Raw genomic sequence first — 57,671 nt, 5'->3', positions numbered from 1 at the left:
ACGGCGTTTGGTACGGCAATTCGAAGCAGAGCAACAGCTTAGGGTACGCTGGGGCAGGGTAGGGGTGGCGGCCGGGCTGTCTGCTCTGGCTGCGGGCGCTATTGGCGGATGGGTGACGGGGCTGACGGTGCTCTTGCTGGGTAGTGCAGCTACCGGTCTGGCGCTGTCCTTACTGCAAGGCCCCAAACTATCGGCAGCACAGCGTCAACTGGACGAAGCCGGAAACGGTAGCTTGCTCATTGAGCGTACCGCCCGCGGCATCCTGCTTACCCTGAGGCAGCTGGAAATGCTGAGCAGCCCTTACTTCAAAATCCAACTGCGTATGGTGGAAAGTGCAGCAGACCAGCAGGGGTGCTATCTGGAGGGCGTTACTTTGCAGGAAGAGCAACTTTTTCTGGAGTTGTTGGAAGAAGCCCTCGGCCCCATTGATAACCCCCGCTACCTGATTGTGCGGAAGCACTATGACGGAGAAACCCTGCTGAGTGTACAGCACTATGCGGTGCCGGGCCTGTTTGGCCAGCGCCGAGCCGAGGCAGAAGCCTACCGGGAGTCCCTGCAGCGGCAGATGCCCGAGCCCCTCGAACTGCTCTACACCCGTACCTTCGAAGGCCGGCGGGTATTGCTGGCCGCCCGCGCCAAAACCCTTGCTGATCCTGAGGTGATGCGGCAGGCAGCCTGGCGCTAAATTTTAACAAATTGATAAAAGTCATAAAAGGGCCCTGCGTTTCGTCATTCAGAATCCTTTTGAAAGCCAGCATCTTGTGAGTGTCAAAAGAAATTATTTTTAAACGCCCTCGGGCAAAAACTCCTCACTCATGAACCCTAATTTCGCAATCACAGGACCAGCATTACTGACAGGCGTGGGCATTGGAGTACTTGTTCTTCTTGCCATTATATTCTTGGGGCGCTTCTATTTCAATAAACAGTCCCGTTCCGGCCTGGCCGAGCGGTACCGCGATGAGAAGAGGAGCTCCCGCCTCGCTGCACGCAATAAGTATCCGGAAGTAAACGTATTCAATTATTCACCTATGTTTCTGCGCATCGCTGCTATCGCCGTACTGGTGTTGGTCATCGGAGCCTTTAACTGGACCGTCTACGAGAAAGAGGTTTACATCCCTGAAGATGCCTTGGCATTGGATGTAGATATCGAAATCGAAAAGCCCCGTACTGCGGAGCCCCCTCCTCCCCCTCCTCCCCCTCCACCTCCAAAAATTGAGGCGGTAGCGGAGATCGATATAGACGAAGAGGATGACTTCGAATTCGAAGACCAGTCTATAGACGCTGACACCTACATTGACGCACCTGTCTTTGAGGAAAAGAATGATGCACCCCCTCCACCTCCTCCCCCTCCACCTCCTCCTCCAAAGGAAGAAGCTGCGGAAATCTTCAAGGTGGTAGAGGAAATGCCTCGCTTCCCCGGCTGTGAAGAAATGACAGCCAGCGCTTCCGAAAAGCGGATGTGCGCCAATAGAAAGATGCTTCAGTTCATCTACGAGAATATCCGGTACCCATCCGTGGCCCGGGATAACAACATCGAAGGTACGGTAGTCGTAAGCTTCGTTGTGGACACCGACGGCACTATTGATGATGCTCAGGTGGTACGGGAAATCGGCGGCGGTTGTGGCGCAGAAGCCCTCCGGGTAGTCGAAATGATGAACAGTATGAATGAAAAGTGGACCCCGGGCCGTCAGCGCGGACGGGAAGTGAAAGTCCTCTTCAACTTGCCAGTGAAATTCAAACTGGAGATCAACTAGGCAACATTAGCTTAAGCAAACAGCACAAAAAAAGAACCGGAGCCAGGATGTATTTCCTGCTCCGGTTTTCTTTTTCGCCCTGCTATGAGGCAGGCGCACTTTGTAAGGGTGGCTTAGCCTAGGTGCGCACGTACCATCCATGCCATTTTCTCGTGCTCCTCCATCAGTGCGATGAGGAAGTCCTGTGTACCGGCATCGTTGTACTCCTCCATTACTACGTCCTGATCATGGCGCAGGAACTGTATGATGGCTTCATGGTCAGCAAGGAGGTTCCTGAGCATCTGTTCAGCGTTGCCGTTGAGGTGGCCGGTTTCTTCCAGGCGAGCCTCTTTTTTGAACGCCTCCATAGAGCCCGGAGAGAAAAAGCCGAGACTGCGGATACGCTCTGCGATATCATCGATATGGTCTTCCAGGGCATCGTACTGCTCTTCAAAGAAAGCATGAAGCTGCTGGAAGTGAATACCCGTAACGTTCCAGTGGTAGTTGCGCAGTTTGATGTAAAGCACATGCTCGTCTGCAAGTAATTGCTTAAGCGCGTGGGCTACTCCCTGACGGTTAGAGGTTTCAATGCCGATATTTACGTCCACTTTTTCGTGGGTCAGATTTTTAGTTTCAATACTCATAATGCATTTTAATTTTGACTCAGCTATTACAACGTGGGCTGGCATTCAAAGTTGACGGATCAGGCGCTCTGTGTCTTATTTAGAAATGTTCTGCCTGAAGTACGCCCAGTTGAGCAATAACTTCCTCAGGGTCGCGCTCATCTTCGTGCAGCCATAGCCGCCGAAAAGCCCCATCCTTGTCGTAGTCCCGGGCTTGCTTTTGGGTATTGAAAACCCGGTCGCGCGGGTCATTGCCCACGCCGCCGGCATACATCCAGTTGCCATAATTGCTGGCCACATCGTAATCGACCAGGAGGGATTCAAACCAGGCCGCACCTTTGCGCCAGTCCTGCTTCAGTTGGTGGACCAGGTAAGAGGCCACGTTTTGCCGGCCACGGTTGCTCATAAAGCCCGTGTAGAGGAGTTCCCGCATATTGGCGTCCACGAAATCGTCTCCGGTTGTGCCGGTTATCCATTTATGAAGGGCTTTGGGGCTGTTTTTCCAGCGTACACTTTTGTCCTGTATACCCCCTTTGAAGAAGATTTTACGCCCGTACCGCATAGCCACGTACTTGAAGTATTCCCGCCACAGCAGTTCGAACTTCATCCAGTAGGTATCTTTATTTTTGGTGCGCTCAGCCTCATAGGCTTCTACTTCGTGCCAAATGGCCCGGGCGGAGATGCTGCCATTGGCCAGCCATGCTGAAAACTTGGAGGAATAATCGGCTCCGATCAGCCCATTTCGGGTCTGTTTGTAGGACGCCAGAGCGTCGGTTTCCCAAAGGTAGTGGTCGAGGCGGCTGTAGGCAGCAAGTGCACCGCCTTTGAACGCCAGCACACCACGATCGTCCTGCACGGGCGTAGGGTAGCCAAGGTTCTCCAGGGTAGGCAGGGCTTCAGCCTCAAAAGGTACGGGGGCCACTTTTTCGGGTGGGTCCAGCGGCAGCGGGACATCTGCATACTTTTCCACCCGCTTCCGGAATTGCGTGAAAATATCCGGCGTTTGTTCCACAGCGAAGGGCAAGTCTTCAGGGTTGAACAGTAGTTGGCTGTGGTAAAGGTGGAGTGGAAGGTGACTGGCGAGTTTTGCTTCGGTTTGAAGCTCTTCGTGTGTGTATTCATGGGAAGCGAAAACAGCTGTACAGTCATGGGCTTTCGCCAATTCGGGTATAACCGTTTCCGGTATGCCCACTTTGACCAGCAGGTCGCTGCCTTTCTCTTTCAGGTCATCCCTAAGGTCTTCCAGGCTTTCCAGCAAAAAATTAAGGCGGTAGGGGCCCATGCGGGTGAAGCCCCAGCGATCGGGCTGCAACAGGCGTTCGTCCAATATATATACGGGCAGAATAGCCTTGTACTTTCTGAGCGCTGCATTAAGCGCAGGTTGGTCGGTAAGCCGCAGGTCGTTGCGGAACCATAGAATGGCTTTGGACATGGGTGTTCGTTTTTTGGTGGGTGTAACAAAGAAGCCAGTGATTGGTTTGTCAGTTCAATACCATAAGGTCTACGCACTTTTGCTATCTTTGCGCCCAATAAACCGCAATCATGTATAAAGGCAAGAAAGTCATCGCAGTGCTGCCTGCTTATAATGCTGCACTGACACTTGAAAAAACCTATAAGGAAATCCCTTTTGATCTGGTGGATGAAGTCATTCTCTGCGACGATGCCAGCAAGGACAATACATCTGAACTGGCAAGGTCGATTGGCATTGAGCATGTCATTACCCATCAGACCAACAAAGGCTATGGAGGCAACCAAAAGTCGCTTTACAATAAAGCCCTGGAGCTGGGCGGTGATATTGTCATCATGTTGCACCCGGACTACCAATACACGCCTAAGTTGATACCAGCCATGGTCAACATCATTGGCGATGAGCTTTATCCGGTGGTACTGGGTTCCCGGATTTTAGGAAAGGGAGCCCTGGCGGGAGGAATGCCGCTCTACAAATACATTGCCAACCGCGCGCTGACGCTGACCCAAAACCTTCTGATTAACTACAAACTTTCCGAATACCACACGGGCTACCGTGCCTTCAGCCGGGAAGTGCTGGAGTCGATCAACTTCAACGCCAACTCCGATGACTTTGTCTTTGACAATGAGATGCTTTCCCAGATCATCTACGCCGGATTTCATATTGCTGAGGTGACCTGCCCGACCAAATACTTCGAAGAAGCTTCTTCCATCAATTTTGCGCGCAGCAGCAAGTACGGGCTGGGCGTATTGCGGGTGTCTTTCAGCCATCTGCTGCAGCGGCTGGGGCTGGGGCGTTTTCGTATTTATGAACAGCCGCAGAAGCATGCCCAAGCGAGACCTTAAGCAACAGTTAGAAGCATTAGTTGACCACTACAATCGGCCCGGCTTTATTGAGGATGACCCGATAAGCATCCCGCATCAGTTTACCCGCAAGCAGGATATTGAGATCATGGGCTTTTGGGCAGCGATGCTCGCCTGGGGGCAACGCAAAACCATCATCAATAAAGCGCAGGAGCTGGTGGCGTTGATGGATGGGGCTCCTTATGATTTTATCACGCAGCATACGGAGGAAGACCGCGCCCGCTTTCTTAGTTTTAAGCACCGCACCTTTCAGCCTACCGATACCCTTTATTTTTTGGATTTTTTGCAGCGCTATTACCGGGCGCATGACTCATTGGAAACTGCTTTTGCCCGTCATCTCAGTTCTGACGCAGAGCATGTGGGGCCTGCGTTGGCCGGGTTTCACGAAAGTTTTTTCGACCATCCCTTTGCGCCACAGCGCACTCGCAAGCATGTAGCAACGCCTGTGCGAAAGTCGACCTGCAAGCGGCTCAATATGTTTTTGCGCTGGATGGTACGCTCCGATGAGCGCGGCGTGGACTTTGGGCTTTGGAATACGATACGCCCCGGACAGTTGCTGATGCCGCTTGATGTGCATGTGGAACGGGTAGCGCGGCGGCTGGGCTTGCTGACCCGCAAGCAGGTGGACTGGCAAGCCGTTCTTGAGCTTACCGAAGCGCTGAGGCGCTATGACCCCGCTGATCCTGTAAAGTATGATTTTGCCCTGTTTGGGATGGGCGTGCTGGAGGGGAAATAAGCCTTGCTACTCACGGTCGAAGCGCAACTCCTGAATAAGCTGGCGGCCATTTTTTTCTTTCATGTAGATGTACACCCGGAAAGTCTGCCCGTTGGCCGAGAGGTTGCCAATGCAGTACTGAGAATCATTATTGCGGGCGGCTCCCTTATGCACGGTGCTCCAGCCGGAAGGGCGGTGCTGGCTAAAAAACTGCCGGACAACACCTATGGCATCGGCTTTGGCATAAACATCGTCTTTATCTAAAATGGAAACCTCCACGGAATCGTCGAAGTAGTTGCCCAATGTAGTGGCATCTCCCTGGCTGATCGCCTGCGTGATGGCAGACAGGTTTGCCGGGGACTGTAGTGCACTGGGCAGTAAAAAGGCAAGAAAGAGTAAGCTTTTCATATGGCTTTGGTTTTTGTTCATGGATTGCCTCAGATACTAATTTACGACATTTGTCTGTCATTTAGACTTCGTATGATGTTAAAGTCACACTTCGGTCATTTGGGCAGCACCAAAACGGGTAGTAAACGCTCTTAGGTTTTGAGAAATTGTGCAGCAGCACATTAATTGTTGAAAGCAGGAGGGTATGCCCGGGTTCGTTCTTCAGCCCTGATTATTTTTTGTACCCATTCCCAGTCGGTTGACCGGTCGCAGTTGATGCAGAGGTTATTGATAGGGTGCCCGCTCCAGCTGTAGATCAGGGATTGCGAAGGATAGAGCGGGCCTTGCAGCATGGGGCCGTAGGTGTGCCCTGTGGCGGTATACTCCCAATAGTGAATGCCATGTTTGCGCTCAAACTGTATAGCATCGGCGACCCTGATGCCGCCATCAGGCAGGCGCGCCAGGAAATGACCGCTGTAAATGGTATGGATGAAGGCCCAAACGGAAGCCTCGAAGTTAGGGAACACCACAAATGAAGCCGGTTCAGGGTCGTTGCGAATATGGTCGGCGCAAAAGCCAAGCTGTTCGCAAATCCAGGGTTTGCCGTGGTGCCGGATGCCAAAATAGTTGAGGGTGCGGTTGGCCAGAAAGGAAGTGCCCCAAAAGGACTCTCTCGCGGCTTTGCTTAGCAGAGCCCGCCAGTCAGCAAGGTACAACTGGCCATAAAGCTGGCAGGCCGCCGCCGCATCCCGATAGAAGGCATCCTGCAGCCGCTCCTGCCACTGATCTGGCAATGCACTGCTTCGGGGAATTTTGATGTAACGCCGCTGTGTCTCAGGAATGAAGCCAATCAAATTGGGCGCAATAGCTTCGAGCTCGGCCAAAGCTTGTTGTACATGGTTGCTGGAAGTAGCGCGAATACCGCCTTCCGGCCACTGGGCAGCAAGCGGGCTGACGGTGATCAGCAGCAGGAACGTCCACATTAAATTCAGGCAGGGGCGCATATTTTTTGATAAAGGTAAGGAACTGAGGGATTTTATACTATTTGGGCCATCAGTATCGTTAACAGGAGCCGAATGGCCAAACGGACCGCGGAGTTTACTATCTTTAACCCCCTCAAACCTCCATCGCCAACCTGGATAATGCTATGACGAAAACGGAAACCCCTATTGTCGCTGCCGCTGAGCAATACGTAAAGCGTTTTTATGAGGAAAATTTTCAGGATAACTTACCATTCCACGATTACCGGCATTTTGAGAATGTTGTCAACGCAGTACAACTGATCGGTGAAGCGTATGAACTTGGGGCGGAGGACCTCGAAGTACTTCGCCTGGCGGCCTGGTTTCATGATCTGGGCTATTTCGAATCCCCGGAAGGGCATGAGTCAAGGAGTGCGGTATTAGCAGGGGCTTTCTTACAGGAGCAGGGTTATCCGGAAGCGCAAATTGAGCAAGTCAGGGGATGTATACTGGCGACCCGGCTGCCTCAGTCTCCCGAAAATTTACTACAGCAAATACTCTGCGATGCGGATCTCAGCCATCTGGGCAATGCACACTACTGGGACCGTTGTGGCAGACTGCGGCAGGAAATGGCCATCGCGAGAGGGATACTAATGTCGGATCCGGAGTGGGTGGAATTTGAGATCAACTTCCTGATGCAGCACAGCTATCATACGGATGTGGCCCGCGAGCTCTTCAATGAGCAAAAACTGAAGCACATCAGGCAGCTGAACAAGCAAAAGCTCCGCCTCAATCCGGATACGCTGAAGGTGATGCAGGAGGAAGAGCAGTCCAAGAAGAAAAAGAAGAAGAAAAAAAAGAAGAAAGGTAAGGATGGCGATCAGTTGAAGGAGCTGAACCTGGGAAGAGGCGTGGAGACCATGTACCGGACTACCTACCGTACCCATGTGAATTTGAGCTCTATCGCAGACAATAAAGCCAATATCATGTTGTCGATCAATGCCATTATCATTTCGATTGTGGTGTCTAGCCTGGTACCCCGTTTTTCCGATAATCCTCGTCTGATCCTGCCTACGATATTGCTGCTCGCGGTTTGTTTGTCAGCTTTGGTCTTTGCCATCCTTTCTACCCGCCCCAAGGTGACCGAAGGGCGGGTAACCCGGGAAAATATCGAGAACAAGAATTCCAATCTGCTCTTTTTCGGCAATTTCTACAACATGGAGCTGAACGATTTTCACTGGGGCATGATGGAAATGATCCGCGACAGCGATTTTTTATACAGCTCTATGACGCGCGATTTGTACTACCTCGGTGTGGTGCTGGCCAAGAAGTACAAATACCTGCGCATTTGCTACGGTATCTTCATGTACGGACTGATTGTATCCGTTATCGTATTTGCGCTGGCATTTGTAACGGCACCTTAACTTCCCCCTATCGCTTAGAGATATTGTTGTGGGAGATGTGTTTCTGCCGGGTGGACTTGAAACGGGTACTCTGATTAGCCCGCAGCCTGCGGTGTTTGGTTGCCCGGCCCTGTACCCGTTTCCGCCACATTTTCCAGCTGCTTAGCTTCATTTCCTTCTTCATGATGCGGATGACCTCGGATTCTTTCACGCCAAACTGATCCTCAATGGCGTCAAAGGGCGTGCGGTCTTCCCAGGCCATTTCTATGATCCGGTCAATATTCCGGTCTGTTAATTCGTACTTTTGATAAATTTTTTTGACGCTTCCCATAATGAATGTTGAATTTCAGAGTTGTAACAAAGTGTTGTCCGGGAGGTTGTGAATGCCATGTTTAGCTACTGTAAAATTTAAGCCAATGAATGGGGTACTTGGATTTTGTTTATTGCTGTTGACATTTACGGGGGGCCAAAGCCAGGATTGGCCGGCAGCTACGGCAAGGCTGAAGGTCAACGTATTGGGGGTGGCTGCAAACGGAGGGAATATTCACATTGCCATACACCGGGAGGCCACTTTCTTACAGGACGAATCTGCTTTATCCAGTGTGGTTGTGTCGCCCCGGGGCAAAGCAGAAGTCAGCGGGCAGTTGGAAGCCCTGCCCCATAATACCTATGCTGTGGCGGTCTTTCAGGATATGAACGGCAATGATCAGCTGGATAAAAACGCCCTGGGCATCCCTACGGAGCCTTATGCTTTTTCCAATAATCCAATCGTGAAATGGCGGGCTCCAACGTTCAATGATGCGGCGGTACCGCTTAATCAGGCAGAACAGGTCATCTCAATCACACTGAAGTACTGGAAAGATTATTAATTGGGCTGAGAAATATCATTGAGCAGGGTACCGGAGTGGGGGCATCTTTGCAATAGATTCAGGTAAGCCTTTGCCAGAGGCGCTAATACCTGAGAGCCTTAACCTAACCAGAATCTTAGCAAACATGATGCCTGTCACAGCCTTTTCCAAAACTACCGGCAACAGCCCCGGTATTTCGTTGAGCCATATCCGCAAAGAGCTGGAGCTCTATCATCAGGAGTGCAAATTGTACCTGCAACTGCTTCGCTCAACCGACCCTTCACTGCCTCAGGTGGAAACCCTGCGTGCCCATTTAAGGCAGGCGGCTAAAATTACCCTGCCCAAACTGCAACAGGCACTTCGGTCGTTCGAGGGGCAAACCGCTAATGCCACCTCAGCTGACGGCGGGCGGAGCCATATGAGTTTCTTTTTGGAGCAACTCCAGACAGTCCGCGCTCATATGATGGCATTGAAGTACGAAGTGTTTGAGCTATTGGACCAAAGCCCGGTCAGACCTCGGATTTGGTAGCCTGGCACTGAAAAAATTCCTGGCGGGCGGACTTCTGTTCTTGAAAATGAACCCTCATATTGAGGTATCTTCATTTTATTTTCCTATCTTCCCATCAAACGCTCTTGTTTGCTGAATGCCCGAGGACTGGCTCTGATATATTCAACAGCCAGGTCTGCCGGAAACGCAGGATATTCCTCCTCTGCAAGGAGAAGTACCCGCGCTGCCTTTTTATTGGTTTACAAGAACATATATAGCCCGCGCGCTGTCCTGGATAACAGAAAAAGGGACTATGAAAGTAATTGGTATCGGCGCATCCGCGGGCGGACTGGAAGCCATTACAAGGCTTGTCTCCAAACTGTCCGATGGAAGCGGAGCCGCTTTTGTTTTTTTACAGCACTTGTCTCCAAATACGAAGTCCATGATTGGGGAGCTTCTGGGGAAGCATACGAGTATGCCTGTCACTATGGTGTACAAGGATCAGCCTGTTAAAGCTAATCACATCTACGTGATGGCAGAGAATAAGAACATTGTGTTCTCCAATGGCAGGCTGCTCACTAAAGCCCGCCCGCCTGAGTCGGAAATAAACCTGCCTATTGACCAGTTTTTCAATTCTTTAGGAGAATCGCTCGGTAGCCATGCCGTTGGTGTGCTCTTGTCCGGCACTGGCACAGATGGGACAAGAGGGCTACGTACCATAAAGGAGAAAGGTGGGTTTGTATTGGTGCAGTCACCGGAGACCGCAAAGTTTGATGGGATGCCAAGAGCGGCTATTGACCTGAAAATTGCAGATCGCATCAGCCCGCCCGAAGAACTGGCGCAGGATATAGAATATATCCTTACCCATCGGGATTTTAAAACAAGAGAAGTTGGTTTTCAGGATAAAAAACAGAAGGAGACCTATTTTGATAAAATCGTACAACTCGTTTCTAAGCGAACCCATGTGGATTTTAGCGAATACCGGGAGCCTACACTGAGCCGGCGGCTGGAAAACCGCATTCTTATCCGAAAGTGCAATGATATTCAGGCTTACTGGGAAATCATTCAGCAGGATGTAACGGAGGTGGCCGCTCTGTTTAGTAACTTCCTTATTGGTGTGACCAATTTCTTTAGAGACCCCGAGGCCTACGATGCCATCAGGAAGGAAGTCCTGCCCGAAATATTTTCCCAGCCGAAGGCAGAAGGCGCGCCATACAGATTTTGGGTAACGGCCTGTTCTACCGGCGAAGAAGCCTATACCCTCGCTATGCTAATCGAAGATTATTTGCAGGAGCACGATAGGGAAAACGTAGATTATAAGGTCTTTGCTTCTGATATTGATGAGCACGCGATACAATTTGCCATTAAAGGCACTTACTCCCTGAATATGGTCGCTGATGTGCCTGAACCGTATCAATCCAAATATTTTATCCGTGAAGGTGATTACATGCAGGTCAGGCCTTCTCTGCGTAAACGGATTATGTTTGCTGTTCAAAATCTATTGGGCGACCCGCCCTTTATAAATATGGACCTGATTACCTGCCGCAACCTGCTCATCTACCTGCGGCCGGAGGTTCAGCAAAAAGCGCTTTCCACATTGCACTTTGCGCTCAAGCCGGGAGCATTTTTGTTCCTTGGGCCAAGTGAATCCCTCGGCAGTCTGAAATATGCCTTTGAAAAATACACCCGCAGCTGGAATATCTTTACGAAGCGCGCTGATAAGTCCCCAAAGCTTCAGTCCTCGTTTTCAATGCATATAAAGCCTGCAAATACTGAAAAATCAAAGCAGAATATGAGTAGCTTCCAATCAGACCTCCATCCGTCTTTTACGGATACTGACCCGTTCACCCGGTTTCTGGTTGAACGTTTCGCGCCGATTGCCTTTTTTGTGACTGAAGAGTTGGATATTCTTTACCTCAACGGTGAAGCTGAGCAGATTTTGAACATGCCCAGGGCTTTAGCCCGGTTAAACCTCAGCAAAATGCTCAGCAAAGAGGATTTGCTTACTTTTAAAGCGGGCATACAGCAAGTGTTGTCAGAGGGTGGTCCTATATCGTTTGAGCATGTTGTACTCAGGAAACGCGACCGGGAGTTTATCGCAGAAGTCCGCTTTGATTTACCCCATCTGCCTGAATTGTACGAAAAAGGAGAAAACGAGTCCACTCCGAAAGTCATCCTCATCGAGGTTTATCTGCCCGAAGAGTCCAAAGAAGAGGACGAGCCTGCTCCTAAGAATATGACGGAAGGCAAAGTCACTACGCTGCAAAAACAACTGAAAGCCTCCAAGCGCCGCTCTCAGGAACTGGTCAATGAGCTGGAAGCGACTAATGAAGAACTGCAAACGTCCAACCGCGAGCTCATGGCCTCCAATGAGGAGCTGCAAAGTACCAACGAGGAGCTGCAATCGGTAAACGAGGAGCTCTATACCGTGAACAGCGAACTCCAAATGAAAAATGAAGAGCTTACAACCGCTAATAACGATATTTCCAATTTGCTCAAGAGCACGGATATTGGCACTATTTTTCTTGACAAGGGACTCAAGATCCGGCGCTTCACACCTGCTGTCCGGCGGCAGTTTAATCTCATAGACTCTGATGTTGGCCGTTCGATTACCAATTTTGCCACTACTTTTAAAGGGCTGGATATCGAAGAGGTCTGTCAGGAGGTATTCAGGACCCTTTCTCCTTTTGAAAAAGAGATTGTAGACAAGGAAGGCGATCATTATTTGCTGCGGGTCCTTCCTTACCGTACCGAGGAGGATTATATCGATGGATTAGTGCTAACTTTTGTGAATATCAACGAACTCGCGATATCGCGCAATCAAACACAAAAAGCCGAGCGGATTTTCAAGCAGTTCGTTAGCCAATCAGACCAGCAGATCGCGATTATCGACAAAAAAGGGAAGGTCCATTTTGTTAACCGGGTACGGTTTACCGGCAAAAAGTCAGATGACTTAATCGGGCAGCCTATTTATTCCTATTTGCCGGAAGATATTCGGGACGAGGTTAAAAAAATGCTGGAAAATGTCTTTGATGGCAAGCCCTTCGAGCGGTTGCAGTTCAGCTATGATTACCAGGGTGGTTCCAAAGGAGACGCTTCTCTGATAATCGTGCCGATTATACTGGAAGGGTATATTAAATATGCAGCTCTGATTGAAGATATAGATTAGGCGAAGGCATAAAGCTACTCCCGTTCAATGCCCAGCTTTTTCATTTTTGAAAACAGGGTTTGCCCTTTCATGCCCAGTAGTTTGGCAGCGCCCTGTGGGCCAGTCACCCGCCAGTGGGTTTTTTCAAGAGCATTGATGATATGTTGACGCTGTATTTCTTCTAATGTAGGGAATTCATCTCCGATTTCGGAGTGGGCTGCCGATTGTTTGGAGCGTACCGGGCGCCAGTAGGAAAGGTCAAGGGTCTTGTTATTGGAAAGGACCACTGCCTGCTCCACAATATTCATGAGCTCCCGTATATTACCGGGGAAATCGTACTGCTGCAGGCGCTTGAGGTCTTTGGCACGGATGTTATCAATCGGTTTGCCATTTTTCCGGGCAAACTGTTTCATAAAATGCCGGACCAGCAAAGGGATGTCTTCCGGGCGGTCCCGCAGCGGAGGATTTTGCAGTGGGAATACGCTCAGACGGTAATACAAATCTTCCCGGAATTGTTTCCCGGAGACCATCTTTCTCAGGTCACGGTTGGTGGCTGCAATAATCCGGACGTCTACCTTTAGGGTCTCTACACCACCTACGCGTTCAAATTCACCCTCCTGAAGTATCCGAAGGAGTTGGGATTGTATCTTCAAAGAGATTTCTCCGATTTCATCCAGGAAAATAGTGCCTTTGTCCGCCAGCTCGAAGCGGCCGGTTTTTGTAGCCGTTGCTCCTGTGAAAGCCCCCTTCTCATGGCCGAACAGTTCAGAGAGGATCAGTTCTTCAGGGAGCGCAGCGCAATTGACCCTCACCAGAGAACGATCACTGCGCTTGCTGAGGCTGTGAATAGCCCGGGCCAACAGCTCTTTGCCCGTCCCGGTTTCTCCCTCGATCAGCACCGTAGCTTCAGTTGGCGCGACCTGCTCTACCTGTTGGAGTACCTTTCGGTAATTGTCACTTTGAGTCAGGATGTTCTCGAATTTATTGCCCTCAGAGATTTCTTCCTTCAGATAAATGTTCTCTTCCTCCAGTCGGTCAGAAAGCGTTTGTACTTCAAGCAACGCTTTCCTCAATTCGGCTTCCTGCTGGCGGCGCTCTGTGATATCATGAGCACTGAGGCTGATAAGCTTAGTGCCGTTGATGTCCAAAAAGTCAAGATGGAACTCAGCAGGAAAAACCCGGTCATTTCTGGTCCTCAGGGTACTTTCCATTTTCATGGTTTCCCCTGCCGAGGCTTCAGCCCATATCTCATGCCATTGCTCAATGGTGTTTTCTGCATCGATATCGGTAATTTCCAGCCTGCCGGTCATTTCCGAAGCTTCATAGCCAAGCCGGTTGGCCATGGCCCGGTTGACATATCGCAGGGTGCAGTCGGGGTTGATCCAGCATACCATAGCCTCGGAACGATCCAGGACTGCCCCTGCCAGGTGCCTTTCCGCTGAGGAGCTCTGCCTTATTGAGATACTGCCCTGCAGCTTTCCGACTATGTTGTCTTCTTCCACCGGGTAGCCATAGATATTGATTTCATATCCCGGCCGCTGTTCGTCATGGCGTAACTGCAGCTGCAGCTCAAAAGGAGACCGGTTTTTCTGGGCAGCTTTGATTTTTTGGATGAGGGTGGCAAATTGATTTGAAGGCAGCCGGTCCTTTAGAGCAGATACAATATTCAATTGGCGGGGCGGAGGGAGTTGATCGGCATCCAGTTGCAGGATATCAGGAAAGTTATCTGTCATCTGAAAGTCCCCGTTAATGATATTCCATTCCCAAATAGCAATTTGATAGTGCTTGAGGTGCCGGTAGGTCGGTGTTTTAAGGCTCTGAATAGAGCCTGCCGGAGGTATGAAACAGCATAGTAAAGGTGGGGAGGTATTTTTAAAAACCGAGCCCTGTATTCGGAAAAACTGAGTTTCACCAGACTTGAGCCGCCATTCTACGAGCCAGGATTTGCTTTTTCTGGCGCCTGCAGCATCCCAGCGTTGCAGGTACCGGACCATGTTCAGTTCTTCTTCCAGGTCAAAAATCTGGAGTTGTGTGAGCCCTTCTTGCAAATACCCCAGCCTTTTTCTTGCTGCAGGATTAGCATACCGGATATGGCCCTTTTTGTCAAATAACATAACGGCATCATTGCCCCTGGCCATAATGAGCTGGAACAATGCAGCAAAATCCACAGCATCTAAAGCTGGTTTCTCCTTCATGTTGGCAATCCTAGAACGTAGGTGTATTTAATGTTCTTTCATACGTTACCATCCTGAAGCCGTGAGGGCGTAAGGACTGGGGTCTTTATTTGATTCACGCCTCTCCTGATGTAAATCAGTCTAAATATAATCAAATCCAAGGCAAATACAAATTTGATTTATTTTTTATTAAATAAGATAAAAGTTGTCTTATGTAGTGATTTTAGTAACGCTGAATTAAATTTAAAGCCTTGTAGGTCAGTATTTTATGTTTTGGTCCGGTCTTTGCATTCTAAAAGCCTGAAACAAACACTACGGTAGCGGTATGATCCGCAAACAATAAAACAACAAGCCAAATGGATGAGCGAAGCATGATGAATTTGCTGAAAAAGAAGGAAAAAAGAGCGCTCGAGTGGCTATACGAAGCCTACAGCCCAATTGTCTATGGCACTGTACGGCGAGTCGGGAACACCAATGAGGTGATAGAAGAGTTGCTCGTGAAGACTTATGTCACTGACCTTTCGCACGCGAAAGATTTGGAAAATTGATTAATAATGTTGGGGCAGTTATCTTGCAGCTCAAAGGAGCGCAAGATGAAAGACCCAAAGTTACTTGACTTGTATTCGGACTACCTGCTGGCATCGTTTCGCATGGCGACAGCCACCGGCTTGTCCGAGCTGACCGATCAGGCACTGAGCCATGACAAGATCAGCCGTTTTTTAGGGCAGGAAGCCTTCACGGCAAAGGACTATTGGCGTTGCATAAAGCCTTTGGTACGTAAAGTGGAGCACCCGGACGCGGTCATCAAGATAGATGACACGATCGAGGAGAAGCCGCACTCTACGGAGAATGAAGTGGTCACTTGGCACTGGGACCACTCCAAGAAGCCGAAAGCGGGGCACACCAAAGGGATCAACATCCTGAATTTCCTTTACCAGAGCCCACAGGGCATAGAGCTGCCTGTTGCTTTTGAGATCGTGCGCAAGTCGCAAGAATACGTGGATGCCAAAAGCGGGCAGGTAAAGAAGCGCAGCCCCCGCAGCAAGAACGAGATGCTGCGCGACCAGCTTTTTGCCCTTGTCAAATACAACCGCGTGCCCTTCCGCTATGTGGTATGGGACACTTGGTTTGCTGCCAAGGAGAACTTCGAGTTCGTGCATTATGAGCTGGGCAAGCATTTCATCAGTGCCTTGAAGAGCAACCGCAAGGTCGCCCTTAGCATGGAAGACAAGCTGGAAGGCAAGTTCCACCGAGTCGACGGGCTAGAACTGCAAGCAGGCCAGGCCATTACTGTTTACCTCAAAGGGCTGGATTTCCAAGTCCAGTTGGTCAAGCAGGTCTTTATAAACCAAGACGGCTCAACTGGAGACTTGTACCTGGTCACCAACGATCTGGAGCTAAGCGGCCCAGCTATCTGCACAACCTACGGGACACGCTGGGGAGTGGAGGTATTCCACAAATCGCTCAAACAAAACGTGGGGCTGGAAAAGTCCCCCACCAAGCACGAGACATCCCAGTGCAACCATGTTTTTGCTGCCATGATTGCCTGGACTAAACTCGAACTGCTGGCTGCAAAAGAGCAGACCAACCACTTTGCCCTAAAAACCAAAATTTATGTCAATGCCCTCAGGGCGGCTTTTCAAGAGGTGCAAAGGCTCAAAGCCTATGTCCCTAAAATTGGACCGCCGGATGGGCTAGCCACCCCTCTTTTGGGGTAAGGCCTTGATTAACTTGTTCATGCGAGTGCTTTTTCAGTGCCATGCACTGAGTGGGCTTGCTGTGCCAAGCACCCTGAGTACTGCTAATTTTTTCAATTATCATAACCTTTCGCGTGCGAAAGGTCAGTTATGTCAATGCCTGGGCTCAGGCTCAAACGATTGATGTTGCGAAAGACCGGGCCCTCCCCTGGATTTTCAATGTGCTTATTGATACGATTGTGGAGTATGCGGAGTCTGTTGAACCGGAACGTAAAGCCTCTGAGATCAGCGCTTTGAAGCTTGACCTGGAATTAGATGCTGACTATCATCAGCACCAATTGTCCCGCCTTGAGCGAGCCATAGAAAAGCATTTTATCGTGCATCAGGTGCCTGTCGCGGATATAGTGCAGGATGATACGAAGCTGCAGCAATCTGTTATGGCATTGCGGGCCCGAATGAAGATCAATCAGGTCCTTATGCCTCTTTAAAGAACGTGTTATGTTTCGAATAGCGGTAATTCAGTTCCTATGAACGACCCGCACTGATGAGTCTTCCATCGTTTTGCACCGGAAGGCTCTTTTTTTTGACCTGAGTGCAGGGAAAAAAGAAAGGGAGCACATTTGCATGTACTCCCTTTTGTGGGCGGTGAGAGACTCGAACTCCCGACCCCCTCGGTGTAAACGAGGTGCTCTGAACCAACTGAGCTAACCGCCCTTTTTTGTTTTCGGAGCGCTTTTGCTCCGCTGTGCGTTAATTGCGAGTGCAAATATAGAGGCGAAAATGATACGGCGCAAGCTTTTTCAAGAAAAAAAATAAATAAAAATAATCGGCAATCGGTAAACGTTTCTCTTTTTTAGCCGGAAAACGCTTATTTTCAGGGCTTTGAAAACCTGCTGCTGCCATGAAAAAAATTTTAAAACGCCTGTTGATCATCCTATCCGTTACCGTTCTGCTGCTCATTGGAGCCGTGGCGGTCATTGCGAACCTGTTTGAGGACCGCATCGGGCGGGCGCTTACCCAAACCATCAACAACCAACTTACCGCTGAGCTTACTGTTCAGGGCTTCGACATTACGCTGTTCCGAAGCTTCCCCAGCCTTTCGGCTAATCTAAAAGGTGTCCGGTTGGAAGATACTGCAGGGGCTCCATTGCTGGAAGCGGAGACGATCGGTTTCCGGTTTGGGCTGCTCAGTCTCTTCAAATCCAGCCTGGAGATCGGCTCAGTGGTGGTTGATAAGGGGCAACTGCGCATCCTGATCGATAAGCAGGGTAGGGGCAACTACGATATTCTCAAACCCGGAGAGGAAGAAGCCAGCTCAGAGGCTACCAATATCGACCTGACCTCGGCCGAGCTGAGGCAGGTTGCGATATCCTATACCGACCAAAGCCAGAGGCAACAGATCGAAGGAGTTGTTCAATCTGCTTTGTTTTCCGGGGCATTCTCCAATACTGCGTTCGATCTGGAAAGTGAGGCGCAGGTCCAATTTGAATATGCAGACCTTGATGGCATCCGTTATCTTCCCGGTAAGGCTGTTTCCTATGATGTAGAGCTGGCGGTAGACTTGCAGGCGGGCACTTACACCTTGCAGCGAGGGGCGCTGCAGGTAGAAGGCAATGCCTTTGAAGTGGATGGTACGGTGGAAAATTGGGAGACGGGGACCTATTTCGATCTCTACGCCACAGCAGAGAATGGTAATCTGGCGGGTGTCCTGGCCTTGTTGCCCGACAGTTACGCCAGTCAGCTGCAAGGCTTTAGCAGCAAAGGGCGGTTTGCCTTTGATGCCATCGTGAAAGGGCAGTACAACAAGCAACAGCAACCGGAAGTAAGGGTGGAGTTCAGCCTTGAAGATGGCCGCCTGAGCAGTGATCTGCTGGAGCAGCCTTTGAAAGAGGTAAGCTTGCAGGCGGTATTTACGAATGGCAAGTACCGCAATGCAAAGTCTTCCATTTTCCGCCTGGACCAGTTTAAGGGGTATTTCAACCGGGAGCTGATTGAAATGACAGCAGAGGTAAGTAATTTTGAAGAACCTGATATCCGGTTTTTCCTGAACGGTGTCCTGCCGCTTGAGTCAGCCTACGGCTTGCTGGGCAAACCGGCAATCACCGAAGGCTCCGGAGAGGTTGAATTCCAGGACGTACGTATCGAAGGTCGCTACAAAGATATGATCAACCCGAGCCGCATCGGGCGTGTATCGGCTGAAGGCATGCTGGAATTTGATGATGCCGGACTGGTCATCGGAGAAGAAGCACTGCTACTGGACCGGGGCCGCCTGCAGCTGGAAGGCAACCGCCTGAGCATCGAAGGGCTGCGCCTGGAGGGAGCCGGAAGCGACATCACCTTTGATGGTACCGCATTCAATCTGCTTCCGGTGCTTTTTGCGGATTCGCTAAACTCCAGCCGGGCACAACTGGAGTTTGACGCGCGTTTGTCGGGCCGCAGCCTTGATATTGACCGCCTGATGGGAGCCCTCACATTTTCGGCAGAGGCGGAAGCTGATGCTCCAGCCACTCAAGAGGACTTAGCACCGGAAGAACAGGAGCCTCAGGCGTTATTCCTGGGGTTCCTAAACGGTACCTTTGATGCCGATATTGAGGCACTGAATTATCAAAAAATTGAAGGAGAAGACTTTCAGGGCAAGCTGGCTTTCCGCGCCAATACCATGAATGTACTGGGCGAGATTAAAGCCTTTGGCGGGCAAATAAGCCTGGACGGGGAAGTCAACTTTGAGGCTGCCCCGGTCCTGGAGGCGCGTATGGCCTGCCAAAACCTGGAAGTCAGCACCTTATTTGAGCAGGCGGATAATTTCGGGCAGGAAGTGCTCACCCACCGCCATTTAAAGGGGCAGTTGGACACCAAAGTCGCCATTTATGCCTACTGGGATGAACAGGGCGACTTTCTCATGGACCGGCTGCGTGTATTAGCCGGCATTGGCATTTCCGAGGGTACCCTGCAAGGCTTGGAAATGCTGCAGGATTTTTCCGACTTCGTTCATATCCGGGACCTCCGGGAAATCAATTTTGTGGATATGCAGAATTTCCTGGAGATCAGGAACCGCCGGCTCTACCTGCCTGTGATGTTCATCCGGAGCAATGCGCTCAACCTTACCATCAGCGGAGAGCATTCCTTTGATAACGAAATTGCCTATTACCTCAAGGTGAATGCAGGACAGGTACTAGCCGACCGGTTCCGAAAGCATGACCCTAGCCTTAAGCCCAAGCCGGCCCGGCAGTCGGGCTTTTTCAACTTGTACTACGCTATGCTCGGGACGCTGGACGACTACAACATTACGGCAGCCAAGCAGCGGGTCAGGGAAGACTTTGAGCGGAGTGAATTCCGCAAACGGGAGATTCAGCGTGCGCTGGAGCAGGAGTTTGGCATCGTTGAACTGATCGAAGAGCCCGAAAACTGGAAGGACATCCCTGAATTTGACCACGACACCTACGATCCGCAGGAAGAAGAATACCTCGACTTTGAGGTGGGCGGGCGGTAATTTAGACTATCGTACATTACCTTTGCCCTTATGAGCAATAAAACCTTGCATACGCAGATGATCCGGGAAGAGGCACAGCGCCTGGGCTTTGCCTTTGTGGGGTTTGCCAAAGCCACCCGTTTGGATGAGGAAGCCCGCCGGCTTGAGGCCTGGCTAAACAAGGGCATGCACGGTGAAATGGGCTATCTGGAAAACCACTTCGAAAAGCGGGTGGACCCCCGGAAGCTCGTACCGGGTGCCAAAACGGTGGTTACGCTCATGTACAACCACTACACTGATCGCCGCCCTACGGACCCGGATGCCCCGAAGATTTCAAAGTACGCTTACGGCAAAGACTATCACTTCGTGCTCAAGCACAAGCTCAAAGACCTGATGAAGTACATTCATGCCGAAATTGGTGAGGTGAACGGCCGGGTTTTTGTCGATTCCGCCCCCGTGCTGGAGCGCGACTGGGCTAAGCGTGCCGGCATAGGCTGGCTGGGCAAAAACACCTTGTTGATCCACCCCAAGGCTGGCTCCTACTTCTTTCTGGCCGAACTGATCATTGATTTAGACCTGGTTTATGACCACCCCATAAAAGATTATTGTGGTACCTGTACCCGCTGTATTGATGCCTGCCCTACCGATGCGATCAGCCCCGGGGGATATGTGGTGGACGGCAGCAAATGCATTTCTTACTTCACCATTGAACTGAAAGGCGCCATACCGGAAGCTTACCGTGGCCACTTTGAGAACTGGATGTTCGGTTGCGACATCTGTCAGGACGTCTGTCCCTGGAACCGATTCAGCAAGCCCCATCAGGAACCCGAATTCGAGCCCCATCCTGATTTGCTGGGCCTCTCCGCCAGTGACTGGGAAGAACTGACTGAAGAGGTTTTCCGCGAGCTTTTCCGTAAATCAGCGGTAAAGCGGACGAAGTACGAAGGGCTGAAGCGCAATATCAATTTTTTGAAGCCCTTATCTGAAAAAACGGACCATGAGGCATAAGGTGTTCGTCTGTTTGACTTTGTTGCTATGGAGTTGCGGCCCGGTGGTGGAAACGCCCGAAGAGCAAAGGCCTGTCCACCAACAGTCTTCACTTCCTGAGGGTGCCCATCAGATGGAAGCCCACCCTGCAAAGCCACACCAAGGCTGGATCGCCTGTGGGGGGCGCTGGACGGCAGGGGAGGGGGCAGGCCTTGGAGCCGGTTTTGCGGATCAGCTGGGAGCTGGTGTGCTCAATGCGGGCATTACCGGTGAGCCGCTTCCGGGGCTGCTGCAGCGCCTCCCTCAACTTTTGGACCGTAAACCCGAAGGCCTGATCTTGGAAGTTGGACAGGAAGATGAAGCGCTAAACGCACCTCCAAAGGCCTTTCAAAAACACTTAAATGCGCTGGGCAGACAGCTTGGTGAGCATCCTGGCCTTAAACTGCTTATACTGGTTTCTGCCCGTGAGGCTGCTTACCGGGAACTTATCTTGGAATTTGCTAAAAAACAGGGTGCGCTAGTGTACTCCGGCGATTTTTCTGAGGCCCCCCCTGCTGCAGCTCAGCATAATGCTTTGGCTAAGCAAGTCCGTCAAATGTTGTATTAGCACAGGCTTTTCGGCGGTTTTGTAAAAGAATTGGCATTTTGCTCGGTTCTTAGGGGGGTACGTTAATTGATTGTGAACTTATTAGGGGTGTACTCGTTGAAGAACCCGAATGATGATAATTCTCCAATCAATTAAAAAGCAAACATGAAAAAATTGAATCTTTGGCTACTGGCCATCTTTGCACTTTCTGCGCTGACATTTACGGCTTGTGATGACGATGACGACACGGATCCGATTCCGGAGCCTACCACTATTGTTTCTTTTGCACAAAACAGCGATGATTATACCATCCTGGCAGAAGCGGTAGTTGCAGCTGGTCTTGACGGGGTACTGTCCGGCACCGGTCCATTTACCGTATTTGCACCAGACAACGCTGCCTTCCAGGCATTGCTCGACAGCAACCCGGACTGGAATACGCTCGATGATATCCCGGAAGCTACTCTAACCGCAGTATTGACCAACCACGTACTCGGAGGAGAAGTAACTTCTTCTGATCTGATGGCAGGATATTATTCCACGCTCAGCGCCACAGGCTTTGGTGATGCAACAACGAGCCTTTATGTCAACCTTGATAACGGTGTCGTACTGAACGGCGGTCCTGAGGTAGTTGCGCCAGACGTGGATGTAGACAATGGAGTAATTCACGGTATTGATGCAGTCATTCTGCCACCTACCGTAGTAGACTTTGCAACGTCTAATCCGGCACTGTCCTCATTGGTGGCAGCACTGACCCGCTCTGATCTCAGCACTGATTTCGTAGGTGCTCTGAGTGGTGAAGGCCCGTTCACTGTATTTGCACCAAGCAATGCGGCATTTCAGGCGCTGCTCGACAGCAATGATGACTGGAATACGCTTAACGACATCCCCGTAGGTACGCTTGAGGCGGTACTTTCTTACCATGTCAGCAGCGGCGTCAATGCACGCTCTTCAGATCTTTCTGACGGTATGATGGTAAGCACACTGGCAGAAGGCGCAACACTGGAAGTGGATCTTTCTAACCCGGATGCTCCTCAGATTGTCGGTGGTAGTAGCACAGCAACTGTTGTGCTAGCCGATATTCAGGGTGCGAATGGTGTGGTTCACGTTATTGATACGGTACTGCTGCCCTAAATTATCCATGGAAATGGGTAAATAAAAGAGCGCCATTCGGATTTTGTCCGGATGGCGCTCTTTCTGTTACAGGCCTTGTATTTAATGGAATGCGCGTTCCTGATCCAGTTTTTGAAACTTTGCCCAGGCCCGGTCGGCAATTTCCCGGGTAAGTTTTTCGATATAATAGCTGCCCGCTCCGGGGTCAATAACCCGGTCGAGGTGGCTTTCCATTTTAAGGAGGTGCTGCAGGTTGCGGGCTACCCGCCGGCTAAAGGGCGTATCAGGCTCCTTTTGTGCCCGGTTAGAAGGCAAAACATACAGCCGGTCTACGCCCCCGATCACAGCAGACATGGCCTGCGTACTGGCGCGGATCATATTGGAATTCGGGTTCTCATCCTGTGATTCCTGAGCGAAGTGAGCTACTACAAAGGGCTGCTTACCCTTCACACCGTATCCTTTCAGAACGTTGCTCCAAAGCAGGCGAAGAGCTCTGAATTTTGCGATTTCCACAAAGTAACTTTTGCTGACCGCGATGCCGAACTGCAAATGCTGGTTGATGATATCTGCAGTCAGCCCCGTTTCAGTAAGCCGGGCCAGGTACTCCGCACCTTTCGCCATAGTGAGGGCCAGCTCGTCGACGACCTGCTCCGGTCCGCTGTGGAAGGTTTTGGCATTGACCTGTAGCGGGCGTACGTAGGGCCATTGGGTAGTGCAGGATTGAATAAACGCGGCCAGAGTATCAATGGGAGGTTCCGGAAAATCCAGGATGGGGTCGAAGTCAATCGTGAAATTGGCCTGTTCGCCAGTGACACCTTTCTCCTGGTACCAGTCCTGCAAAAGCTCTAATAGCCGGACAGGCTGTTTTTCAGAATAATGCTCGCTGAAGTTCAGCGTCACCATTTCCGGCGCCACACCATCAAGAAGCTGATGAAGGCGGAGGCGGTCTAAAGGCTGGAACAACCGAAAGAGCGGAGCCTGAACGCCTCCTTTCAGTCCTTCGAGCAGGGCTGTATTCGCCTGCTTTACATCTTTGTAAACGTTGATGTACTCACCGATTTCCCAGTCATTGCCCCGCCGGCCAGCGAGTAGGGGGGCAGTTGTTTGATGATCAATGTCTTCCGGGTGATAGAATGGGGCAACTGTGATGTCTTCGCCCAGGTGCCAAAATAAATCTTCCAGCGGTTTGCCTTTCAGGTCTTTCTCCACTTTGGCAACCCAGGTGGCCTTGTCTACGGCAGGAAATTCTTCAAGTAGGTTTTTCATAAGTGGCGTTTTTTACTCCCTGCCAATTTAAAATAAAAAAAGCAGAGAGCCGTTGCTCTCTGCCATCAAAGTGTCCTGTAATAAGAAACCCTTTACAAACCTACAAGCAGGAAGCCTTGCTGCCTGCTTACAGATCCTAAGGATACAGGGCATTCAGAGGGTCGCGCAGCCAGTCTGTTGCCGGATGCATGATTTTTGTCAGGGTGTGGGAATCTGGCGCAATATCTTCGAAATTTGGCTGGGGTACACCCTCTGCCTGATGCAGGTGGGGGATAGGTACTCCCCAATTGGGGCAACCGCCGGCTACTTTGAGCGTTTGGGTGCTATGGTAAACATTCTGCCCGCACAGGTCCCGCACGCTCCACTTGCGATAGATGATGCAAAAGCCATTTTCATATAGTGTTTCATCCTCCCAGGTGACTATAAAGCTGCAGGATTCTTCGTCCAGGCTTATTTGGTCGTGTGTGGTGGACCGGTCTCCATCGGTGTCTACAACCGGGAAACCCGTATGCGCCGGACCTGAAGTTGCCGGATCTTCCAGTATTGGTGCCTCAGAACCATCGAATGATTCGGGGAAGATAATATTGTTGATCCCCGGTTTTTCAACGCTGATCAGTTGTCGGAAGGTACAGACGGTTTCCTCTTTGTCTGTAGCCACCCACAACCGCTCCACCACGCCCAATGCATTGCTGAGGAATTCAAAGTTGGAAAGCCTGATTTTCAGGCCTTTTTCCTGAGCTTCGGCGACGAGCCTCAGTGTATCCCCGGTGTTAAGAAAAGAAGAATAAAATGTGTTGAAAGGCTGCTCCGGGCACAGGGCCGGTACAGCTTCACTATTAATAAACACGTTAAAAGTGTGGTCTGAAAAAGAGGAGCCCCCAACGTAACTCCAATCAAATCTGACAAATCCATCGGCCGGAATGGCGAGCTCGTAAGCTGCCTGGCTTCCGGGAGTCAGAAGAATTGAAGCACTATTAGCCCCTTCAACTAATACTGAATTGGGAGCTCCGGTGACATCTACCCCACCGTCACCATCTTTTGTGGCATGGCGCCAGTTGGACCATGCGAAATAGCCTTGCCAGCCCTGGCTTTGACAGCTCAGGTTGAAGTACTGGTCTTCGAAAGTGTAGAAAATTGTTTCAGATGAGGAATAGGATAGAACCGGTGGTGGTACCTGCCAGGAATCCTGACAGAACACAGTACCGTGTGTGCCTGTAAAGACAAGCGGTTGGGGGGAGATGGATGCCGCCTCATCATTCTGGGCACATAGCCCAATTGGCAACAACCAAAAATAGAGAAGTATTTTTTTAAGTTTTGGGATTACTACTTGCATGTCGTACACTTTCTGCTACTCAGCCATGCGTATGGCTAAACGATTTTCAGGGTTGATTCGGAATCAACTGAAATTTAGTACTCAGAAAACCTTACTGGAAAATTAGCGGAAAGGAGAGTGGGTGGAACACGCAACGTGTTAAAACCAGGACATACCTGCTTTTTCATGGGATTATGTAGTTTAAGGGATAATAAAATTTGAAAGAGGTTCCTTATACACACACTAAGTTAAGTACGGTGCCTACTTTCGTTGATACAAATATAGGATTTACTGCAATTTATTCCATACCGCATACCCGGTATTTATCAGATTTAAATTATTGTTATTTGTAAAGGTTTGTTTCATAAGGGTTGAGAGCTCCGCCCTGTAAAGAGGCAGGGCGGAGCAGGACTTTATGCTTCTGCCCTTGGCTGGTTCATCACTTTCTCCTGATGGTTGATGGATTCCTGATGGACGGCCTTGAGATAAACGGTAACAAACTCTTCGCTCAGCCCCTTAAGCTTGCCTTTGGTTACGGCGCGCTCCAGGATTTCGTTCCAGCGGCTGCTTTGCAGAATGGCAATATTATTGCGCTGTTTGTACTCTCCAATCCTCTCAGCCAGGCGCATACGGTTGCTGAGCAGGTTGAGCATTTCCTCGTCCAGTTCGTCAATCTCATGGCGCAGGTGCTCCAGGTTTTCAAGGAACTCCATATTATCAGTTGTCGGCTGGCGGAAAATGAGCTGCTCTTTCATTTCCAGGAATTGTGCCGGGGTAATTTGCTGTGCGGCATCGCTCCAGGCGTTGTCGGGATCCGGGTGCACTTCGGTCATATAGCCATCAAAATTGAGGTCGAGTGCTTTCTGCGCTACGGTTTGCAGGATGTCCCGGCGCCCACAGATATGGCTGTTGTCACAGATGATAGGAAGGTCAGGGAATTCCCGCTTCAGGTCGATGGCAAGCTGCCAGCGCGGCACATTGCGGTATTTGGTCTCTCCGTGGTAACTGAAGCCCCGGTGGATGACCCCAATACGGGTAATCCCCGCTTTGTAGATGCGCTCAATGGCCCCTACCCATAGTTTGAAATCCGGGTTGATGGGGTTTTTGATCAGCACGGGGATGTCCACGCCTTTTAGGGCATCGGCTACTTCCTGTACGGAAAACGGATTAACAGTAGTGCGGGCACCCAGCCAGAGCACATCAATCTGATGCTTGAGGGCCTCGAAGACGTGCTGTGTGTTAGCGACCTCGGTAGTCACTTTAAGCCCGGTCTCTTCCTTGACCTTGCGCAGCCAGCCCAGGCCTTCGGTACCGATGCCTTCGAATGCGCCGGGGCGGGTCCGTGGCTTCCAGATACCGGAGCGGAATAAGTCTACGCCTTTACCTGCAAGGGCACGGGCCGTGGTCAGTACCTGTTCTTCTGTTTCGGCACTGCACGGGCCGGCAATAATAATTGGCTTGTTGGCAGGCTTCTCTTCCAGTAGAGGTTTAAAAGTCATATCCATGGTTACGTAAATTTTCAAAGGTTATCGTAAAATGCGTTTGATATCATTGGCTTGTGCAATGAGTTGGTAAAATGTGTCGAAGTCTTTCTTGATGAGCAGGGACCGGAAACGGGCCAGTTGATTGATATGCTCGTCCAGTACATCCAGCACGTGGTCCCGGTTTTGCCGGAAAATGGGGATCCACATGTTCGGCGAGCTCTTGGCCAGCCGCACCGTTGAGCTGAAACCACCGCTGGCCAGCTCGAAAATGCGCCCTTCGTCCCGCTCCTTTTCCAGTACGGTTAACGCCAGCGCAAACGAACTGATGTGCGAGATGTGAGATACGTAGGCAGAATGCAGGTCGTGTGCCTCCCGGTCGAGTTCAACGAGGGTCATTGGAATGCTTTCGTACATCTTTCGTACTAGTGTCATGGCTTCCGGGGCGCTGCGGTCGGCATCAATCAAAACGGCGCACTTATGATCGAATAGGTTAGGGATGGCCGCCTCCGGACCTGAAAATTCTGTACCCGCCATAGGGTGAGTAGCCACATATTGCCCGCGCTTCGGGTGCATGTCCACGGTATTGAGCAGCTCCGCTTTGGTAGAACCTACATCGATGACCACCTGATCCTCAACCAGGTCAAGGACTTGCGGCAGCAGCGTTAGCATAGCATCGACCGGCGTAGCCAGGATGATTAGCTCGGCTGCTTTTACACCTTCATCCAGAGGCATGTCCTCATCGATGAGCCGCCGCCGGATGGCCTTGTCCAGATTCTCTTGACTGGCATCAATACCGATGATGTGACCGGCAAAACCATTCTCCTTTAAGGTAATGGCCAGCGATCCGCCGATAAGTCCGATACCGATAATTGCAACTGTCATATTTAATTTAAAATGTAAATCTGTGTTAATGTGACCCATACGGGCCGTCGGAAATGTAAAAGTTTCTCACTTGATGGCTTCTTAGGCGTAAAGAGCCTTCCTTCTCAAAGGGTTAGGCCATTCGGGTTAGCCCTGAGCCTTCTTTATACTAGCTGTGAAAATGGCAACCAGTTGACCACACTCGTTTAGAACGGGTTCAACAACAGCGCTTTCCAGGAGTGGCTTTGCTTTGATAATTTTAAGGCAGACTTGCGATTCTCTAAGTTCTTTCAAAGCAATCCTCATTTTACCTTTTTACCCTACGCATGGCTTCTTCATAAAGTGCGCCGTCACTACAAAGCGAAATCCGCAGGTACCGGTCGCCCTGAGAACCGAAGATACCGCCCGGGGTGATGAATACGTTGTGCTGGTACAGCACCTCGTCTGCCAGTTCATAAGCATCGGCATACTGATCCGGGATTTTAGCCCAGACAAACATGCCCACCTGCTTCGGGTCGTATTTGCAGTCCAGCGCATCAAAGAGCTGAAAAACTGTTTCCCGCCGTTCGGCATAGACGCCATTCAGCCGCTTGTACCAGGACAGAGGGCTCTTCAAAGCCTGTGCTGCAGCCAGCTGCACCGGCTTGAACATGCCAGAGTCCATGTTGCTCTTGAAGCGCAGCACCACCTTAAGGTAATCGGCCCGGCCAGCGAGCATGCCAATGCGCCATCCTGCCATATTGTGCCCCTTGCTGAGGCTGTTGAGTTCCACGGCTACGTCCTTTGCTCCCGGAATGCTCAGAATGCTGTGCTGCTGTTCATTCAGTATGAAAGAGTAGGGGTTGTCATTGACAATCAGGATGCGGTGGCGGTGGGCAAAGGCCACGATACTTTCCAGAAAAGACAAATCCGCTGCTGTCCCGGTCGGCATATTCGGGTAGTTGAGCCACATGATTTTTACCCGGCTCAGGTCGGTGCTTTCCAGGGCTTCCATGTCCGGCAGCCAACCGCGTTCCGGCTCCAGCTTGTATTCCCGGATGGTGGCTCCGGTCAGATTGGAGACTGCCCGGTAGGCCGGATAGCCGGGGTTGGGCACAAGCACTTCATCTCCACTTTCGAGAAAAGCCATAGCGATGTGCATCAGGCCTTCCTTGGAGCCCATAAGTGGCAGGATTTCCCCTTCCGGGTCAAGGCTGGCGCCAAACCACTTTTCATACCATTCGGCGAAAGCCGCCCGCAGCTCGGGGATGCCCATATAGCTTTGGTAGCCGTGGACGTCATTATGAAGAACGGCATCGGTCAGCGTGTCGATCACTTCATGGCTGGGTGGTAAATCGGGGCTGCCAATGCCCAGATTGAGGACAGGCTTGCCCTCGGCGCGCATTTGCGCAATCTCCCGGAGTTTGGTCGAGAAGTAGTACTCCTTAACCTCTCCCAGGCGGCTGGCAGGTTGTATGATCATGTCGGATTTGGCTACTGATTTGGTCATTGCAAAATGAGATTCTGGTAAAGGTTTTTTTTAGAGGAATACTTTAGTACTCGTAATGCTCTCCGCAGGCATAAACGCCGTGCACCTGCAGGTTGCGGGTCAGTGGCCGGATGGCATCAAGGGCCTGTTCGTGCCCCACTTTGCCCTGCACCACGAAGTCGACGTAAAACTGATATTCCCAGGGATGCCCGATGATGGGGGCCGACTGTATTTTGGTCAGGTTGACGTTGTAGGCGGCCATTACAGCAAGGGCCTTGTACAGGCTCCCCACTTCGTGATCGGTCGCGAAAGAAATGGATACTTTTTCCAGAGCGGCATCCAGCTTAGGCGTGCCTTTCTCCAGCACCAAAAACCGGGTGTGGTTCTTTTTATTGGTTTCAATGCCTGGCGCGATAATTTCAAGCCCATACATTTCGGCGGCGAGGGTACTGGCGATGGCACCAATGTGCGACCAGCCATTTTCACTGATCTCCCGGGCGCTGAGGGCGGTGTCTGCCGTTTCCACTAATCTGATATTTGGGTACATTGCAAAAAATTCCCGGCACTGCGCGATGGCCATGGGATGAGAATGCACCTCCCGCAGCGATTCGATTTGTACACCAGGCAAAGCCATCAGGTTCTGCTTGATGCGCAGAAAGACCTCTCCGGTAATATGCAAGCCCGACTGCTGCAGCAGGGTGTAGTTGCGCATAATGCTTCCTGCCAGGGTGTTCTCGATAGCCATTAGGCCAATATCTGCTTCTTCCTGCGCTTCCACCATGCCCACCAGGTCTTCAAAGGTATGCGCGGGTACAATTTCCAGGGGCTGATTTTGAAAGCAATGGCGGGCAGCCACTTCGTGAAAAGCGCCTGCGTAGCCCTGAATACTGACCCGCAGTGGGGTGGAGGTGGTGTCGCCGGCAGCATAGCCGGCCTGTGTCTTGGTCATGGTTTATGAATTGTTATACCAATAAAAAAGCCCCGCTTTCGGGCGGGGCTTTCGTTTCGTTCTTATGCTTATGCACATGCACTCAACGGCAGCCCCTTTGGTGGATAGCCAAAAAAGAAAAAGTAAAAAAAGTAATACGCCGCTTTGGGACTGTACATGTGGTTTTGATTTGGTTATTCCCGAAAAAAAAGAAGCCCTGATTGTACAGGGCTCCTAAATATCTTTTCGCGATCCGCAAAATTTAGCAGCCCTTATGCTCCGGCATAAAAGTAAAAGCTAAAAAAATAGTTGCGGTAGTTGCGTTCCATTGCTTATTGTTATGATACAAACCTAGGGATTAATTCGGCATTCCGCAAAGTGAAATGCGAATTTTTTTAAATTTTGTTGGGTTTATTGCATTTTTACTGGGCTAACAATTGTTCGTTTGCGGGTTTTGCAAAACAACTCCTCTTTTTTTGAAGAGATATGAACAAACAATTGTTCGTCTGCTAAGTATTGTTGTGCCAACCAGCATTTACTGCCCTTTGAAAACGGGTTTGCGCTTTTCCAGAAAGGCCTGCACCCCTTCGGCGTAGTCCTCGGTCTGCCCGGCAGTAGACTGTAATTGATCTTCGATGGCTAGTTGCCGTTCCAGGTCGTTATCGAGGGCATAATTGAGGGCGCGCTTGGTCAGGCCGAGGCCTATGGTCGGCATTTGGGATAACTTTTCGGCAATTGCCCAGCTCTTTTCTTCGAATTCCTCGTCCGGGAAGAAGTTGTAAATCATGCCGATGCGCTCGGCTTCCACAGCGGGTACTTTGTCGCCCAGCATCATAAGTGCGGCTGCCTTTTGGTATCCGATCAGGCGGGGCAGGGTGTAGGTTCCCCCGCTGTCCGGGATGAGCCCGATTTTGCTGAACGCCTGAATAAAACTCGCCGACTCTGCGGCGACTACAATATCACACGCCAGCGCAATATTAGCACCTGCCCCGGCTGCCACACCATTGACGGCGGCAACGATAGGCTTCTCAATAGCCCGCAGCCGGGTCACGATAGGATTGTAGTGCTCCGTAAGAATGGTCGTAAGTTCCGGGCCGTCGTCCGCAACAATTTCGCCCAGGTCCTGACCGGCACTAAACGCTTTGCCTGCACCTATGAGGTAAATGGCACGGATGGATTCGTCCGCTTTGCACTCGTCCAGCACGCCCTGCATGGCCAGCGCCATCTCACGGTTAAAGCTATTGTATTTGTCGGGGCGGTTGAGGGTAATGTGCGCTACGGCACCTCGTCTCTCATATAGAATGGTGTCCATTGGGTTGGTTTTTCGGTAAAGGTAAAGGGTTTTTTAATGGCATTTAAAGTAGTCGAACGGCTCCCGGCAATCCAGGCAGCGGTAGAGCGACTTACAGGCGGTAGACCCGAATTGGCTCACCAGCTCCGTATTTACGGAACCGCACTGCGGGCATTCCACTTTGGGCTGTTCGGCAAAAAGGGTGCCTTTATCTGCTGTACCGTCCACGGGGGGCGCGATGCCGTACGCTTTCAGCTTTCGGCGGCCGGCTTCGGTCATCCAGTCGGTGGTCCAGGCGGGGTGCAGCACAGTAGTGACGGTGACGTTGTCGTAGCCATGCTCCTGAAGGACCGCGCGGATGTTGATCTCAATGGTATTCATGGCCGGGCAGCCGGAGTAGGTCGGGGTGATAATCACTTCCACGCCGCTATCCTCCTTAAGCTTCACATCACGGATAATGCCCAGATCGGTGACGGTCAGTACCGGTATTTCCGGGTCGGTTACCGCTTCCAGGACGGCCCAGATGTCATCAGTTTTGGTTGCTGTGGTCATAATGGTTAGGACTTTGAAATACTATACGCAATACGAAGTGGTCACCTACTGGCGCTAACGGCCAGCACGGGGAACGATAAATGTCGGGCTTACAGTCCAGACATTCATCGTCTGGGATCTTGGATTTGCGACATCGACCACTGACGAAGCCTAGCTTGTCAGGGCAAGCGCAAGCCACTTCTCAGCGTAAATGCTGACATTGAGCAGGTTTGCTGTGGCAAACCACTTAATCGTCAGTATAACGTTTGTTCGTACGCCTTGGTTGACGGCAGTCCTTATTGCCGTCTTTCCTGCCGCTTCTCCTGATTGAGCCGGTAGTTGAAGGCGAGGATAACACTTTGCGTGCGCCGCCATTGGAAGACCGATTCTTCTTCGTAGTTGGGAAGATCGACTTCAGAGCGCCGCTGACGGGTATTGAAGAGGTCGCGCCCGGAAAGCGTGACGGTGCCCCGGTTGTCCAGGACATCCAGGGAGGCGGCGATATCGAGCATGTAAATGGATAAACGCCGCCCCTGTGGCGTACGCTGTGGTGCCGTATAGTCGAATGACACCTGCACCTGCCAGCGGTCGGTGGGTTTGACCTTGGAGTTAATCTGCCCACTCATCGTGTAGGTGTCTGCGCTGTAGTCAGTACCTTCAAAGCTGCCCTCAATGATAGCCCGGAAGAGGTTCACATCGCCGGTAATGTCCCACCATTCGGTAGGTTGCACGCTGAGGTTGAGCTCCAGCCCGAAGGCATCGCGCACAGCCAGGTTGACGGGGTAAATAATTGCCGTTCCGTCATCCGCAGGGAGCGTCAGGCGTTCAATCACACCTGTGGTCCGGCGGTAGTAAAGGCTCGTCAAAAAAGTGCCGTTCTTCAGATAGCGCAGGTAACCGGCTTCAAAGGAATTGGTGAATTCCGGGCGCAGGTTGGGGTTGCCTATGTTGTTGTTGCGTGGGTTGTTGTAATTGGAGAAGGGGAGGAGGCGCCGGAAATAAGGGCGGCTCAGCCGGCGGCTGTAGCTGGCCTGCAACTGATCCTTCTCGGTAACGGAATAAGACAGAGAGGCACTCGGGAAAAAGCTCAGGTAGTCCTGGTCGTTGGATTCGCCGGATCGGAGCAGGGCCGCAGTGATGTCAGAAAGTTCCGCACGCAACCCCACTTGCACGCTGTAGGGCCCAAATTCATGCCCGCCGATGGCATAGGCAGCGTAGATATCCTCCGTGTATTCCAGCTCGTCATTGAAGTCGGGCAGGGGCGTGTAGACCCCATCTGCTCCTTCTTCTTCCACAAAGAAATCGTTGTTCACGGTACGAAAAGCAGCCCGCAGCCCGCCTTCGACTTTGGTGCTTTCGCTAATAGGGTAGATGTAATCGGTCTGCAGCAGCATATTGATTTCGTCCTCAGTATTGCTGGAACGCTGCAAGAGTGGCATAGTCGATTCTTCATCCGTCTGCCGGTAGTCGGCCAGCTCGGTATCATCGTCCAGAATATACTTGAAATTAAAGGTCCATTTCTGATCGGGGTTGTCGTACTGCCGTTCGTAGTTGAGGGTGGCTTCCAGGTTGTGCTCTTCCTCTGCCTCTTCGGTACGGCGGACTGTGGTGTTGAGCAGATTGCCCGCCGGGTCAAAGTCGCGGAAGGTGACGGTAGCACGGTTGTCATCTTCTCCTGTGCGGTAGAGCAGGGCCGCAGTGAGGGTATTGCGCTCATTGAAGTTGTAGTCGGTCCCCATCTGCAGATAGCCGCCGAGCCCGCCCCGGTTTTGGCTGGTTTCGCTGGTGAAGAAGTTGGTCAGTTCGCCATTCTCAAAAAAGCGCTGTGTTGCATTGCCGCCGCCCGGCGCCCGCCGGTAATCCAGCCCGAAGTTGGAGAAAAAGTTGAACGCCCGCCTGCGGTAGTTGAGGTTGTAGGAGGCGCCGTAATTGGCAGGCTGCCCGGCCGTGAGGCCAAAGGAGCCGTTGAAGCCTTTTTTCTCCTCCTTTTTGAGGATGATGTTAATGATACCGGCTTCCCCCTCGGCTTCGTACCGGGCGGAAGGGTTGGTGATGACTTCCACCCGCTCGATCATGTCGCCCTGCATGCGCTGCAAAGCCTCCGTATCTCCGGCACTCAGCAAGCCGGAAGGTTGGCCATTGATGAGGATGCGCACCCCCTGACTCCCCCTCAGGCTGACGTTGCCTTCCGGGTCCACACTTACGGATGGAACGTTGTCGAGGATATCGGCAGCATTATTGCCGGCATTGGTCAGGTCTTTGCCTACATTAAAGACCCGCTTGTCGAGCTTGAATTCCATTTGGCTGCGCTCGGCACGGACCTCCACTTCCTGCAGGGCAATGGCATCAGTGGACATTTCCACCTTGCCCAGCCTGAGCGTGTCCTGTCCTGCCTGCACTTTAATCGGGCTCAGGTAGCGGTCCTCATAGCCCACGTATTGAAACAGGGCGTAGTAGTTGCCGGGTTGGGCTTCCAGCAAAAAGCGGCCATCCGTTTCCGTAAGGGCATTGGTCACCATATTGCTGTCTGGCAAGGCATACAGGCCCACGGTGGCAAAGGGCAGACTCTTTTCGGAACTGGCTTCCTGTAGCTGTCCGGTTAGGGGAATAGCAGATTGGGCAAGGGCAAAATAGGGGATGCTTAGCAGAATGAGGAAAAAGGTGTAGCGTGTGCAGGGCATTTCATCTAGGTGTTAATTCAATGGTGTAACGTTGAAATGCCGGAAATGATTAAAAATAATCCTTTATAAAGCCTTAACCAGGTTGAGCGACTTCATAATCGTCAGGTAAGAACGGGCAAAGCGGGGCAGGCTGCTGAAGTCCAGGGAGCCGGTGGGGAAGGAGAAGTTGGGAAAGCTGCCCTTGTTCTCATCCACAATCTTGTTAATGGCCCGGCGGATGGCACGCTTGTCGGGCTGTTGGGTGCTATCGTCCAGGTACTTTACGGTGAAGCCGAGGTCGCCGAAGTAGGCCGGCTCAGTAATCTGATAATACAGGTGGAAAAGGTCGCGGTCGGGCTTAGGCACGGCGTAGTTGAACAGGCAGAAGCCAACGATGTAGCCAGGAATGGCCATCGCCATGCGCTCGTGCCCGTTTTCCAGGTACCAGTCCATGTGGTACAGCTCCCCGTTGATGATGGAGACCACGCGGTCGTGGTTGACGGTATGCGTGATGCCGAAGGTGCTGCAGCCCCGGTACATTTCCCGGTAGAAATCCTCAGCCGGGCGCTCGGCCAGTGCTTTAAGCCCCTTGCAGAGGTCTTCGTTTTTGCCAGCGGTATTTTTCCCGTCGTTTTCGTAGTATTTCCGGTGGAGCTGCTCCAGGGTTTCCATCATAAAGCCCTCGGGCTTGATCAGGTAGTCGAGGCGGAAAATCAGGTCGAGGAGGAGGTAGCCGTAGCTGCTTGCGTAGCGTTTGCAATCGAGCGCCCCGTGCTCCACTTCCTGCATCACTCCGCCGATGGCCTGTTTGATGTAGCGGTACTTCGCTTCTTTTTCTTCCTGTGGGAGTTCCTTCAGGTGGGTGATTTCCACCGGTTGCAGGTTCCGGAATTCTTCGATCAGAAGATCGTCCTGCTTGTCGGCTTTGATGGCGGCTTCGCGCAGGGCGTAGTAGAGTTTGTAAGGCGAGCCGTCGAGGGTGTAGGTGTCGAAAACGATGACGATATTGCCTTCCGGGTCGAGGGTGAAACGGCAGTACTTCAGGTCGAAGTTTTGCTCGAGCAGGCGGCGCAGTACGCCTATGTTGAAGGACTCGGCTTTAACGACTGGCGCCTGCACCCGGATTTTGTGGGGCGTGGCTTTGCCCGTCAGCTTTTTGGACCCCTGATACAGCTCAAATTCCAGCCCGCCGGGTACTTCCTTCCAGTGCACGTTGTCCTCCTCGTCATCCCGGAGGTAGAGGAGAAAATGCTTGTAGCTTTCCAGAAACTGTTCTTCTTCAAAGAGGTCCTGCGCGCGGTCCCAGGCGTCATATCGGGAGGGCGCCTTATAGGAATCCGTATACCGGCCGAAGCGTATGGACGGTTGTTCCGTGTGTTGTACAGCATTCCTGAAAAGGCGGTCGAGTAATCCCATATTGAAATCTGAAAATTAAGGAGCCCGGGCTTTCCGGGTGAATATCTTTAAATTGCGCCTGATTTCGAAGCGGAAAATACTACTTTTAAATCATTACCACTAAATAGATGCCTAAAAAGCACCCTCAATCGCAACCATTAAGGCTCAAAGTGCCGCTGCCGGATTCTCTTCCGGCTTTCGGGTACTCTTCGCCTGCTGTGGGATTGGGGTCCTGTTTTGTCGAAGCAGTGGGGAGCCGCCTGCAGCGCCTCAAGCTTCCCGTTGCCCTCAACCCTTTGGGCATTCAGTATAACCCGCTGGCCCTCAGCAGGGCATTGCAGTATGGGCTCGGAGAAGTAACCTTTGCTGGAGACGATTTGATTGAAAGTCAGGGCATCTGGCAGCATTTTGATTTTCACGGGGTGCTGGGGCATCCGGAACGTGAAGCGGCGGCCCGGCAGATGCAGTCGGCTGCGGAGGAACTGAAAAGAGCGGTTGCAGGCATGGACCGTCTGATCATTACCCTGGGCACCGCTTTTGTTTACGAGCACCGGGCCTCCGGGCAGATGGTGGCCAACTGTCATAAAGTACCCGCTCATGCTTTTCGGAAGTACCGGCTTTCGCCAAAAGCGATTGTGGACGCGCTGCAACCGGTACTTGCAGCCTGCAAAGCCCACCGGCCCGGACTGGAGGTAGTGCTGACCGTCAGCCCGGTACGGCACATCCGGGATGGGGTGGTGGAGAATCAGCGGAGCAAGGCGGCCCTCTTGCTTGCTGCGGAAGCACTGGCGGAAGCTGAATATGTCCACTACTTCCCTTCCTACGAATTGATGATGGACGAACTGCGCGACTACCGGTTTTACAAGACGGACTTTGTGCACCCCTCTGAGGAGGCGGTGGATTACATCTGGTCCTGCTTCGCCTCTGTAGCCTTTGAGGAGAAGACCCAGGAACAGCTCGATGTCGTGGAAGCCATCGTGCGTGCCAGTGAGCACCGCCCCCTGTTTCCAGCTTCGGCAGCACATCAGGCTTTTGTGCGGCAGCAGTTGCAGCGAATAGCGCAGCTGGAAGTTCATTTGCCCCGGGCCGATTTTTCCCCGGAGCGGGAGCGGTTGCAGTCCGCACTGCTCAAGTGATTTCAGCAATGTCAACAAACGGTTAAGCCTTTGAGCCCGGCACCCGATTCCTGCGCTTTTTTCCTTAAACTTGCAGCAACTCAATTCGCAATTCATCCATGAAGAAGCCCTTGCACCTGACTTTGCTTATTGTATTCGCGCTGCTGTGCGCCTACGCCGGTATCGATATGGTGGAACGAGGGGGCATGGGACAGCTTTGGGGCTACCGACCACTGCTGGCCTTCCTCTCCGGATGGGGGGCTTTAGTGCTGGGCATCAAGTGGCTCCGCAACGACCGCTGGCGATGGCTGGGCTTGTCTACCCTGAGTGGGGTGCTGCTGGGCGTGGGGTTCCCGGATTTACTTCCGGTGCCCTGGCTGATGCTGATCGGCTTTGTGCCCCTGCTCATCGTGGAAAATGAAGTGAGCGAACAAGCCGGAAAAGCCCGCCGCTGGACGGTCTTCAAATACACCTACCATACTTTTGTGCTGTGGAATGTCATCGCGACCTACTGGGTGGCGAATACGGCCTTCGCAGCGGGGATTTTCGCCATTTGGGTCAATGCCCTGCTGATGACCATCCCGGTGCTTTTGTTCCACACGACGCGCTGGGTCATGCCCGGGCTGAGGTACGCCGCTTTGATCTGCTACTGGCTGACTTTCGAGTACATCCATCTCAACTGGGAGCTGACCTGGCCGTGGCTTACGCTGGGCAACAGCTTCGCAGAATACCCTAGCCTGCTGCAATGGTATAGCTATACCGGTGTTTTTGGCGGCAGCCTGTGGATATGGGTTGCGAATGTGCTGGGCCTGAGCATCTGGAATAAGTACCAGGCGAAGGAAAGCTACCGGAAGCCGCTGCTGCAGCTGGGGGCGCTTGTCGTAGTGCCTATGGTGGTTTCTTTGGTATGGTACACCACCTTCACGCCCGAAGGCGAGCCCCGGGAAGTTGCCGTTGTCCAGCCCAATTTTGAGCCGCACTACGTCAAGTTCAGCCTGTCTGAGGAAGAGCAGGTTGGCCGTTTCCTGGAGTTGTCCAAATCGGTCGTCCGCCCTGAGACTGACTACCTGGTTTACCCGGAGACGAGCTTCGGGCTGGTTGATGACCAAAAGATCAACCGATACCCGGCGGTGCGCCGCATCCGCAATGAGCTGAGCGGTTTTGAAGGGCTGAAGCTCATCACCGGCATTGATGGCTACCATGTTTTTCAGGAAGGAGAGCCCCTGAGCCCAAATGTCCGGGAGCAGGTTCGCCGCAATGGTGATACCCTGAGGTACGAAGTGCTCAATGCCGCTGTCCAACTGGAAATTGGAAAGGAAGAAGTCCCGCTCTACCGTAAGTCCAAGCTGGTGCCCGGGCCTGAAATTTTCCCCTTTAAGGAGGCGTTGTTTTTTCTGGAGCCTCTGGTGGAACAACTGGAAGGGACTACGGCAGGCGTAGGCACACAGCCCGAGCGCTCGGTACTGAGCAGTGGCAGCGGTAAGGTTGCCCCGGCTATCTGTTACGAATCCATTTTTGGCGAGTACGTCAACGGCTATATCCGAAAAGGTGCCCAGGCCATCTTCATCATGACCAACGACGGATGGTGGGACCATACCGCCGGGCATCGCCAACACCTCTACTTCGCCTCCCTGCGGGCCATTGAAACCCGCCGCAGCATCGCCCGTTCCGCCAATTCGGGCATTTCCGCCTTCATCAATCAGCGGGGGGACATCCTGCAGCCTACGCGTTACGATGAGGCGGCGGCTATCCGGCAGGACATCCTGTTCAGCGACCGCGTGACCTTCTACGTTCTTTGGGGCGATTTGATTGCGCGCATTGCCCTGTTTGGGGCAGCTCTTTTGCTGCTGAATACCCTGGTGCGGGGCTTGTTGCCGGGGAGGAGGGGTGAAGGTTAATTGGGAATAAGCTCACCGGGTGTACTAAGCCAAGCCGTTGCCTGGGCATTCACCCGGTGTGCTGCGTTTGCCGGGGCAGTACGCCGGGCGAAGGTGAGTGCGCCCGGCGATGGCCTCACCGGGTGCCCTAAGCTAAGCCGTTGGAGGGGCATTCACCCGGTGTGCTTTTTTCTGAGTCTCATGGTCAGCACGCCCGGCGAAGGTCTCAACTCCGTTTTGACTACGTCGGACGGTGAGTGCGCCGGGCGAGACAGCCTCACCGGGCGTACCCTCCTCAGGTCACTAATGCTCCTCCACCGTCATGCCCTCAATGTGCGGGCAATTTTGCAGCGTCACTTTTATATTACGCTCCGGGGCATTAATCACAAAGTCATAAATAAGCTCCAGCGCATCCGGGTCTATGGCGGTAGTCCGGTAGCCATCTATGGTGACGATTGCGCCATCAGGCAGGTGATCGAGGGTAGTCTGAAGGCTGGCCTTATTGATGAAGGAAACGTGCTCGCTCAGGGTAATCTTGATCCGTTTGCCGGGCTGCCCGTTGACTACTTCTTCGTCATCGTAGTGGTAAGGTGTTCTGTAATTCGCACGAAGAATGAAGAACACGCCCACTACCATACCAATGGAAATACCGACTAGCAGGTCTGTCAAAAGGATAGCGATAATGGTAATGATGAACGGCATGAACTGGTTATAACCAATTTTGAATTGCTGCCGGTAGAGGCTGGGTTTGGAAAGCTTAAAACCAACAAAAATCAGCACCGCTGCCAGAGACGCCAGTGGGATGTAGCCCATCAAGCCGGGAATAAGCAGCACACTGCCCAAAAGCAATAAGCCGTGATAGACGGCTGACATTTTTGTCTCCCCACCGGAAGCCACATTAGCAGAAGACCGTACAATTACGCTTGTCATCGGCAAGCCACCAATCATACCGGCGATGATGTTGCCAATGCCCTGCGCGCGCAGTTCTGCATTTTTGGGAGAATGCCGCTTGTGCGGGTCCAGTTTGTCTACCGCTTCGATACTCAGCAAGGTCTCCAGGCTGGCCACGATGGCGATAACGGCAGCGGTCTTCCAAACCACCGGGTTCAGAATGCCGGTCCAGTCCGGGAAGGCCAGCGCCTTTTGCAAAGAGGCGATGCTGTTGATATTGGGCAAGGTCACAAGCATTTGCGATTCCGGTGTCCAGGCCGGATAAGCACCGATGTAGGCCAGGTGCAGCCCTACGCCGGAAAGTACAGCTATCAGCGCGCCGGGGAACAGCCCCAAGATGCTATGTTGCTTGATAAATGGGCGCTCCCAGAGGATCATCAGCCCCAGAGAAACAAAACCGATAATGGCCGCGCCGGGGTGAATGTGCTGCAAGGCATAGAAGAAATGGGTAAAAGTGTTGCCACCTTCCTTATCGGCAAAAGCCATCTCACCAAAGGCTTCCATATCAACGCCCAGGAAGTGAGGCAGCTGTTTGAGGATGAGAATAAGGCCGATCGCGGCGAGCATGCCTTTAATGACGGAAGAAGGGAAATAGAGCCCGATGATACCCGCCTTGACTAACCCTAGAATCAATTGGAAAACTCCGCCCAGGACCACCGCCAGCAGGAACAGCTCAAAGCTGCCGAGTTCGGCAATGGCACTAAAAACAATAACGGTCAGCCCGGCAGCCGGCCCGCTTACACTGGTATGCGATTGGCTGAGTGCGCCCACCACAATACCGGCAATAATACCAGTGATAAGCCCGGAAAATAAAGGGGCGCCGGAAGCCAGCGCAATACCCAGGCACAAAGGCAGGGCAACGAGGAAAACAACTAATGAGGCGGGAATATCCTTAGCGTAGTGCCTGGTATATTCTGTAAAGGTTTCTTTCATGGTGACGTTGTGAATTTCAGTAGCAGTAGTAATGGCTTTCTTTCGGTGAGGCTGATCTGTAAATATGTACCTTATTTCCCAACACCGCATTAAGCTGGGATTAGAATGGCATTAAAATAAGATTAGAAACCAGGAGTGCTTAGATAAACTGCTGCTCTAATGGAAGACGTACCGTAGCCAGGGTGCCTTTACCGGGCGTTGATTCCACCGTGATTCGCCCTTTGTGCAGCTCGATGATCTTTTGCGTAAGCGGCAGTCCTACGCCGTAGCCGGTACGGGCCTGCACATGCTGCCCCCGGAAAAAAGGCGTGAAGATAGATTCCAGCTCCTCTTCAGGAATGCCCATGCCCTGGTCCTGAAACCGGACTTCAATCGCTTTGCTGCCGGCCGAGAGGGTGACGGTGACCGGGGATTCGGAGTACTTGAGCCCGTTCTCTGCCAGGTTGAACAGGGCAATTTGCAGTAAGTTGGCATTGCCGTTGACCACGAGCGCGTCCGGGTCGCCCGGAAAAGTGGCGGTGTCGATCTGAAGGGGCTGCTGTGGATAGGTCCCGCTGAGCTCTTCCTGTATTTCAAAAAGCAGTTCGTCAAGGCGGATGCTCTGCCCTTCGTCATTGATGCCTTCCGTTCCTACTTCAGCCAGGTGCAGAAGGCGCAGCGTTAGCCGGTTAAGGCGCTCAGATTCTTCGGAGATATTGTCCAGCGACTCGGCGACTGTGGGGGGCAGGGATTTATAATGCTGCCGTACGAGTTCTATTTCTCCAAGAATAGTCGTCAGGGGGGTATTGAACTGATGAGAAGCGTGGGTAATGAAGTTGCGCTGCGTTTCCACTGAAGTTTCCAGCCGGCTGAGCATTTTATTGAAGGCCTCCACAATGCTGCCCAGTTCATCCTTAGGGTCCTGATCGGGCAAGGGCTCCAAACGGACGTGCAAATTCGCGGTGTCCACGGTTTTCATTTTCTCGGTCATGGCGGTCAGGGGGGAGAGCATTCGCCGGGCGTACCAGCGGGCGATGAAGAAAATAAAAACCAGGTAAAGCCCGGCCAGCCCAAAAAGGATATTGGCCAGCTCCCGGAGTTCCTGCTTGCCCTGCCGGTTGACGGCGGTGACGATGGTGAAGTGAGGCCCCTGATCGTCCCGGTACAGGATACCAACGCCCAGCGTGTCCCCCTGTTCCACCTTGAAGTATTCCTGTGCTTCCGTGACCGGTCCGGTCAGGCGCTCAGCCAAAAAAATGGGCAGGTAGGGGAGGAGGCTGTCTTTTTTCTCCAAATGAAAGAAGTATTCCTGTTCGCTGGGCAGGGTGCGCATGTGTTTCTGTCGGATTTGCTCCAGCACCTGAGGGCTCAACTCGTCGTCATCGAGGTACATTTGGGAAGCGATCATGCAGCGCTCGTGCAGGCGGGAGGTGAATTCGTGCTCCAGGTAGTTGCGGTAAAGCAAGAAAATCAGCCCGCCCATCAGGAAAAGGATGCCTGAGGTGAATAGCGCAAAGTTGAGGGCCAGCCGGTTTTTTAACTTCATGGCAGGGGCTATTCCGTACTGAGGTAATACCCGGCACCGATCTTGGTGTGCAGGATGCGGGGCGAGCCGTCCGCCTCCAGCTTTCGGCGCAGGTAGTTAATGTACACATCCACTACGTTGGTGCCAGTGTCGAAGCCAATATCCCAGGCGGCTTCCAGGAGCTGCTCCCGGGTGAGGACCCGCCCGGGCTGTTGCATAAAGCATTTAAGCAGCTCAAACTCTTTTGCCGTAAGCGAGATCAGTTGGCCGTCGCGCTGCACTTCCATGCGGTTGAGGTCGAGGGTGAGCCCGGCGGCATTCAGCAGGGCAGGCTGTACGGCAGCGTATTGGTGGTTACGGCGGTAAAGGGCACGCACCCGGGCTGCCAGCTCTTCAATTTTGAACGGCTTGGCAAGAAAGTCATCGGCGCCGGCATCGAGCCCCTTGATGACGTGCTCGGTCTTGCCCATGGCGGAGAGCATCAGAATCGGGACGGAAAGGCGCAGCTCCTGACGGATGTGTTTACAGATTTCCCACCCATTGACCTTGGGGAGGATGATATCGAGAATGACGAGGTCAAACGCTTCAGTAGACAATAATTCAAGCGCGACTTCTCCATCGAAAGCAGCCATGGATTCAATACCATACTGCCGCAAACCTTTATGGATTACGTTGCTGATTTTGATCTCGTCATCTACGATCAGTACCTTCATCCTGCAGCGGGCTACCGCATCTTGGGTCGGCGGCGCTTGCCCCCGGGGCGGAAGCCGCCCATTTGACCGGATTGCTTGGCGGCACCGCGGTTTTTGAACTGCTTTTCGAACATGTTGAACTGTTCCTTGATATTAGGCTCGGTAATCTTGCAGCCTTTAGCGACCCGGTAATGTCGTTCGGCCTGTTTCCAGCGCCCCTTAGAGGCAGCGATATTTGCCAGCTGAAGTTGCAGCATAGCTCGCTCATTATCAGTCGGAACTTCGACTTCCTCAGCTTTTTTCAGCCACTTTTCGCCTTCCTCCACATTCTTCTGGGCCAGGGCAGTAGAGCCTTTGATCATGTAGAAGTAAGCCCGGTTGGTCGCGTACAGCCACTCCGGCTTAAGCGTGAGGTTCAGGCGTTCATTGGCGCCTTCGAAGTCGGACTGCTGCAACATCTCGGCTGCCGATTGTACCGTGCCCAGAAAAATGTAGGTGGCCAGCATAACCAATCCCAGAATGACAAACCAGATACCATACCATACCCCCATCGTTGCCCAAAGTGCAATACCACCAATCAGGCCCACGGCAATTAAAGCGAATTTGAGGTAAATATTAATTGTTAACATGCGTTCGGTTAATTTTTGGCAAATGTAGAAATTTTGATCGGGCGGTGCGCATTTTGGGTAACACCTGTTCTGTTTATTAGTTGTTTCTGGCAGCCAGTGCCTGTTCCAGTTTCTGGAGGTTTTCCTTCACCAGCAAATCATTGGAGGGGAAACTCCGCGCTTGCTTCATCCAGTGGAGGGCCTGCTCGGGGCGCATTTGTACGTAGTGGATATGCGCCAGGTTCAGGCAAGCCAGGGCGCTGTCATTAGGGTGTTCCAGCCCGAGCTCTATGGCTTCGGTAAGCATTTCGCTGGCAGGCGCCATATCCTTGCGCTGCAAATAGATTAGCCCCAGCGAAAAATAGTAGTACGCCCGGTTCCGCCTCAGCAGCAAGCCGGGAAACCATACCTGCTCCAGGACTTTCTCTGCATCTGCCGCCTTCCCTCTTTTCAGCAGGCTGTGGGCCGTCCATACATTGCCCATGAAAGCCTGCGTCAGCAGGAGTAAAACGCCGCCAAGGTAAAGGTACCAGGCCTGACTGATGCCCAGCCGGAATTGCAAAACCGCTCCCAGGATAAAAAACAACCCAATTAATAAGTATCGCAGATAAACCGTTGCCATAAGAAAAATTTCTGCAAATATACTCGCTGGGCTTGGGTTTGCAATATTCGGCATCGCATTATCTTCGGGCCTCCTGCAGACATTTGAATAACCGCCGTTTATTCCCAAAAATGGAAATTAGTCTTTTTTTGGGATAAATCTCACTGGGTTTAATTTTTTAAACTGCTGTAATACAAAGGATTATGTTTTTTGGCACAGGTTTGGATATATTATTTACAGCAAAAGCAAGCAAATACAAACTTTCCTGAAAGCAGGGATACGATTGGAGAAAACTCCAACAAACACTCAAGCAAACACAACTGAACAACACTTAGAAGAAATAAAAGGAGACTCAGTGTTTCTCCAAAAGAGTTTTGAGGATTTAATCTTCATTAAGAATAGGTAAATAGGTTAAGCTAAGTAGACGGGGAATAGCCAAAACGGTTATTCCCCTTTTTTTGTCCCCGGGCATCCCGTACTTTTGCAGCAAAACATCCCTGCTTATGATACGTTTGCTCTTGTCCTCCGCACTGCAAATTTTATGGGTTTTAGTCGTTGTGGCCCAGCCTGAGGTCACCTGGGTGCAGCGCTATGCTGTTGAGTCGCCGATTTTTTCCTTTGGTAAAAACCTCAATATTATCGATATGGCAACGGATGAGGCCGGGGATATTTACCTTTTAGGCTTTCACCGTTCTGATTTGGAGCTCGATGGTACAGTGGTCCACCCGCCCTACAGCGGTGCACAAACCGGTTTCCTGCAGAAGCTTTCTGGTGGAGGCGAAGTGTTGTGGTACCGGCGGCTGACGATGGGCGATATGCGGACACTAGCGGTCAAAAGCGGCAAGGTTTACGTGGGGGGAGAAATTGCCTCCGCGGAGTACGGGCCCCTGCTCATTCAGCGGGATGCCTCAGGGGCTACCCGGACGTTGTTTGCCGATGGCTACCGGGATGCTTTTATTGCCCGGTTTGATACAGAAGGCACGCTGGAATGGGCAAAAGCCTACGGCGGAGCAGACAGTGAGTTCTTCGATAAAGGGGACCGGCTGAACGCATTGGCGGTTGATGATGCCGGTTCGATCTACATTACAGGCAGTTATCACCGGGAGATGGATTTTGGTGGCCCTACCGTATTCACGGAGCCCTCTGACCGGGGCAAGACGTTCTACCTGGCCCGGCTTACACCTGATGGCGACCTGGAATGGGCAGAGCAAATTCAGTCTCCCCTGCCCATTGATGGCGGAAATGCGGAAGGCCTTGGGTTAGCCCTGAGCTTGGAGGGTGAGCCCATCGTCTCTATTGCTTACAGCGCTGGTGGTTTACTGCTTGATGGTAGTATTCTGATGAATGACAATCAGGATGGTGATGATGGTTGCCTGTTGGTTAAATACGATACACAAGGCAACCGGCAATGGTACCGGAATATCGAGCCACAGGAAGGCTTAATTGTCCCCTTTGGCCTTGAAACGGACGAGCAGGGCCGGATTTACCTGGGTTTTTCTCATGAGCAGCAAGTTCTCATAGAGGAATCAGCCACTTTGCAGTATTTTCAAGCCGAAGATGACCTGCTTAAGACGGCTTTGCTTTGCTGGGATGCCAATGGGCAACTGCTCTGGGGCAATACGCTGTTTTGTTCTAATGGCGCAATGGATGTCCACCCGGACGGAAATATTTACCTCTCAGCCGCCGCCTTTCGGTCTGAGGTCGCCCTTTCAGAAAGTACCACGCTGTCATTTGAAGTTGGCGGGTCTGTGAGCGTTTGGGCACGTTTCCTTCCTGATGGTCAGCTGTCGTGGGCACATCAGCCCGACCTGCTGGGAGATCCCCCCTTCAGCACCAATCACAACATTATGGTGGACGCGGAAGGGCGGGCTTACGCCTCAGCGAACTTCAACCAACCCCTTGCGTTTGGAAGTGGGTGGTCTCTGGCAACTGGCTATGATTCACCCGATTTTGATGCCCTTTACCTGATTCAGATTGATGATTCGAATATCAGCAGTGTATTCCGCCCTGTGCATCGGCCACTCCGTGCCTTCCCAAACCCTACAGCAGGCACATTGCATGTGGAGCTTCCGGGGCAGTGCGGTTTGCAGTTGTTGAACAGCATGGGGCAGCGGGTATGGGCAGGCATACATGCCGGAGGGTTGCAATCCTTCAATCTGCCCGCTTTGCCGGCCGGCATCTATTTGCTTCAGGCTCAAACGGGTCAGGAGCACTATCTGTCCCGAATTGTAATTGAGTAATCATTTTTGCCGGTTCAGAAAGGCGTAAAAGCCATTCGCTCTAATAAATGCCCCCGTATGTCGAAAGCCTTTTACTTTTGTAGGGAATTAAATTTAATCTTGTGGCCGAAAAATACACCCGGCTTTAATGTCAGATAACACCGAAATAAACCTACTTTCCCGTCTCAAAGCGGACGATCGGATGGCGCTGCAGCACCTTTTCGAAGATCACTACGAAATGGTCTGCCAGTCGATCTACCGTTTTGTGCCTGATGCCAGCACCGCTGAGGACCTGGCACAGGAAGTCTTCCTCCGGTTTTGGGAAAAGCGCCACAAAATCGAAATCAATTCCTCCCTTGGTGCTTACATCCGCCGTATGGCCATCAACGAAGGGCTGGGCTACCTGCGCCGCAACAAGCGCTGGGAGCAGGAAGCCTTTGAACCGGGCCATGAACCCGGCGTGGATGATAGCGCTGAGGACAAATTTCTTCATGGTGAAATGCAGGAGAATGTTACTGCTGCCATCAATCAGTTGCCTCCTAAATGCCGAATGGTTTTCCAACTGAGCCGGTACGAAGAGCTCACTTACAAAGAGATTGCTGATCAGATGGAGATTTCCGTGAAAACGGTGGAAAACCAGATGGGCAAAGCCTTGCGGGTACTACGTGAACAATTGCAGCAGTACCTTCAGCTTGTTATGCTCTTTGGCCTGTTGTGGCTGTCCGCCTGTCAGCAGCCGGCTACAGCATCCCCTCCCGTACATGCCGAAATCAATAGTATGCAATATGCCGCCTTTCGCCTGAAACCAGGCACGGACCTGAAAGCAGCCCTGCAGCAGTGGGCAGATTTGAATGATGTTGACGCTGCCGTCATTCTAAGCGCGGTGGGCAGCCTGACGGATTACGCCATCCGCTTTGCCAATCAGCCTGAAGCCAGCGTAGGGCAGGGGCACTTTGAGATCACAAGCATGACCGGTACCCTATCCAAAAACGGCTCCCATTTGCACCTGACAGTCGCAGATGAAACCGGGCATTGCCTGGGCGGCCACCTGATGGAAGGTTGCCGGATTTACACGACGGCTGAAATCGTAATCGGACTGCTGCCGGGCCATGAATTTCTGCGGGCGGCAGACGATACTTACGGGTATAAGGAGCTGGAAGTAAAAAAGAAAGAAAAAAATTGATGCATGCATAGGGGGGATGCCAAACCGCATGCATCAGTATTCCGGAAACTAACAACAACATGGATCAAAGCGACTACCTTGAATTGATAGGGCGGTATCTCTCCGGGGATATTAGCGAGGCAGAGCGGGAAGCGCTCATGCGCTGGGTAGAAGCCGATTCCGCCAACCGGGCGGTGCTGGAAGAAGCCGAAAAACTATGGTCGGTAGCGGCATCCTATGAGATGCCTGACTTCTCTGCCGGAAAGCCGGCAGCCTGGGATTTGCTGGAGGAACAGATCGGGGCAGTAGAGAAAACCGGTGAAGCCAAAGTGATTGGATTGTCAACCCTGAAGCTATACCTGCGCTATGCAGCTGCAGCGGTCCTGTTACTGCTGGGCGGTTACTGGGGGTACTGGTATTCCGGCCTTATAGACCATTCGCCGGTGTTTGCGGAGGTTCAAACCACTGATAAGGAAGAGCAAACGCTCACCCTGCCTGACGGAAGCACGGTAGTGCTGAATGAGAATAGTTCCATTCGTTACGCCAAAGACTTTAAGCAGCGGGAAGTCAGGTTGACCGGGGAGGCATTCTTTGACGTGGTAAAGCAGGACGGCGCTACCTTCACTATCTTTTCAGAAGGCGCCCAAACTACTGTACTGGGTACATCCTTTAATGTCAGAGCCTATCCTGATGAACCGGAAGTAACGGTTTCGGTGGCTACCGGGAAGGTGGAAGTGGCCTCTGTAGATAAAGAAGAAGAGAAAGTTATACTGGTCCCTGGTGCTTCCGGGCAGTACAATAAAATGCTGGAAAAAGTCCGGGAAGCACCGGTCTCCAACGCAATGGCATGGAAGGAGAACCGGCTGCAGTTTGATAATCAACCGCTGGGCCAGGTTGCCAGTGCCATGGAGCGCTACTTTGGAAAAAAGGTAGTGTTGGCTAATGACCAACTGGCAAACTGCCGCTTTATGGGAGATTTTCCCAACCCTAAGCTGCAGGAACTGCTGGATGCGATGGTCTTCACTATGGAACTGGAAATTGTCGAGGAAAATGGACAAATTGTAATCAAAGGCAATGGAGACTATTGCCGGTAAGTGACGGAGAAAAAATAAATGATACAATTTTGATCCGCTAAAATTTTCTAAACAATCGACCAGAGAGAGGTTGTGTGAAAATATTAGCGGATCCTAAAGAAAATTGTATCATTTATTTCCGTCGAACTACTAAAGCACGAAAAGCCATGAAAAAACTGCTGCTATTTACGGGGCTATGGTTTGCAGGTGTTGGGCTCAATGCTCAAGCTCCGGCAGTACTGGCTAGCTATCGGACTATCAATCAGTCTCTGGGTGAGGTGCTCAAAGACCTGGAGCAGCAATTTCAGGTGCGCTTTTCCTACAGCCCGGACTTCATCCCGCTGGAGCGGAAAGTCTCGGTGAACGCGGAAGAAGGGGCAAGGCTGGAAGCCATTATGGACGAAATCTGCCGCCAACTGCCGATCTCCTACCGTAAAATGGGCAATCAGGTGATGCTGAAGCCCAGCCGCAAAACAGATGAACTGGGGCAATTGGAACCGGTGAAGCCCAAGGTCAGGCAGCAAAGCCCAATCTATCCGGAGGATGCTGCCGAGCGGGAGCGCTTAAGCCAGCGGATGGAGCCTATCCGGCCATCCACAACCAGGGCGATCAACAGCCCGGGAGGGAATGCTTATAAGGAAATTAATGTCGACCTCTACCATTTGCCGCCTCCACCTGCGGTCACTGCAGAAGCCGATGAAGAGGTGTACAGGGGCGACCGCCGGCTGGCTCAGGTGTCTATCCTGCCTTACGTAGGGACTAACCTTGAGCGCAGCGCTGAGATTACGAACAATGTATCCCTTAATGTGCTCTGGGGCACTAATGGCGGTGTAGACGGTCTTGAAGTGGGTGGTCTTTATAACAAGATCATCAATGATGTTGAAGGCGTACAGATTGCCGGTGTGGGCAGTCAGGTTGGCGGAGATGTAATTGGCACACAGGTTGGTGGTGTTTTTAACGTCAATAATGGCAAAGTACAAGGCGTGCAGGCCGCCGGTGTATTCAATATCGCCGGAGAGACGCAGGCCATTCAGGCTGCCGGCCTGTTCAACATCAGTCATGGCGACGCTGCCGGGCTGCAGGCTTCGGGGTTGTTCAACATTTCCGGAGGTAAAGCGGAAGGGCTGCAGGTTGCAAGCTTGTTCAATAAAAGCCAGGGCTTTACCCGCTCCCAGATATCCGGCCTGTTCAATAAGGCGGGAGATGTGGAAGGCGGTCAGGTCAGCGCCCTTTTCAATAAGGCAAAACGGGTAGACGGCTTTCAGGTGGCACTCATCAACGTAGCGGATACGGTGAACGGTGTGCCGGTTGGCTTGCTCAACATCGTTAAGAACGGCTACAACCGCTTTGAGCTGTCGTCCAATGACGCGTTGTTTGCCAATGCGGCGTTGAAGCTTGGCGCGTATTCCTTTTATAACATATTCAAAGTCGGTATGCGCTGGGATATGCAGGAGCAGCCCGGTACAGTAGGGGCAGCTGAAGAAGCGCGGGCTTACAGCTGGGGGCTCGGCTACGGCATAGGCACCACCAAACGCTTCACTCCAAACCTGATGATGAATGTGGAAGCCACCTGCATGCACATCAACGAGTTGGAGCGGTGGACCAAAGAAGTCAACCTGCTCAATCAGCTCAGCCTGACACTGGGCTACAACGGCACGGACCGAAAGACGAGCTTTTTTGCCGGCCCCATCGCCAACCTAATGGTGTCCCGGGTAGCAGACCCTGAGACGGGCGAACTGGGGTCACGGGTGATTGATCCTTCCTACACCCTTGCGGAAGGCGGACAAAATACCCACCTGCGGTTTTGGGTAGGCGTACAGGGCGGCATACGGTTTTAGCATGTTGTTACCGGAATAAACCGGGCACCAAATTGACCATTAATTTTTTGAAACAGGCAACGTCCGGGAATCATCCCGGCCAGCCATAGTTATGCCTTGCAGGAACGGTCTTCTGCCGGCTGCAAGGGCGAGAAATCATTATTTAAAATCAACGAAAAGCAATAGATCATGAAAAAGTTAGGATTGCTCACTTTGGCCCTGCTGCTGGGGCTGGCTGTTCAGGCACAGCACGAAACCTTATTTAACAATGCCCGCGTTGTTGGTGGCTTTGGCGCGCCAATCATTGAGATGGGGCTGGGCAATGACATGACGACCGCTATAGGCGGTGGCGGTGGCGTGGTGATTGATAACTTCTTTATCGGTGGCTACGGCGTAGGGAGCATTGACTTTGAGCGCCTGATTGAGGATGACGACATTCAGGAAATCGAGCTCGGGCACGGCGGTTTCTGGCTGGGGTACACCCTGGCGCCTCACCGCGTACTGCACCTTTACACAAGTGCCCGACTGGGCTGGGGCGCAGTCGGCATTGACGTCTCCGACAACTCCTCCTTCCCGGATAATACCGACAATGTATTTGTAGTGACACCGGAAATCGGCCTGGAGCTGAACGTGACCCGCTGGTTCCGCGTGGCGGGGACCGTAGGCTATCGCTATGTGGACGGCATAAGCGACAACAGCCCCTACAAATCCAATGCCTTTGATGGCACCCTGGCTAACCTGACCTTCCGCTTCGGCTGGTTCGGCTGGGACAGGGACAACTAACAAGCTTATAATCACCCGACATTTTTCACTCACTGTAAAACAAGAAACTATGAAAACGATTCAAATGATGCTATTCGCCCTTGCCACAGCACTATTGGGCAGCGGCTGCTTTATCAATATCGACGACGATGACAGCTTTTCCATTGGCTGCCTGAATGCCGACGGGCCATTTGTAAGCCAAAGCCTGGTCATTGACGACTTCAGCGGTATTAAAAATGAAACGTCAGCAGAGGTCTTCATCCGGCAGGGGGACGTACAGGAAGTCATCGTGGAAGGCAAGGAAGATGCGATTGATGAACTGGAACTGGATGTCAATAACGGTATTTGGGAAATCGAGTTTGACCGTTGCGTCCGCGATTTGGACAATATGGAAATCTTCATCACCTTGCCGGTACTGCGGCAGGTTTACAGCTCCGGCTCCGGCGATATCATGGGCGAAAACCTTTTCCTGGCAGAAGACATCGACTTTCAGCTTAGTGGCAGTGGCGATGTCCGCATAGAAACAGAAGCGGATGATATTGATGTGAAGATCAGCGGCAGCGGCGACCTGATCATTGACGGCCTCTGCGACGAAGCTGTGTACCGCCTCAGTGGCAGCGGTGATGTGCAGGCTTTTGGCATGCAGGCGCGTACGGCCGACATCAACATCAGCGGCAGCGGTGGCACCGAGGTCAATGTGGCGGAGTTCCTGAAAGTCCGTATTTCCGGCAGCGGTGACGTGCGCTTCATTGGCTCGCCCGAGATTGATGTCAACATCACCGGCAGTGGTGATTTGATTGATGAGAATTAGACGATAAAGGGAACTAAAAATACAGCCAGACCTGACAAGATCACGGGCTGATGCCTGTGGATACTTGTCAGGTTGCTTTATTTACCGCACCACGATTCGCTCTGTTCGCACCTGATCTCCATTTTGCAATTGCAGCAGATACAGCCCACCGGGGCAGGAGAGGTTGATTTGCCCGTCCGCAGGCAGATGAGCCCATTGCTGTATCAGTTGCCCCTGTACGTTGTAGAGTACGCCCGACCATTGAGTGGGGTTTTCCGTTTGCACCTGCAGGGTTTGGCTGGCAGGGTTGGGGAAGACTTTTAAGTTCGGTTTTGCAGTCGTGTTGGCACTGGTTGGCGATGCTACCCGGAGCCAATAGTAAGCCAAGACATTTGAAATCCTTTGCCCGTTGCGGAACTCTTCAAGATGATAGGGTACGATGTAGGATTGACCTGCTGTACCTGGGCTATCCCAGACCGTTCCCCCAAACAAGGGGTTCTCTACAAGTAGCGTGCCGCTCCCTCCGGGATCAACAATATTCACAGGTTGATATCCCGAAAAGGAATCATCTAAATCAGGGATAGAAACCCAAATAGAATCATTATCCGTATCAAAAGGAGTAGGTGAGAAACTCAAAGGCTCATTCACGGGGCCTGTCTCCTCCAAATCTGAAACGACAACCGTAGTATTGGTTCCCTGAAACTGAGGGTTGAGAATGGTATAATGGGCTTGAAGAGGCATGGTTGCCCCCGGATCAAGATTTACGATCGTTTCAGAGAAACAGCATACGGGTGAAGTAATGGTATAGGATGCTCTGGCAGGATACGTATGGGTGTTGCTATAGAACCGTCTGACTAAATCCGGGGGGATATTCGCTTCCTGCAGGAGCAATAGCCAACCCGAACTCCCGTCTCCCCAAAAAACAGGTATACTATCTTCTACAGGACTATCAATGGGGCTGATCAGTTGTACCCGGGCTTCCAGCGTCAGATTCGCTTCAGGGGCGTCTTCCTGAATAATACGCATGTTGCCAGCCAGATAGGAGCTTTGAGCATGACCAAACAGGAAAGCGCTAATCGTCAGCAAAAGCGCGTAAATCACTCTTTTCATAATACTTTGGGTGTTTGATGATGAATAAAGGTATTAGCGGCCAATACCTTGCCCCGCAATAACTTTATGGTTAAATTCGCGTTCTTTATCTTGATTCTGTTGGCTAGTGAGCCCGTAGAAGATACGTGAAAAACAGACCAAAAGCAACCCAAAGAATATATGCAGTTTCTCTTCCCGGCTTTTTTGTTCGCCCTCGCTGCACTAGCGATCCCCGTGATCATTCACCTGTTCCACTTCCGGCGGTTTAAAAAGGTGTACTTTACGAATGTGCGCTTTTTGAAAGAAGTCAAGGAGGAGACAAGCGCCCGCTCCCGTCTGCGCAACCTGCTCGTACTGCTGATGCGGCTGCTGGCAGTAGCGTTTCTGGTATTTGCCTTTGCTCAGCCGTTCATCCCGCAGGAAGACGCGGAGGTGCAGCAGGGGAATAAAGCGGTCAGCCTGTTCATCGACAATTCCTTCAGCATGCAGGCCCTGAGCCAGGACGTGCCTCTGGTAGAGAAAGCCAAACAGCGCGCCCGGGAGATTGTGCAAGCCTACGCGCCTACCGATGAATTCCAAATCCTGACCAACGACTTCGAAGGGCGGCATCAGCGCATGGTTTCTCAGGAAGATGCCCTGGCGCTCATTGATGAAATCGAGCCCGGCCCGGCGGTACGGCAGCTTTCGGAAGTCCTGACCCGCCAACGGCAGGCGCTTTCCACTGCAGAAGCCGATAACGAAGTGGTTTACCATATTTCCGATTTTCAGCGTAACATCACCGATATCGAAGCCGTCAGCGACACCACGCTGGAGCTCAACCTCGTGCCCCTGCAGGCCGTACAGGAAAAAAACATCAGCATAGATTCTGCCTGGTTTACCAATCCGGTGCCTATGCCCAATCAGCCTAATCCGCTCGTTGTTCGGGTGCGCAATCTCACCGAAGCAACTGCGGAAAATGTCCGCCTGTCTATCCGCTACGAAGGGGAGAACAAACCGGTAGGCACGCTGACCGTTCCCGCCGAGTCTTCCGTAATTGATACCGTCAATATTTCCATACAGCGGACCGGCTGGCACGAAGCCCGCCTCAACATCACCGACTTCCCCATTCAATTTGACGACAATTATCACATTGCCTTCAATGTGAAAGAACAAATCCGGGTGCTGGCCATCAATGAGCAGCAGCCCAACCGCTTTCTGACGGCGGCTTTCCAGGGTATCAACAACTTCAAAATTGACAACCTGCCGAGTCAGGCGCTGGATTATTCCCAATTTGGGAACTACGATATGATTGTGCTAAACGACCTGCGGACGGTATCCTCCGGGCTGGGCTTTGAACTCCGTCAGTATGTACAGGATGGCGGCAATCTGCTGGTTTTCCCCAGCCGCAATGCCGATGTTGGCACCTACCGGACCTTCCTGACCGGCTTCCCGGCCAACGAGCTGCAGCAGTTTGAGGAGCGCCCCCGTCAGGTGGGGCAGATCAATACCGATGCCTTCATCTTCAATGATGTTTTCGAGAACCGCTCTGCCAACCTGAAGCTTCCCGCCACGCAGGGCAATTTCAGCCTGAGCAATTTCGCCAACCGGGGCGAAGAGCCATTGCTCACCTACCGCGATGGTTCGGTAATGCTGGCCCGCTATCAGAACGGGCAGGGCAATCTCTACCTCAGTGCCGCCCCGCTTTCGGATGAGTACAACGACCTGGTGCGCAACGGAGAAATATTCGTGCCCATGTTGTTCAAGATGTCAGTATCCTCCCGTCAGGGGCAGCAGTTATCCTACACGATTGGGCAGGATGCTACGATCGTTGCTCCCCACGATGCCACGAGCAGCGATATTGTCTACAAGTTGCAGGGCGAAGCTGAAGAGTTCATCCCCGAGCAGCGCATCATTGGCGCGAAAGTCTACCTTACCGTAGGGCAGCAGGTCAATGAAGCCGGCTACTACGATCTTTTCCTGCAGCCGGAGAACCCACTGGGCACCTACGCTTTCAACTACGACCGCCGCGAGTCCGACCTCGACTACTACAGCCCGGATGAGCTGGCTGGCTATGTAGGGCCATTGGCGAACCTCATTAATATAGCCGATAACGCCGTGCTCACCGCAACGATAGAAGAGCGGAGTCAGGGCATTCCGCTATGGCGCTGGTGCCTGATTTTGGCGCTGGTGTTTTTGGGCGTGGAGGTGTTGCTGCTGCGGTTTTGGGAGGTGTAGGGGGGCATGATTCTTCGTTGTAACTCAGGCGACGATTATGGAATCGTGGCCTGAGCATGAGATACAAGGTTGCCTGTCAGGTCGCCCCCGTATAGTCATCGGGGGTAAAAGTCGCCACCTGATTTGAAATGGAAAGCATCCCACGCTGATTACCTGGATATCCACGATACCTGAATTTTGATGAGTGATAGGGCTTGGTGAGCCCCACTTGTTAAAGTCCTAAGCCTGCACATTGCAATTTCCAACTCTGGCATTATATTAATAAACGAGCCAACCTATGCCAGCTATCTACCGCCAATCTGTACGACTGATTGTTTTTAATTTTAGTCTTTTCTGTCTAAACCTGCCCGCTCAAAACCTGGTCATCAACCCTTCCTTTGAGGAGTATTTGGATTGCCCGACCGGGGTGGATTTGACGGGCACACATACCGGTATGGACCTTGTAGTGGGGTGGACGACGCCAACCGTATCTTCGGATTACTATCATGTCTGTGGAGATGAATGGGCCGGGGTGCCTTCAAATGGGGGAGGAGGCTATGGGTATCAGTACCCGCGAAGTGGACAGGCTTACGCAGGGTTTGTATTACAATGCGTGGTATGTCTGCTGCCAAATAGTGGCGAATATTTGGAGGGGGCTTTAGTTGCTCCTTTAACCAAAGACTCGGTATACATGATAGAGGTTTATTTATCATTGAGAGAAGGGCGGACCCAGGCGACTAGTGAATTCGGCATTTTATTCACAGACACACTGTTAACTGTAGAGATGGATTCATTTGACTATACCAGTAAACGCCTGGTACACCTGACACCCGATTTAAGCAATGACCCGGACTTCTTTATTACCGATTATGAAGCCTGGATTCCCTTGCGTTGGCTGTACAAAGCAAGAGGAGGGGAGCAGTTCTTTACGATGGGGTCCTTTGCAACCGATGAAGAAGCAAACGTAATCCCGTTAGGTTCAGGAGGAATCAATGCAACCTATTACTACGTAGACGATGTCCGCATAGAACACCTTTCCGCCGACATTGTCAATCTTGGGCTATCTGATACGGTATTCTGTGAGCAGCCTTTCAGTACGGAGCTGTCCGTAGCGGGCCCCTACAGCAGCTACGCCTGGAGCACGGGAGACACCACCGGCAGCATCACGGTGACAGAGCCGGGCGTGTATACGGTGGAAGCCGTTTATGAGGAATTTGTCATCCGGGACACGGCTATCGTGCAGTACCTGCCAGTTGAAGAATTTAGCCTTGGGCCGGACACCACCGCCTGTCAGTCGCAATTGCCCCTGGTACTGAGCGGCCCAGCCGGTTTGGGGCATTACAATTGGAGTACGGGCGACAGCAGTCAGCACATTCTGGTCAGTGCCCCGGGCCTTTATGCCCTGAGCTCCTCCTACGCCTGCGGTATTGGGCGCGACACGATTGAGGTAGCCATTGATACCCTCCCGGCTTTATCGCTGGGGCCGGATACTTTGCTTTGCCAAAGTCTGCCATTGCAGTACACCCTGTCCGCCCCCGGCAGTTTTGATGCCTATGCCTGGAGCACAGGTGCAGCTACCCCGCAGCTACAGGTAGATACGCCTGGGCTTTATACCCTCACGGCCAGCCACTACTGCGGTATACAAGCGGATACCATCCAAATCCTGCAACACCCTATTCTGAGCCTGGGCCTGCCAGCGGACACGCTGCTTTGTCCAGGAGCCCCGTTGTTGCTCGGAGGAGCGCCTGGCTTTGATGCCTATCAGTGGTCGCCTGGCCCGGCGGAGCGCAGTATAATCATTACCTCGCCCGGTCTTTACCGCCTTGATGCCAGTTATGCCTGTGGCCCTGTCAGTGCTACGGTAGAGGTCGTGCCCTGGGAGGCCATCCCACTGGGTATGCCCGGGCAGGTCAGCCTTCCTTTGGGCAGCAGTGTGCCGCTTTCAGCAGCGCCCGGCTACGCCCGCTACACCTGGTTGCCCCCCGAAGGGTTGAGCTGTTCCGATTGCCCCGCACCAGAGGTGAGCCCGGTGGTTTCCACGACTTATACCCTTCAAGCCGAAAGCCCGGCCGGCTGCCTGGTGGAGCAAACGGTAGAGGTATTTGTCACGCCCCGCCGGCGTATTTACGCGCCCACCGCCTTCAGCCCCAACGGAGATGGCCGCAATGATGTCTTTCAACTTTTTCCCGGCCCGGAAGTCGTGAAAATCACAACTATGGAAGTCTATCACCGGTGGGGCGGCCTGGCCTACCGGGGCACAGCCGGTTGGGACGGCAGGGCAGAGGATGGGCAGGCTGCCGAAGCCGGCCTCTACGCCTGGCGCGCCCGTGCCCTGCTGCTCGATGGTCAGGAAGTAGAGCTGAGCGGGGAGGTGCAGTTGGTGCGGTAGGCTTTAGGGCTTTGCAATACTTTGATGAAAATGGTTAGGTACC

At 52.2% G+C, this 57,671-nt stretch carries 49 protein-coding genes and 1 tRNA gene (1 of these 50 cut by a window edge); 25 read left to right on the top strand and 25 right to left on the bottom strand.

Annotated features, from left to right (window positions below):
- Both ACO08I_RS09825 and ACO08I_RS09820 read left to right on the top strand, forming a co-directional pair.
- Nucleotides 1–685 carry the 3' portion of a DEAD/DEAH box helicase family protein gene (locus ACO08I_RS09825; protein WP_421949210.1) on the top strand. The gene continues 2,162 nt to the left of window position 1, outside the view, so 685 of the gene's 2,847 nt are visible here — the last part of the coding sequence; its start codon lies beyond the left edge, outside the window; its stop codon occupies nt 683–685.
- Nucleotides 686–815: 130 nt separating this feature from the next.
- Nucleotides 816–1,754: an energy transducer TonB gene (locus tag ACO08I_RS09820; protein ID WP_282776628.1), complete on the top strand. Its 939-nt coding sequence runs from the start codon at nt 816–818 to the stop codon at nt 1,752–1,754.
- Between the two features lie 113 nt (nt 1,755–1,867).
- On the opposite strand, the gene ACO08I_RS09815 is transcribed toward ACO08I_RS09820, so the two are convergent.
- Nucleotides 1,868–2,377, bottom strand: a complete 510-nt coding sequence (locus ACO08I_RS09815; protein WP_282776630.1) for a Dps family protein — start codon at nt 2,375–2,377, stop codon at nt 1,868–1,870.
- 79 nt (nt 2,378–2,456) lie between these two features.
- On the bottom strand, nt 2,457–3,788 hold the full coding sequence (locus ACO08I_RS09810; protein WP_421949209.1) for a DASH family cryptochrome: 1,332 nt from the start codon (nt 3,786–3,788) through the stop codon (nt 2,457–2,459).
- Between the two features lie 110 nt (nt 3,789–3,898).
- Here ACO08I_RS09810 and ACO08I_RS09805 point away from each other — a divergent pair, with 110 nt between their 5' ends.
- Nucleotides 3,899–4,669: a glycosyltransferase family 2 protein gene (locus ACO08I_RS09805; RefSeq protein WP_282776634.1), complete on the top strand. Its 771-nt coding sequence runs from the start codon at nt 3,899–3,901 to the stop codon at nt 4,667–4,669.
- Entirely contained in the window at nt 4,650–5,423 is a 774-nt protein-coding gene (locus tag ACO08I_RS09800; protein ID WP_421949208.1) for a TIGR02757 family protein, read from the top strand. The genes ACO08I_RS09805 and ACO08I_RS09800 overlap by 20 nt, the downstream gene beginning before the upstream one ends.
- A 6-nt stretch (nt 5,424–5,429) precedes the next feature.
- Here the strand turns inward: ACO08I_RS09800 and ACO08I_RS09795 are convergent, their stop codons facing one another.
- On the bottom strand, nt 5,430–5,810 hold the full coding sequence (locus ACO08I_RS09795; protein WP_044222326.1) for a DUF4783 domain-containing protein: 381 nt from the start codon (nt 5,808–5,810) through the stop codon (nt 5,430–5,432).
- Between the two features lie 161 nt (nt 5,811–5,971).
- Nucleotides 5,972–6,793 carry a hypothetical protein gene (locus ACO08I_RS09790; protein ID WP_421949207.1) on the bottom strand — a complete coding sequence of 274 codons (822 nt, stop codon included), beginning with the start codon at nt 6,791–6,793 and terminating at the stop codon, nt 5,972–5,974.
- A 143-nt stretch (nt 6,794–6,936) separates the two neighbouring features.
- On the opposite strand from ACO08I_RS09790, the gene ACO08I_RS09785 reads away from it, so the two are divergent.
- Nucleotides 6,937–8,172: a Pycsar system effector family protein gene (locus tag ACO08I_RS09785; protein ID WP_044222332.1), complete on the top strand. Its 1,236-nt coding sequence runs from the start codon at nt 6,937–6,939 to the stop codon at nt 8,170–8,172.
- Between the two features lie 7 nt (nt 8,173–8,179).
- Here ACO08I_RS09785 and ACO08I_RS09780 read toward each other — a convergent pair whose 3' ends face one another.
- On the bottom strand, nt 8,180–8,482 hold the full coding sequence (locus ACO08I_RS09780; RefSeq protein ID WP_044222335.1) for a TIGR03643 family protein: 303 nt from the start codon (nt 8,480–8,482) through the stop codon (nt 8,180–8,182).
- A gap of 85 nt (nt 8,483–8,567) precedes the next feature.
- On the opposite strand from ACO08I_RS09780, the gene ACO08I_RS09775 reads away from it, so the two are divergent.
- The 3 genes from ACO08I_RS09775 (at nt 8,568) to ACO08I_RS09765 (ending at nt 12,655) form a co-directional block, all read left to right on the top strand.
- A complete protein-coding gene (locus tag ACO08I_RS09775; RefSeq protein WP_282776643.1) occupies nt 8,568–9,020 on the top strand; it encodes a DUF2141 domain-containing protein in 453 nt (150 codons plus the stop codon).
- Between the two features lie 124 nt (nt 9,021–9,144).
- Nucleotides 9,145–9,528, top strand: a complete 384-nt coding sequence (locus ACO08I_RS09770) for a hypothetical protein (RefSeq protein WP_282776646.1) — start codon at nt 9,145–9,147, stop codon at nt 9,526–9,528.
- A 271-nt stretch (nt 9,529–9,799) separates the two neighbouring features.
- Nucleotides 9,800–12,655 carry a chemotaxis protein CheB gene (locus ACO08I_RS09765; protein WP_282776648.1) on the top strand — a complete coding sequence of 952 codons (2,856 nt, stop codon included), beginning with the start codon at nt 9,800–9,802 and terminating at the stop codon, nt 12,653–12,655.
- 14 nt (nt 12,656–12,669) lie between these two features.
- On the opposite strand, the gene ACO08I_RS09760 is transcribed toward ACO08I_RS09765, so the two are convergent.
- Nucleotides 12,670–14,829: a sigma 54-interacting transcriptional regulator gene (locus ACO08I_RS09760; protein ID WP_282776650.1), complete on the bottom strand. Its 2,160-nt coding sequence runs from the start codon at nt 14,827–14,829 to the stop codon at nt 12,670–12,672.
- A gap of 335 nt (nt 14,830–15,164) precedes the next feature.
- On the opposite strand from ACO08I_RS09760, the gene ACO08I_RS09755 reads away from it, so the two are divergent.
- The 3 genes from ACO08I_RS09755 to ACO08I_RS09745 all read left to right on the top strand — a co-directional run bounded on the left by ACO08I_RS09755 (nt 15,165) and on the right by ACO08I_RS09745 (nt 16,993).
- Complete coding sequence (locus tag ACO08I_RS09755; RefSeq protein WP_421949206.1) at nt 15,165–15,356, top strand: hypothetical protein; 192 nt, start codon at nt 15,165–15,167, stop codon at nt 15,354–15,356.
- Nucleotides 15,357–15,401: 45 nt separating this feature from the next.
- Nucleotides 15,402–16,526: an IS701 family transposase gene (locus ACO08I_RS09750; protein ID WP_421946784.1), complete on the top strand. Its 1,125-nt coding sequence runs from the start codon at nt 15,402–15,404 to the stop codon at nt 16,524–16,526.
- Nucleotides 16,527–16,639: 113 nt separating this feature from the next.
- Complete coding sequence (locus tag ACO08I_RS09745; RefSeq protein ID WP_421949205.1) at nt 16,640–16,993, top strand: hypothetical protein; 354 nt, start codon at nt 16,640–16,642, stop codon at nt 16,991–16,993.
- A gap of 151 nt (nt 16,994–17,144) precedes the next feature.
- Here ACO08I_RS09745 and ACO08I_RS09740 read toward each other — a convergent pair.
- Together ACO08I_RS09740 and ACO08I_RS09735 are read right to left on the bottom strand one after the other, a co-directional pair.
- Nucleotides 17,145–17,219 (bottom strand) — tRNA-Val (locus tag ACO08I_RS09740).
- 36 nt (nt 17,220–17,255) lie between these two features.
- Nucleotides 17,256–17,408, bottom strand: a complete 153-nt coding sequence (locus tag ACO08I_RS09735) for a hypothetical protein (RefSeq protein WP_160213792.1) — start codon at nt 17,406–17,408, stop codon at nt 17,256–17,258.
- On the opposite strand from ACO08I_RS09735, the gene ACO08I_RS09730 reads away from it, so the two are divergent.
- From ACO08I_RS09730 to ACO08I_RS09715, 4 genes are all read left to right on the top strand, one after another.
- The gene (locus ACO08I_RS09730) at nt 17,407–19,995 is read left to right on the top strand and encodes an AsmA family protein (protein WP_421949204.1); all 2,589 of its coding nucleotides are present in this window, start codon (nt 17,407–17,409) and stop codon (nt 19,993–19,995) included. The genes ACO08I_RS09735 and ACO08I_RS09730 overlap by 2 nt on opposite strands.
- Before the next feature lie 30 nt (nt 19,996–20,025).
- Nucleotides 20,026–20,982: a tRNA epoxyqueuosine(34) reductase QueG gene (gene queG, locus ACO08I_RS09725; protein WP_282776658.1), complete on the top strand. Its 957-nt coding sequence runs from the start codon at nt 20,026–20,028 to the stop codon at nt 20,980–20,982.
- Entirely contained in the window at nt 20,972–21,568 is a 597-nt protein-coding gene (locus ACO08I_RS09720) for a hypothetical protein (protein ID WP_421949203.1), read from the top strand. Before queG ends, ACO08I_RS09720 begins: the two co-directional genes overlap by 11 nt.
- Nucleotides 21,569–21,712: 144 nt before the next feature.
- Complete coding sequence (locus ACO08I_RS09715; RefSeq protein WP_282776662.1) at nt 21,713–22,678, top strand: fasciclin domain-containing protein; 966 nt, start codon at nt 21,713–21,715, stop codon at nt 22,676–22,678.
- Between the two features lie 81 nt (nt 22,679–22,759).
- On the opposite strand, the gene ACO08I_RS09710 is transcribed toward ACO08I_RS09715, so the two are convergent.
- The 11 genes from ACO08I_RS09710 to ACO08I_RS09660 form a co-directional block, all read right to left on the bottom strand.
- On the bottom strand, nt 22,760–23,923 hold the full coding sequence (locus ACO08I_RS09710) for a methylmalonyl-CoA mutase family protein (RefSeq protein ID WP_282776665.1): 1,164 nt from the start codon (nt 23,921–23,923) through the stop codon (nt 22,760–22,762).
- A gap of 136 nt (nt 23,924–24,059) precedes the next feature.
- Nucleotides 24,060–25,256, bottom strand: coding sequence for a hypothetical protein (locus tag ACO08I_RS09705; RefSeq protein ID WP_282776668.1), 1,197 nt, complete (start codon nt 25,254–25,256; stop codon nt 24,060–24,062).
- A 392-nt stretch (nt 25,257–25,648) separates the two neighbouring features.
- Nucleotides 25,649–26,740: a bifunctional 3-deoxy-7-phosphoheptulonate synthase/chorismate mutase type II gene (locus ACO08I_RS09700; RefSeq protein ID WP_282776671.1), complete on the bottom strand. Its 1,092-nt coding sequence runs from the start codon at nt 26,738–26,740 to the stop codon at nt 25,649–25,651.
- Between the two features lie 21 nt (nt 26,741–26,761).
- The gene (locus ACO08I_RS09695) at nt 26,762–27,601 is read right to left on the bottom strand and encodes a prephenate dehydrogenase (RefSeq protein WP_282776674.1); all 840 of its coding nucleotides are present in this window, start codon (nt 27,599–27,601) and stop codon (nt 26,762–26,764) included.
- A gap of 126 nt (nt 27,602–27,727) precedes the next feature.
- A complete protein-coding gene (locus tag ACO08I_RS09690) occupies nt 27,728–27,886 on the bottom strand; it encodes a four helix bundle protein (RefSeq protein ID WP_421949202.1) in 159 nt (52 codons plus the stop codon).
- 1 nt (nt 27,887) lies between these two features.
- On the bottom strand, nt 27,888–29,069 hold the full coding sequence (locus tag ACO08I_RS09685; protein ID WP_421949201.1) for a pyridoxal phosphate-dependent aminotransferase: 1,182 nt from the start codon (nt 29,067–29,069) through the stop codon (nt 27,888–27,890).
- 43 nt (nt 29,070–29,112) lie between these two features.
- Nucleotides 29,113–29,997 carry a prephenate dehydratase gene (locus ACO08I_RS09680; RefSeq protein ID WP_282776677.1) on the bottom strand — a complete coding sequence of 295 codons (885 nt, stop codon included), beginning with the start codon at nt 29,995–29,997 and terminating at the stop codon, nt 29,113–29,115.
- A gap of 514 nt (nt 29,998–30,511) precedes the next feature.
- A complete protein-coding gene (locus tag ACO08I_RS09675; RefSeq protein ID WP_421949200.1) occupies nt 30,512–31,288 on the bottom strand; it encodes an enoyl-CoA hydratase-related protein in 777 nt (258 codons plus the stop codon).
- A 33-nt stretch (nt 31,289–31,321) separates the two neighbouring features.
- Nucleotides 31,322–31,819, bottom strand: coding sequence for a 1,2-phenylacetyl-CoA epoxidase subunit PaaD (gene paaD / locus ACO08I_RS09670; protein ID WP_421949199.1), 498 nt, complete (start codon nt 31,817–31,819; stop codon nt 31,322–31,324).
- A 275-nt stretch (nt 31,820–32,094) separates the two neighbouring features.
- On the bottom strand, nt 32,095–34,479 hold the full coding sequence (locus tag ACO08I_RS09665; protein WP_421949198.1) for a TonB-dependent receptor domain-containing protein: 2,385 nt from the start codon (nt 34,477–34,479) through the stop codon (nt 32,095–32,097).
- Between the two features lie 63 nt (nt 34,480–34,542).
- Nucleotides 34,543–35,874: a hypothetical protein gene (locus ACO08I_RS09660; RefSeq protein ID WP_421949197.1), complete on the bottom strand. Its 1,332-nt coding sequence runs from the start codon at nt 35,872–35,874 to the stop codon at nt 34,543–34,545.
- A gap of 107 nt (nt 35,875–35,981) precedes the next feature.
- Between ACO08I_RS09660 and ACO08I_RS09655 the strand changes: the two genes are divergently transcribed.
- Both ACO08I_RS09655 and lnt read left to right on the top strand, forming a co-directional pair.
- Entirely contained in the window at nt 35,982–36,989 is a 1,008-nt protein-coding gene (locus ACO08I_RS09655) for a GSCFA domain-containing protein (RefSeq protein WP_421949196.1), read from the top strand.
- A 98-nt stretch (nt 36,990–37,087) separates the two neighbouring features.
- Nucleotides 37,088–38,866, top strand: a complete 1,779-nt coding sequence (gene lnt / locus ACO08I_RS09650; RefSeq protein WP_421949195.1) for an apolipoprotein N-acyltransferase — start codon at nt 37,088–37,090, stop codon at nt 38,864–38,866.
- A gap of 282 nt (nt 38,867–39,148) precedes the next feature.
- Here the strand turns inward: lnt and ACO08I_RS09645 are convergent, their stop codons facing one another.
- The 5 genes from ACO08I_RS09645 to ACO08I_RS09625 all read right to left on the bottom strand — a co-directional run bounded on the left by ACO08I_RS09645 (nt 39,149) and on the right by ACO08I_RS09625 (nt 44,155).
- On the bottom strand, nt 39,149–40,729 hold the full coding sequence (locus ACO08I_RS09645; RefSeq protein ID WP_282776698.1) for a SulP family inorganic anion transporter: 1,581 nt from the start codon (nt 40,727–40,729) through the stop codon (nt 39,149–39,151).
- Between the two features lie 139 nt (nt 40,730–40,868).
- Nucleotides 40,869–42,254 carry a HAMP domain-containing sensor histidine kinase gene (locus ACO08I_RS09640; protein WP_421949194.1) on the bottom strand — a complete coding sequence of 462 codons (1,386 nt, stop codon included), beginning with the start codon at nt 42,252–42,254 and terminating at the stop codon, nt 40,869–40,871.
- A gap of 8 nt (nt 42,255–42,262) precedes the next feature.
- Nucleotides 42,263–42,946 carry a response regulator transcription factor gene (locus tag ACO08I_RS09635; protein WP_421949193.1) on the bottom strand — a complete coding sequence of 228 codons (684 nt, stop codon included), beginning with the start codon at nt 42,944–42,946 and terminating at the stop codon, nt 42,263–42,265.
- A gap of 11 nt (nt 42,947–42,957) precedes the next feature.
- Entirely contained in the window at nt 42,958–43,554 is a 597-nt protein-coding gene (locus tag ACO08I_RS09630) for a tetratricopeptide repeat protein (RefSeq protein WP_282776705.1), read from the bottom strand.
- Between the two features lie 76 nt (nt 43,555–43,630).
- Nucleotides 43,631–44,155, bottom strand: a complete 525-nt coding sequence (locus ACO08I_RS09625; protein WP_421949192.1) for a hypothetical protein — start codon at nt 44,153–44,155, stop codon at nt 43,631–43,633.
- Nucleotides 44,156–44,637: 482 nt separating this feature from the next.
- Here ACO08I_RS09625 and ACO08I_RS09620 point away from each other — a divergent pair, with 482 nt between their 5' ends.
- The 6 genes from ACO08I_RS09620 to ACO08I_RS09595 all read left to right on the top strand — a co-directional run bounded on the left by ACO08I_RS09620 (nt 44,638) and on the right by ACO08I_RS09595 (nt 51,978).
- Nucleotides 44,638–46,374: a T9SS type A sorting domain-containing protein gene (locus tag ACO08I_RS09620; RefSeq protein WP_282776710.1), complete on the top strand. Its 1,737-nt coding sequence runs from the start codon at nt 44,638–44,640 to the stop codon at nt 46,372–46,374.
- 127 nt (nt 46,375–46,501) lie between these two features.
- On the top strand, nt 46,502–47,536 hold the full coding sequence (locus tag ACO08I_RS09615; RefSeq protein WP_282776713.1) for an RNA polymerase sigma-70 factor: 1,035 nt from the start codon (nt 46,502–46,504) through the stop codon (nt 47,534–47,536).
- 59 nt (nt 47,537–47,595) lie between these two features.
- Entirely contained in the window at nt 47,596–48,609 is a 1,014-nt protein-coding gene (locus ACO08I_RS09610; protein WP_282776716.1) for a FecR domain-containing protein, read from the top strand.
- A 146-nt stretch (nt 48,610–48,755) separates the two neighbouring features.
- Entirely contained in the window at nt 48,756–50,426 is a 1,671-nt protein-coding gene (locus tag ACO08I_RS09605; protein WP_282776718.1) for a DUF4974 domain-containing protein, read from the top strand.
- A gap of 168 nt (nt 50,427–50,594) precedes the next feature.
- Complete coding sequence (locus tag ACO08I_RS09600) at nt 50,595–51,188, top strand: outer membrane beta-barrel protein (RefSeq protein WP_421949191.1); 594 nt, start codon at nt 50,595–50,597, stop codon at nt 51,186–51,188.
- A 49-nt stretch (nt 51,189–51,237) separates the two neighbouring features.
- On the top strand, nt 51,238–51,978 hold the full coding sequence (locus ACO08I_RS09595; protein ID WP_421949190.1) for a head GIN domain-containing protein: 741 nt from the start codon (nt 51,238–51,240) through the stop codon (nt 51,976–51,978).
- A gap of 81 nt (nt 51,979–52,059) precedes the next feature.
- Here ACO08I_RS09595 and ACO08I_RS09590 read toward each other — a convergent pair whose 3' ends face one another.
- Complete coding sequence (locus ACO08I_RS09590) at nt 52,060–53,067, bottom strand: T9SS type A sorting domain-containing protein (protein ID WP_421949189.1); 1,008 nt, start codon at nt 53,065–53,067, stop codon at nt 52,060–52,062.
- Nucleotides 53,068–53,226: 159 nt separating this feature from the next.
- Between ACO08I_RS09590 and ACO08I_RS09585 the strand changes: the two genes are divergently transcribed.
- Both ACO08I_RS09585 and ACO08I_RS09580 read left to right on the top strand, forming a co-directional pair.
- The gene (locus ACO08I_RS09585) at nt 53,227–55,260 is read left to right on the top strand and encodes a BatA domain-containing protein (protein WP_421949188.1); all 2,034 of its coding nucleotides are present in this window, start codon (nt 53,227–53,229) and stop codon (nt 55,258–55,260) included.
- A gap of 277 nt (nt 55,261–55,537) precedes the next feature.
- On the top strand, nt 55,538–57,628 hold the full coding sequence (locus tag ACO08I_RS09580) for a gliding motility-associated C-terminal domain-containing protein (protein ID WP_421949187.1): 2,091 nt from the start codon (nt 55,538–55,540) through the stop codon (nt 57,626–57,628).
- The last annotated feature ends 43 nt before the right edge of the window (nt 57,629–57,671 follow it).

It is taken from the genome of Phaeodactylibacter xiamenensis (assembly GCF_965229835.1).
Classification (GTDB): domain Bacteria; phylum Bacteroidota; class Bacteroidia; order Chitinophagales; family Saprospiraceae; genus Phaeodactylibacter; species Phaeodactylibacter xiamenensis.
Note: the sequence above shows the minus strand (reverse complement) of the source record. Positions and strands in the feature narration are given on the sequence as shown.

Coding starts and splice junctions, on each gene's coding strand:
- ACO08I_RS09735 (WP_160213792.1), bottom strand. CDS start 17,408: ATGGCAGCAGCAGGTTTTCAAAGCCCTGAAAATAAGCGTTTTCCGGCT.
- ACO08I_RS09760 (WP_282776650.1), bottom strand. CDS start 14,829: ATGAAGGAGAAACCAGCTTTAGATGCTGTGGATTTTGCTGCATTGTTC.
- ACO08I_RS09605 (WP_282776718.1), top strand. CDS start 48,756: ATGAAAAAACTGCTGCTATTTACGGGGCTATGGTTTGCAGGTGTTGGG.
- ACO08I_RS09645 (WP_282776698.1), bottom strand. CDS start 40,729: ATGAAAGAAACCTTTACAGAATATACCAGGCACTACGCTAAGGATATT.
- ACO08I_RS09595 (WP_421949190.1), top strand. CDS start 51,238: ATGAAAACGATTCAAATGATGCTATTCGCCCTTGCCACAGCACTATTG.
- paaD (WP_421949199.1), bottom strand. CDS start 31,819: ATGACCACAGCAACCAAAACTGATGACATCTGGGCCGTCCTGGAAGCG.
- ACO08I_RS09800 (WP_421949208.1), top strand. CDS start 4,650: ATGCCCAAGCGAGACCTTAAGCAACAGTTAGAAGCATTAGTTGACCAC.
- ACO08I_RS09625 (WP_421949192.1), bottom strand. CDS start 44,155: ATGGCAACGGTTTATCTGCGATACTTATTAATTGGGTTGTTTTTTATC.
- ACO08I_RS09820 (WP_282776628.1), top strand. CDS start 816: ATGAACCCTAATTTCGCAATCACAGGACCAGCATTACTGACAGGCGTG.
- ACO08I_RS09775 (WP_282776643.1), top strand. CDS start 8,568: ATGAATGGGGTACTTGGATTTTGTTTATTGCTGTTGACATTTACGGGG.
- lnt (WP_421949195.1), top strand. CDS start 37,088: ATGAAGAAGCCCTTGCACCTGACTTTGCTTATTGTATTCGCGCTGCTG.
- ACO08I_RS09690 (WP_421949202.1), bottom strand. CDS start 27,886: ATGAGGATTGCTTTGAAAGAACTTAGAGAATCGCAAGTCTGCCTTAAA.
- ACO08I_RS09715 (WP_282776662.1), top strand. CDS start 21,713: ATGAAAAAATTGAATCTTTGGCTACTGGCCATCTTTGCACTTTCTGCG.
- ACO08I_RS09805 (WP_282776634.1), top strand. CDS start 3,899: ATGTATAAAGGCAAGAAAGTCATCGCAGTGCTGCCTGCTTATAATGCT.
- ACO08I_RS09630 (WP_282776705.1), bottom strand. CDS start 43,554: ATGTTAACAATTAATATTTACCTCAAATTCGCTTTAATTGCCGTGGGC.
- ACO08I_RS09580 (WP_421949187.1), top strand. CDS start 55,538: ATGCCAGCTATCTACCGCCAATCTGTACGACTGATTGTTTTTAATTTT.
- ACO08I_RS09685 (WP_421949201.1), bottom strand. CDS start 29,069: ATGACCAAATCAGTAGCCAAATCCGACATGATCATACAACCTGCCAGC.
- ACO08I_RS09750 (WP_421946784.1), top strand. CDS start 15,402: ATGAAAGACCCAAAGTTACTTGACTTGTATTCGGACTACCTGCTGGCA.
- ACO08I_RS09815 (WP_282776630.1), bottom strand. CDS start 2,377: ATGAGTATTGAAACTAAAAATCTGACCCACGAAAAAGTGGACGTAAAT.
- queG (WP_282776658.1), top strand. CDS start 20,026: ATGAGCAATAAAACCTTGCATACGCAGATGATCCGGGAAGAGGCACAG.
- ACO08I_RS09600 (WP_421949191.1), top strand. CDS start 50,595: ATGAAAAAGTTAGGATTGCTCACTTTGGCCCTGCTGCTGGGGCTGGCT.
- ACO08I_RS09635 (WP_421949193.1), bottom strand. CDS start 42,946: ATGAAGGTACTGATCGTAGATGACGAGATCAAAATCAGCAACGTAATC.
- ACO08I_RS09695 (WP_282776674.1), bottom strand. CDS start 27,601: ATGACAGTTGCAATTATCGGTATCGGACTTATCGGCGGATCGCTGGCC.
- ACO08I_RS09620 (WP_282776710.1), top strand. CDS start 44,638: ATGATACGTTTGCTCTTGTCCTCCGCACTGCAAATTTTATGGGTTTTA.
- ACO08I_RS09675 (WP_421949200.1), bottom strand. CDS start 31,288: ATGGACACCATTCTATATGAGAGACGAGGTGCCGTAGCGCACATTACC.
- ACO08I_RS09590 (WP_421949189.1), bottom strand. CDS start 53,067: ATGAAAAGAGTGATTTACGCGCTTTTGCTGACGATTAGCGCTTTCCTG.
- ACO08I_RS09660 (WP_421949197.1), bottom strand. CDS start 35,874: ATGGGATTACTCGACCGCCTTTTCAGGAATGCTGTACAACACACGGAA.
- ACO08I_RS09585 (WP_421949188.1), top strand. CDS start 53,227: ATGCAGTTTCTCTTCCCGGCTTTTTTGTTCGCCCTCGCTGCACTAGCG.
- ACO08I_RS09730 (WP_421949204.1), top strand. CDS start 17,407: ATGAAAAAAATTTTAAAACGCCTGTTGATCATCCTATCCGTTACCGTT.
- ACO08I_RS09705 (WP_282776668.1), bottom strand. CDS start 25,256: ATGCAAGTAGTAATCCCAAAACTTAAAAAAATACTTCTCTATTTTTGG.
- ACO08I_RS09700 (WP_282776671.1), bottom strand. CDS start 26,740: ATGGATATGACTTTTAAACCTCTACTGGAAGAGAAGCCTGCCAACAAG.
- ACO08I_RS09610 (WP_282776716.1), top strand. CDS start 47,596: ATGGATCAAAGCGACTACCTTGAATTGATAGGGCGGTATCTCTCCGGG.
- ACO08I_RS09615 (WP_282776713.1), top strand. CDS start 46,502: ATGTCAGATAACACCGAAATAAACCTACTTTCCCGTCTCAAAGCGGAC.
- ACO08I_RS09755 (WP_421949206.1), top strand. CDS start 15,165: ATGGATGAGCGAAGCATGATGAATTTGCTGAAAAAGAAGGAAAAAAGA.
- ACO08I_RS09640 (WP_421949194.1), bottom strand. CDS start 42,254: ATGAAGTTAAAAAACCGGCTGGCCCTCAACTTTGCGCTATTCACCTCA.
- ACO08I_RS09665 (WP_421949198.1), bottom strand. CDS start 34,479: ATGCCCTGCACACGCTACACCTTTTTCCTCATTCTGCTAAGCATCCCC.
- ACO08I_RS09785 (WP_044222332.1), top strand. CDS start 6,937: ATGACGAAAACGGAAACCCCTATTGTCGCTGCCGCTGAGCAATACGTA.
- ACO08I_RS09710 (WP_282776665.1), bottom strand. CDS start 23,923: ATGAAAAACCTACTTGAAGAATTTCCTGCCGTAGACAAGGCCACCTGG.
- ACO08I_RS09790 (WP_421949207.1), bottom strand. CDS start 6,793: ATGCGCCCCTGCCTGAATTTAATGTGGACGTTCCTGCTGCTGATCACC.
- ACO08I_RS09795 (WP_044222326.1), bottom strand. CDS start 5,810: ATGAAAAGCTTACTCTTTCTTGCCTTTTTACTGCCCAGTGCACTACAG.
- ACO08I_RS09720 (WP_421949203.1), top strand. CDS start 20,972: ATGAGGCATAAGGTGTTCGTCTGTTTGACTTTGTTGCTATGGAGTTGC.
- ACO08I_RS09810 (WP_421949209.1), bottom strand. CDS start 3,788: ATGTCCAAAGCCATTCTATGGTTCCGCAACGACCTGCGGCTTACCGAC.
- ACO08I_RS09765 (WP_282776648.1), top strand. CDS start 9,800: ATGAAAGTAATTGGTATCGGCGCATCCGCGGGCGGACTGGAAGCCATT.
- ACO08I_RS09680 (WP_282776677.1), bottom strand. CDS start 29,997: ATGACCAAGACACAGGCCGGCTATGCTGCCGGCGACACCACCTCCACC.
- ACO08I_RS09770 (WP_282776646.1), top strand. CDS start 9,145: ATGATGCCTGTCACAGCCTTTTCCAAAACTACCGGCAACAGCCCCGGT.
- ACO08I_RS09655 (WP_421949196.1), top strand. CDS start 35,982: ATGCCTAAAAAGCACCCTCAATCGCAACCATTAAGGCTCAAAGTGCCG.
- ACO08I_RS09780 (WP_044222335.1), bottom strand. CDS start 8,482: ATGGGAAGCGTCAAAAAAATTTATCAAAAGTACGAATTAACAGACCGG.